This window comes from Bacillus sp. FSL K6-1218, from assembly GCF_038006445.1.
Classification (GTDB): Bacteria; Bacillota; Bacilli; order Bacillales; family Bacillaceae_G; genus Bacillus_A; species Bacillus_A thuringiensis_S.
The window spans coordinates 4,186,861-4,244,531 of record NZ_JBBOVE010000001.1 but is presented as its reverse complement, the minus strand read 5'-3'; the positions used below and the strand labels follow the sequence as shown (position 1 = coordinate 4,244,531).

Here is a 57,671-nt window from a genome sequence, read left to right as displayed (position 1 = left end):
ATTACACCTGTGCCAAAGGGTGTTGGTCCAATGACAATCACAATGCTTCTTCATAATACTGTTGAATCTGCCAAACGTGCAGGTGTCGTTTGTAAATAATTTGAGTCGGCTATGAGGAGAGAGAAATGGAGAAGCAATATTTAACCGTTACAGCGTTAACACGCTATATAAAAACAAAAATAGAATATGATCCGCATTTGCAGTCTGTTTGGTTAAAAGGTGAAATTTCCAACTTTAAAAATCATAGCCGTGGCCACATGTATTTTACATTGAAAGATGAAAATGCAAGAATCGCAGCGGTTATGTTTGCGGGTCATAATCGTAATATTAAATTCAAACCTGAAAATGGGATGAAGGTACTCGTGAAAGGGAAAATCTCTGTTTACGAGGCGAGTGGTTCTTATCAAATTTATATTCAAGACATGCAGCCTGACGGAGTCGGAAATTTACATTTAGCGTACGAACAGTTAAAAGTTCGTTTAGAAGAAGAAGGACTTTTTTCTCAAGTTTATAAAAAAGCAATTCCTCCTTACGCTAAAACAATAGGTGTGATTACGTCGCCAACAGGAGCAGCGATTCGTGATATTATAACAACGATTAAACGTCGTTATCCAATTGGGAATGTTATTGTATTTCCGGTACTTGTACAAGGGGAGTCAGCGGCTCCCTCGATTGTACAAGCGATTCGTACAGCGAATGAAATGGGAGAGATAGATGTACTAATCGTTGGCCGTGGTGGAGGTTCTATTGAGGAATTATGGGCTTTCAATGAGGAAATGGTTGCAAGAGCAATCTTTAAGAGTGAAATTCCTATTATTTCGGCAGTAGGCCATGAAACGGATTTTACAATCGCAGATTTTGTTGCAGATTTACGCGCGCCAACACCGACTGCAGCAGCTGAGCTGGCAGCACCTAACATTATAGAGTTACAAGAAAAGGTATTACAAAGAACTCTGAGATTGCAAAGAGCGATGAGAGAGTTAGTACATAAAAAAGAAGAAAAACTACAAGTGTTGCAAAGATCGTATGCGTTCCGTTATCCAAGACAAGTATATGAGCAAAAGGAAGAGCAATTAGATAGAGCGCTAGAACAGCTTGTTTTAGCTAAAGAGCGCTATATTGATAAAAAGGTGAATCAGTTAAAGCAACTTTCATTTTATTTAGAGAAGCACCACCCATCTCAAAAAATTATGCAAACGAAGGTAGCTGTTGAAACGTTGCAAAAGCAATTACAACGTGAAATGCAAACGTTACTTCAAACGAAAGAATTTGCCTTTGTAAGAGCTGCTCAAAAACTTGAAGCGTTAAGTCCGCTTAAAGTAATGATGAGAGGGTACGGGCTTGTATATGATGAAGAGAAGCAAGTGTTAAAAAGTGTGAAAGATGTAAGCCTTGGAGATGCTGTTTCAGTTCAATTACAAGATGGAATACTAGATTGTAGCGTATCAGGCATAGAGGAGCGTGAATTGAATAATGGAAAATAAATTAAGCTTTGAAGAGGCAATTTCGCAACTTGAGCATCTTGTTTCTAAGCTAGAACAAGGTGACGTACCGTTAGAAGAAGCGATTTCTTATTTTAAAGAGGGCATGGAGTTATCTAAGCTTTGTGATGAGAAGTTGAAGAATGTACAAGAACAAATGGCAGTTATTCTTGGGGAAGATGGAGAGCTTGAACCGTTTACTGCTGTAGGAGATGAAGCATAGTGACGATTGCTTTTGATACTTTTTTGAAAGAAAGTAAAACTTTCGTAGAAGAGAAACTTGTAAGCTATGCAAATGAATTACAATGTCCAAATGTACTTCGTGAAGCGATGGCATATTCTTTGGAAGCGGGTGGAAAACGTCTCCGCCCGTTACTTTTGTTTGCAACATTACAAGCGTTTGGGAAAGAAAGAAATCTTGGAATAGGTGCAGCTTGTGCTCTTGAAATGATTCATACATATTCTTTAGTTCATGATGATCTACCTTGTATGGATGATGATGATTTAAGAAGAGGAAAGCCCACAAATCACAAAGTATTTGGTGAAGCGATGGCAGTTTTAGCAGGAGATGGCTTATTGACGTATGCTTTTCAAGTTATTATGGCATATGAGCAAAAAGAAATTTCTGCCGAAAAAAAAGTAAGACTTGTACTTGAACTTGCAAAAGCAGCAGGACCAGAAGGAATGGTTGGCGGACAAGTGGCAGATATGGAAGCTGAAGGGAAACGCCTTACGATTGATGAACTGGAGTACATCCATAAACATAAGACGGGAAAACTGCTTGAGTTTGCTGTACTTGCGGGTGCGATACTTTCTGATGCAACAGAAGAGCAAGAAGAAAAATTGCTTACGTTTGCCAAATATATCGGTCTAGCTTTCCAAATTCGAGATGATATTTTAGATGTCGAAGGAACCGAAGAAGAGATTGGGAAACCGATTGGTAGTGATCTTTCTAACGAAAAGAGCACATATACGACGTTGTTTACTGTAGATAGAGCAAAGGATATTTTAGAAGAAACAATTGCAGAAGCAAAAGGTGCGATTAGCTCCTTGCAATTACAAGATGAATATTTACTATCTATTTGCGATTTAATTGCAAAACGTAATAACTAATATAACAGCGTTTTCATTTGTTGAGTCATTCATCATTTTATGATATAACTGTAGGAAAAGGTTTTTCTTTTCTTGTTATTGGCAAAAATATATGTAGATTACATTGCCGTTATCACTTCGTGTTAGCGGCTATTTTTTTCATCGCCTAAAGAAATATGGTTTATAATAGGATTAGGGCGCAATAGACTGGTTAATATCGGGACAAGACGAAAAATAGAAAAGAGAATTTCTTGTTTTGTGTAAATGTTTTTTATAATATTTGACATGTTGACAGATTATGAAATGAAAGTGAGTGATCCATGTGGATCTAACGCAAATTCAAAACCCTAGTTTTTTGAAAGATATGTCTATCAGTGAACTAGAGGGATTGAGTGAGGATATTCGTAAGTTTTTAATTGAAGAGCTCTCTCAAACAGGTGGACATATTGCACCTAATTTAGGTGTAGTAGAACTCACAATTGCTCTGCATAAATTATTTGATAGCCCGCAAGATAAATTTTTATGGGATGTAGGACATCAATCCTATGTACATAAAATTTTAACTGGACGCGCGAAAGAGTTTGGTACATTAAGGCAATATCAAGGCCTATGTGGTTTTCCGAAACGTTGCGAGAGTGAGCACGACGTATGGGAAACTGGTCATAGCTCGACATCGTTATCGGCTGCAATGGGAATGGCTCTGGCACGTGATTTAAAGAAAACGAAAGAATATGTTATACCAATTATTGGAGATGGTGCTTTAACAGGCGGAATGGCTTTAGAGGCATTGAACCATATTGGACATGAAAAGACAGATATGATTGTTATTTTGAATGATAATGAAATGTCAATTGCACCAAACGTTGGTGCGCTCCATAATGTACTTGGTCGTTTACGTACCGCAGGAAAATATCACTGGGTAAAAGATGAATTAGAGTATATATTAAAGAAAATCCCAGCAGTTGGCGGGAAAGTGGCTGCGACAGCAGAGAAAATAAAAGATAGTCTTAAATATTTACTAGTATCTGGTGTCTTTTTCGAAGAGTTAGGCTTTACATATTTAGGTCCAGTCGATGGGCATGATTATGAAAAGTTATTCGAAACGTTGCAATATGCAAAGAAAACAAAAGGCCCAGTGCTTGTTCACGTTATTACGAAAAAAGGAAAAGGTTATAAACCGGCCGAGAGTGACGTTATTGGAACTTGGCATGGAACAGGACCTTATAAAATTGAATCAGGTGACTTCGTTAAGCCGAAAGAAGTTGCACCAGCATGGAGTGCTGTTGTTAGTGAAACAGTACTTAAGCTAGCGAGAGCGGATGAGCGTATCGTAGCAATTACACCTGCAATGCCTGTTGGATCAAAACTTGAGAAATTCCAAAAAGAATTCCCAAATCGTATGATTGATGTAGGTATTGCAGAACAGCATGCTACAACAATGGCAGCAGGTATGGCAACGCAAGGAATGAAGCCATTCTTAGCAATTTATTCGACATTTCTACAAAGAGCATATGACCAAGTTGTTCATGATATATGCCGCCAAAATCTAAATGTTTTCATTGGAATAGATCGCTCAGGATTAGTAGGAGCAGATGGTGAAACGCATCAAGGCGTATTTGATATCTCATTCTTACGTCACTTGCCAAATATGGTGCTTATGATGCCGAAAGATGAAAATGAAGGGCAACATTTAGTTTATACGGCGATGAAATATGAAGATGGACCAATCGCATTGCGTTATGCGCGCGGTAATGGACTTGGCGTTCATATGGATGAAGAATTAAAGGCGATTCCGATCGGTACGTGGGAGACGTTAAAAGAGGGTACACAAGCAGCTATTTTAACGTTTGGTACGACAATACCAATGGCAATGGAAGCCGCTGAGCGTCTTGAAAAAGCTGGAGTTTCAGTGAAAGTAGTGAATGCTCGCTTTATTAAACCAATGGATGAAGCATATTTACATGATCTTCTAGGAAAGAATATACCGATTTTAACGATTGAAGAAGCTTGCTTAATTGGTGGTTTTGGAACAGGAGTAGTTGAATTTGCATCTGAAAATGGTTACCATAGTGCATTAGTTGAACGAATGGGTATTCCAGACCGCTTCATAGAGCACGGAAGTGTAACAAAATTATTAGAAGAAATTGGTTTAACGACAGATGCTGTCGTAGACCGTATTCATACAATGATTCCATCAAAACAAAAAAGGGCGTAACAAATGAGCATAAAAAAAGAAAGAGTAGATGTACTATTAGTAGAGCGAGGACTTATAGAAACGCGTGAGAAAGCAAAGCGCGCCATTATGGCGGGACTCGTATATGCAAATGAAATGAGACTTGATAAGCCAGGAGAGAAAATCTCGCAAGATACTGAGATTACGGTGAAGGGACAAGTTATGCCGTATGTAAGTCGTGGTGGTTATAAACTTGAAAAGGCATTAGAGACATTTCATCTTGATTTACAAGATAAAGTTATGATAGATATTGGTTCATCAACTGGTGGCTTTACAGATTGTGCGCTTCAAAATGGAGTGAAATTATCTTATGCATTAGATGTAGGATACAATCAACTAGCGTGGAAATTACGTCAAGATGAGCGTGTTGTTGTAATGGAACGAACAAATTTCCGTTACGTGACACCAGCAGACTTAGAACGTGGTTTACCTCAATTTGCAAGTATTGATGTTTCATTTATATCATTAAAGCTTATACTGCCAGTTTTAAAAACAATGCTTATGCCTAACGGGGATGTAGCAGCGTTAATTAAACCTCAGTTTGAAGCTGGAAGAGAGCAAGTTGGGAAAAAAGGTATCGTTCGTGATAAAAAAGTACATGAAGCTGTTGTAGAAATGATTGTCGAGTTTGCTTTAAAAGAAGGCTATGATGTGGAAGGTTTAACATTCTCACCAATTACGGGTGGGGATGGTAATATTGAATTTTTAATTCACCTGAAATGGCATGGTGAACGTGAGAATGGCGAAAATCATTCTCCAATTTCTATAGAGCAAGTTGTTACAGAAGCGCATGACGTTCTAAAACAAAAAGGGAAAGGGGAATAACATATGTTGTTCCTCTTTTTGTTGTAATTGTATAATGATTGTAAAAACAATTGTGTACAAGAAACGAATTATAAGTTAACATAAATAAGTGAAGTATACCAATGTTTAAACTATGGTAAGAGATAGTGTGAGGTGCAAATGTATGAATAAAGGTCAGCGCCATATTAAAATCAGGGAAATTATTGCAAACAAAGAAATTGAAACACAAGATGAATTAGTTGATATTTTACGTAATGAGGGATTTAATGTAACGCAAGCAACAGTATCGCGCGATATTAAAGAACTGCACTTAGTGAAGGTGCCATTGCATGATGGACGCTATAAATATAGCTTGCCAGCAGATCAACGATTTAACCCGTTACAAAAATTAAAACGAAATCTAGTGGATTCATTTGTAAAATTAGACACGGCAGGACATATGCTTGTGCTAAAAACATTGCCTGGTAACGCTCATTCACTTGGAGCACTTATTGATCATTTAGAGTGGGATGAGATCATCGGAACCATCTGTGGTGATGATACTTGCTTAATTATTTGCCGTACACCTGACGATACAGGTGTTGTCTCTGATCGTTTCTTAAATATGTTGTAACAAAAAATCTTGTTTGCTTTCCATCGTAAAGTGGGAAGTGAACAAGATATTTTTATTGGTTAAAAATATGATTTTTCAATTGTAATATAATATTTTGTTTGCATAAAGTTAGAAAATAGATGGATTGACCCGTAAAACGAATGTTTGGTACAATGAAGCGGGTTAGAAGAGTATATACATACAAATATATAGCATGATTATTTGAATGAAGAACTGAGAAAATCCTTTAGTAAGGGATTATTTTATAACGAGGTGAATGGGGCATTGTTATCGGAATTATCGATTAGAAACTTTGCTATTATTGAAGCATTAAATATTTCTTTTCAAAAAGGTTTAACGGTTTTAAGCGGTGAAACAGGGGCCGGAAAATCGATTATTATTGATGCAATTAGTTTACTTGTAGGTGGCCGTGGGTCAGCAGAATTTGTTCGATATGGAACAGAAAAGGCTGAGATTGAAGGGCTATTTTATGTTGAAGATGAGAAGCATCCATGTATTGAAAAGGCAGAAGAGTTAGATATAGAAATAGAAGATGGCATGATTATTTTAAAGCGTGATATTGCTGCGAACGGGAAGAGTGTATGTCGTGTAAATGGGAAGCTTGTTACACTTAGCATATTAAAAGAAATTGGGAAAACACTTGTTGATATTCATGGACAGCACGAAACGCAAGATTTAATGAATGAAGAACGACATCTTTTTATGCTTGATCACTTTGATGGGGATCGAACCGTTAAACAATTAGATATATATCAAAACGTATACGCTGACTATGAAAAATTAAAAAAACAATTGAAATCGTTAAGTGAAAATGAACAACAAATGGCACATCGCCTAGATTTAATTCAATTTCAGCATGAAGAAATTCGCAAGGCGGATTTAAAGATGGATGAAGAAAATGAATTAACTGAGGAACGATTGCAAATTTCTAATTTTGAAAAGATTTATAAAGCGTTAGGTGATGCATATCGTTCGTTAAGTGCCGACGGAAAAGGATTAGATAATGTAAGAAGTGCAATGGGGCAAATGGAAAGTATTACACATTTAGATGAAGTGTATCAAGAGAATTATGATTCAATTGCAAATAGCTACTACTTATTAGAAGAGGTTGCCTATCAACTGAGAGAAAAGCTCGATATGATGGAATATGATCCAAATCGTTTAGATGAGATCGAAACACGTTTGAATGAAATTCGTATGCTAAAGAGAAAATATGGAAATACTGTAGAAGAGATTTTAGCGTATGCAGATAAAATTGAACAGGAAATTTTTACAATTGAAAATAAAGACGTTCATATTGAAACGACGAAGAAACAGTTGAAGGAATTAGAAAGTGTTATTCTGAAAGAAGCAACGTTGTTAAGTAATATGCGTCATGAGCTTGCAGAACATCTTACAAATGCAATTCATCAGGAATTAAAAGAATTATATATGGAAAAAACGAAATTTGAAGTGAGAATTATGAAGAGAGAAGGAAATGCAGAAGAACCCCTTGTGGAAGGTGCACCGGTAAGACTTACGGCGGATGGTTACGATCATGTGGAATTTTATATTTCAACGAACCCAGGAGAGCCGCTAAAACCACTTTCAAAGGTTGCTTCTGGCGGAGAGTTATCTCGTATTATTTTAGCTTTAAAAAGCATTTTTTCTAAGCATCAAGGGGTTGCATCTGTTATTTTTGATGAAGTGGATACGGGTGTAAGTGGCCGAGTCGCACAGGCTATTGCGGAAAAAATTTATCGAGTATCAGTAAACTCGCAAGTACTTTGTATTACGCACTTACCTCAAGTAGCTTCAATGGCGGATTCACATTTATTTATTCGAAAACAAGTAGCGAATGATCGTACAATTACATCAGTTACTGTTTTAACTATGGAGGATAAAGTAACAGAAATAGCTCGAATGATTTCTGGTGTAGAAATCACAGATTTAACGACAGAGCATGCGAAAGAATTACTTACGCAAGCGCATCATTTTAAACAGACAGCAGAGGCTATCCAGTAATGGATAGCTTTTTTTCTCAAATGACGATTTCTTAATTCTTCCGGTTATAAATAATGCACTGCAAGGAGAGATTAAAAAGTGAAGCCAAGAGGCTGAATGTGGGGTAGGAGCGAGGAGAGTGAACAAGTTGAAATTAGAAAAATTTCGAAAAATAATAGGTCTTTGTCTCCTTGTTTCTTTAGTTTTTATTGGATGTTTTAAACCGCTTCGAACGTTTATTTCATCACCGAAACAACTTGTTGTTTTTGAAGGACAACAATCAGAAATATCATCATTACCAGTTTTCAAAGCTTCATCCACAAATCGTCATGTATTTACAGTGAGTTCGAATGAACAAAAACAAGGACTTATGGTAAATTCTCATCAAAATGGTGAAGCTGATATGGTATTTCAGCTTGCTGGTTTTCCAGTGAAAAAAGTAAATGTGAGAGTGTTAAAAGATTTTAAAGTGATTCCAGGTGGACAATCAATTGGTGTGAAATTAAATACAAAAGGTGTACTTGTTGTAGGCCATCATTTAATTCAAACTGAAAAGGGTAAAATATCTCCTGGTGAAACAGCAGGTGTACAAATTGGAGATATGATTACTGAAATTAATGGTAAAACAATTGAAAGAATGAGTGATGTAGCACCGTTTGTTCATAATAGTGGAGAAACAGGTGAACCGCTTAATCTTGTATTGTTAAGAGATGGAAAATATATTCGTACGAAGCTAACTCCACAAAAAGACAACGGTGAATCGTCTTATCGAATTGGCTTGTATATCCGTGATTCGGCAGCTGGAATTGGAACGATGACATTTGTTCATCCAGATTCTATGAAATACGGGGCACTTGGTCATGTTATTTCTGATAATGATACGAAAAAGCCAATTCAAGTCGAAGATGGACAAATTATGCGCTCGACAGTTACATCAATTGAAAGAGGTAGTCATGGGAATCCGGGGGAGAAATTAGCAAGATTCTCACCAGATCGTGAAGTGATTGGTAATATTACAATTAATAGTCCATATGGTATTTTTGGCAAATTAAATACGAATATGAAAAACGGTATAATGGATAAACCGATGCCTATCGCATTATCTCATCAAGTAAAAGAAGGACCGGCAAAAATATTAACAGTTATTGATCAAGATAAAGTAGAAGCGTTTGATATTGAAGTTGTTAGTACAGTGCAACAAAAATTCCCAGCCACAAAGGGTATGGTAATAAAAGTAACAGATAAACGTCTATTAGCGAAAACGGGCGGTATCGTACAAGGAATGAGCGGAAGTCCAATTGTACAAAATGGAAAAGTAATTGGTGCTGTTACACATGTATTTGTAAATGATCCAACATCAGGATATGGTGTTCATATTGAATGGATGTTACATCAAGCTGGAATTAATATTTATGATCAAGAGAAAAAAGCGAGTTAATATATATATATTAGCTCGCTTTTTCTGTTGAAAAATTCGTTGAAATTTTGTAAAAGCTCCGCAAGAGGTGTTTTTTGTTGTAAAATAAAAGAAAAGGGTTGAACGTTTCGTTGTATTTCTATGATGGAATGTGTTGCGAAAGGGAATAAATGAACGATAAACATATTTTTTTGTGATTTTATCGGAAAGTAAGAAACTTTAAAAGGGAATTTTCACACAATTGTCGAACAATTCATGTAGCCTAGAAGGATACACATGTCGGAGAATCGATTCGGTAAGGGAGGAAAAGCTGTGGAGAAAATTAAAGTATGTCTTGTGGATGATAATAAAGAACTAGTATCAATGTTAGAGAGCTATGTAGCCGCTCAAGATGATATGGAAGTAATCGGTACTGCTTATAATGGTCAAGAGTGTTTAAACTTATTAACAGATAAGCAACCTGATGTACTCGTTTTAGACATTATTATGCCACACTTAGATGGTTTAGCTGTATTGGAAAAAATGCGACATATTGAAAGGTTAAAACAGCCTAGCGTAATTATGTTGACAGCATTCGGGCAAGAAGATGTGACGAAAAAAGCAGTTGACTTAGGTGCCTCATATTTCATATTAAAACCATTTGATATGGAGAATTTAACGAGTCATATTCGTCAAGTGAGTGGTAAAGCAAACGCTATGATTAAACGTCCACTACCATCATTCCGATCAGCAACAACAGTAGATGGAAAACCGAAAAACTTAGATGCGAGTATTACGAGTATCATTCATGAAATTGGTGTACCCGCTCATATTAAAGGATATATGTATTTACGAGAAGCAATCTCCATGGTATACAACGATATCGAATTATTAGGATCGATTACGAAAGTATTGTATCCAGATATCGCAAAGAAATATAATACAACAGCAAGCCGTGTGGAGCGCGCAATTCGTCACGCGATTGAAGTAGCTTGGAGCCGTGGGAATATTGATTCTATTTCGTCCTTATTCGGTTATACAGTATCCATGTCAAAAGCAAAACCTACGAATTCTGAGTTTATCGCAATGGTTGCGGATAAGCTGAGACTTGAACATAAAGCTAGCTGAGAGTAGAAGTAGCAAAGGGTTTTCGTTTTAGTAAAACCCTTTGCATGCTGGAACTCTATACTCGACAGTAATTTTAAAACTAATAAACTTTTTAATGAAAGACCAATGGATGTTATAATTCGTTGGTTTTTTTATTTTGTTTAGAAAAAGAGATTATTTGATATCATGGAAAATAAAACCTATTTTTAGTAATATTACATGTAAGTGAGTTTTTTATAAGACAATTAAATAGATATAGATAGGGGGAAGGGGAATGAAAAATAAAATTTCAACTTGGCTAGGAATAGTAGCAGCTATGGGAGTTCTTGCTATTGCAGTTACATTTGGAATGTTAGAACTTGCCGATAATTCAGTAGATAAAGAAGTGAGCGCTCAAATAGATAAAAAAGAAGACCAAACAATAGTAGGTAGAGAGGTAGATGGGGTCTTTGTTGATGTGTATGTTACTGAAAATTCTACTGAAAGAGAAGTTATTACAGCGATGCATCGCATGACTCATCAAAAAGTGGTGGCAGAACGAAAATCGGGCTCTATCCCAATGATTCAAAATAATGCTAAAAAATTAAAAGAAATCATAAATCAGAGTAGCTTTGCGAAGAAAAATGAGCTTTTAGCAATTGCTAATAGATGGGCAAAAAAAGATTTTAGTAAAATTGTAGAAGATCACAATTATTTCTCGGATGTTCAAGAAGATAACGTTTGTAAAGCAACTAGAGCGATGGATGCGGTAGAAGAGCAACATTATATTTTAACTACATTCGGGGAGGGAAAAGCGAAAGAACTATACGAATCAGGGGATGCTCCGCACGTTCAATAAAAAATAATATAAAGGGTTTCTAGTTTTTTATGATCGTGTTTAAGGACGCAATGGGGGCTTATAAATAAATAGTCTGCTTTCTTTATGACTTGCAACAAAAAAGAAAGCAGACTATTAAATGATGAAGGAACGGCTAAATTGCATCGTAGCACATCTGTTAAAGGATTTTAGCAGGGAAGTCATCCGTGATATAATAGAAAATAATAAAAAGCCCTGCAAAACAGGACTGTATTATTCTTCGTCTTTATTTTGTTTTTCTAATTCAACTAGCTTTTGAATTAAAATGTGTTGCGGCATATGCATGAGTTGTTCAAGTGGAACACCTAGTGCTTTTGATAAGCGGACTGCAGTATCTGGAGAAATTTGCAATGGTCTCATAGAAGTACCTCCTTTTTCGTATAGTATAGCATAAGATTGGGGGAGTGAGGATGACTCTTATATTTGCGCATCGTGGTGCGGCTGGAACGTACCCAGAAAATACAATGCTTTCATTTGAAGCGGCTGAGTCTTTTAGAGCGGATGGAATTGAACTTGATGTTCAATTAACGAAAGATGGAAAAGTTGTCGTCATTCATGATGAAACGGTGGACCGGACAACAAATGGAAAAGGTGCGGTTCGGAATTATGTATATGAGGACTTATGCAAGTTAGATGCAAGTTATAAATTTGGTGATAAAGTAGGTTTTTGTAAAATACCACTTTTAGAAGAGGTATTAGAGTGGCTTGAACAAACGAGTTTGCTACTTAATATTGAACTTAAAAATAATAAAATTCCATACAGAGGTTTAGAGGAAGAAGTTATAACGCTTGTACGGAAATTTAGTTTAGAGGATCGCGTTGTATTTTCTTCGTTTAATCACTACAGTATGAAACGGTGCCATATGATGGCTCCTGATATTCAAACTGCAATTTTATATCGCGAAGGTTTGCATAGTCCGTGGGCATACGCGAAAAAAATGGGGGCTACAGCAGTACATCCGAATTATCGTTACCTTCAAGATGCTATTGCCGAACTAACGATGGAAAGTGGTGTAGAGGTTCGCCCTTATACAATTAATGAAGAAACGCTTATGCGTAAATATTTTGATATGAATATATCGGCGATTATTACTGATTACCCTGAAACGGCAAGAACGTTATTGCCAATAAAAAAATGAGACCGTGTGGAACGGTCTCATTTTTTATTTATAAATAGTGGGGCCTTCCTATCTTCTAAAGCGAGCTTGTACTTTATTTCGTTTACGATCTCGGTGTACGACGAAGCCGCCAAAAATATAAAACCCGAGCCCGAAGCAGAGAGCGCCGATTAAAAATTGTAACCACAGTATAGAGATTGGTGGAAATAGAATCCCAAATACAGTATCTCTCATTAACTTTATACCAAACACAGCTAATGAAATAGGGATGAGTGCTAATAGTAGAGCAACGTAACGCTGCATACATAACGCTCCTTTTCAGATTATTTCGTATATTTTAATGATGTTATATGGAAAGGTGGTTTGTCAAGAGGTTGCTGAACGAGTAAGATAAAGGTGTGAAAAAATTTGCAGAGCTACTTCGAGAGGAAGTGTAATATATGAAACAAAAAGTATTAATTGTTGGTGCAGGTGAAGGTGGGAGCGCACTGCTGAATCTGTTACAAAGTTCGAATATATTTCAAATTATAGGGATTATTGATATAAATCCGGTGGCAAAAGGATTACAAATTGCTAAGGAATATGGGATTGCAATTGGAGAAAGTGTAACTCCATTTCTTTCTATGCATATCGATGTAATATTTGATATGACAGGTGAAGATGATGTACATAAAGTTTTATTGGAAAAAAAGAAAAAAGACACTCTTCTTATACCAGGTGATATTGCAAAAATTGTTACAGGATTAGCGCATGAGAAGGAAGGGTTAATTGGGCGGTTAGAGGAACAAACGCAACAAGGAGAATTAATTTTAAATTCTACGCATGACGGTATGATCGTAATTGATCGAGAGGGACAAGTTCGTCTTTTTAATAAAAGTGCAGAGCGTATTATCGGATATAAAAAAGAAGAGGTGATAGGAAAATATATTTTAGAAGTTATTCCGACTAGTAAATTACTTCGCATTATACGTACGAAACAAATAGAAGTAAATTATGAACTAACATTAGAGAATGGAAAGAAAATTATTACAACGCGTATACCGATATTAAAAGAGGGCGGAGAGGTACAAGGAGCATTTGCAATTTTTAAAGATATAACAGAAGTTGTAGATTTAGCGGAAGAAGTTACAGACTTAAAAGAAATTCAAACATTATTAGAGGCGATTATTAACTCATCTGAAGAAGCGATTTCGGTTGTGGATGAAAAAGGAAGAGGTTTAGTCATTAACCCGGCATATACGAAATTAACGGGTTTAACAGAAGAAGATATTATTGGGAAGCCTGCTACAACTGATATTGTAGAAGGCGAAAGTATGCATATGAAAGTACTTCGAACGCGTCGTGCGGTGCGCGGAATACATATGAAGATTGGGCAAAAAAAGCGCGATGTAATTGTAAACGTAGCGCCAGTTATTGTGGATGGAATATTGAAAGGAAGCGTCGGCGTTATCCGTGACGTGTCGGAAATTCAAAAGTTAACAAATGAATTGAATAGAGCGAGGCAAATTATTCGCACATTAGAAGCGAAATATTCTTTTGATGATATTGTCGGAAATTCAGATGAAACAACGGCAGCTATCGAACAGGCGAAGCTAGGAGCGAATACACCGGCAACGGTACTGTTACGCGGTGAATCTGGGACTGGTAAAGAATTGTTTGCACATGCAATCCATAATGGAAGTAATCGAAAATACAATAAATTCGTCCGTGTAAACTGTGCGGCCATTTCGGAGACGTTGTTAGAAAGTGAATTATTTGGTTATGAGGAAGGAGCGTTTTCTGGAGCGAAAAGAGGCGGGAAACGTGGGTTCTTTGAGGAAGCGAATAACGGTAGTATTTTTTTAGATGAAATAGGGGAGTTATCTGCAAATACACAAGCGAAGCTCCTTCGTGTATTGCAGGAAAAAGAAATTGTAAAAGTTGGTGGAACGAAAGCGATACCTATTAATGTTCGAGTAATTGCAGCGACACATGTGAATTTAGAAAAGGCTATTCTAGAAGGGAAGTTTAGGGAGGATTTATATTATCGATTAAATAAAATTCCAATTCAAATTCCGTCTCTTCGTCAACGTAAAGGAGATATACCGACAATTGCGGACAGATTGATTCAAAAAATTAATCAAGATTATGGTCGTAATGTAGAAGGGCTCACTGATTCAGCTATTTTATATTTACAATCATACGAATGGCCAGGGAATGTGAGGGAACTTGAAAATATTTTAGGACGAGCAATTATTTTTATGAATTATAACGAGATCTATATTGATGTACATCATTTACCGCCATTACATAACGAAGAGCAGGTGGAGTCAAAGCAATCTCATTTATTACCTGAATTAGAAGAAAAGCCACTTGAACATTTAGTGACAGAGTTTGAAGGGAATATTATTCATGAATATTTGGAGAGATTTGATGGGAATAAAACACAAACTGCAAAAGCGTTAGGAATTTCCGTTCGAAATTTATATTATAAGCTAGAAAAGTATGACTATGCAAAAAATAGCATGCAATAAATTGCGTACCATGCAATTTATTGCATGGTATACAAAAAGTGACAAAATAAGACAGAATCTTTTGTTATTTTCCAAAGTATTGATTTTACTGCATTTTGAATGCGTTTTCATTATTGGTAAGACCACTTTTAAAAGTTGGCACGGTATTTGCTTTATAAATAGACGAGGGACGACGGAAAGGGTTGATTACAAAATATGAAGTTAGAATACTTAATTGATCAAGCAGCGGGACAGCCTAAAAAAACTGTGGCTGTAGCAGTAGCTGAAGATCATGAAGTAATTGAAGCTGTAGCGAAAGCAATTAAATTACAGCTAGCTCAATTTCGTCTATATGGAAATCAAGAAAAAATAATGGGGATGCTACAAGAACATGGTTTACAAACTTCAGAACATGTTGAAGTGATTGCAGCAATGTCTAATGCAGAGGCTGCAGAACTTTCTGTTAAAGCTGTGAGAAATGGTGAAGCAGACGTGCTTATGAAGGGTAACATCCCAACAGCGAATATTTTGAAGGCTGTGTTAAACAAAGAGTGGGGCCTACGTAAAGGTAGCGTACTTTCACATGTAGCAGCATTTGAAGTTCCAAATTACGATCGTCTTATTTTCGTTACAGATGCAGCGATGAACATCGCACCTGACGTAACACAAAAAGCTGCTATTATACAAAATACTGTAGAAGTTGCCCGGGCAATAGGAATCGACTTGCCAAAAGTGGCACCCATCGCAGCAGTAGAAGTTGTGAATCCAGCGATGCAGGCGACAATTGATGCAGCGATGTTAACACAAATGAATCGCCGCGGACAAATTAAAGATTGTATCGTTGATGGACCACTGGCTTTAGATAATGCAGTATCACAAATTGCAGCAGAGCATAAAGGCATAGTAAGTGATGTAGCAGGTAAGGCAGACATTTTACTCGTCCCAACGATTGAAGCTGGAAATGTGCTATATAAATCACTCGTATACTTTGCGGATGCAAAAGTAGGAGCAATGATTGCTGGCGCAAAAGCACCGATTGTTTTAACATCTCGTGCTGATTCAGCAGAAACAAAAGTATATTCATTAGCATTGGCAGTTGCGACTGCTTCAAAATAAACCAAAAAGGGTAAAACATTAGGGGGAAACGACAATGACATTAGAAATCTTCGAATACTTAGAAAAATATGATTATGAGCAAGTAGTATTTTGTCAAGACAAAGAATCTGGTTTAAAAGCAATTATTGCAATTCATGATACAACACTTGGACCGGCTCTTGGTGGAACAAGAATGTGGACATATGATTCTGAAGAAGCGGCGATTGAAGATGCATTGCGTCTTGCAAAAGGGATGACATACAAAAACGCAGCAGCTGGTTTAAACTTAGGTGGTGCGAAAACAGTAATTATTGGTGATCCTCGTAAAGATAAGAGCGAAGCGATGTTCCGTGCACTAGGACGTTATATCCAAGGACTAAACGGACGTTACATTACAGCTGAAGATGTTGGTACAACAGTAGATGATATGGATATTATCCATGAAGAAACTGACTTTGTAACAGGTATCTCACCATCATTCGGTTCTTCTGGTAACCCATCTCCAGTAACTGCATACGGTGTTTACCGTGGTATGAAAGCAGCTGCAAAAGAAGCTTTCGGTACTGACAATTTAGAAGGAAAAGTAATTGCTGTTCAAGGCGTTGGTAACGTAGCATATCACCTATGCAAACATTTACACGCTGAAGGAGCAAAATTAATCGTTACAGATATTAATAAAGAAGCTGTACAACGTGCTGTAGAAGAATTCGGTGCATCAGCAGTTGAACCAAATGAAATTTACGGTGTTGAATGCGATATTTACGCACCATGTGCATTAGGCGCAACAGTTAATGATGAAACTATTCCACAACTTAAAGCAAAAGTAATCGCAGGTTCTGCAAATAACCAATTAAAAGAAGATCGTCACGGTGACATCATTCATGAAATGGGTATTGTATACGCACCAGATTATGTAATTAATGCAGGTGGCGTAATTAACGTAGCGGACGAATTATATGGATACAATAGAGAACGTGCACTAAAACGTGTTGAGTCTATTTATGACACGATTGCAAAAGTAATCGAAATTTCAAAACGCGATGGCATAGCAACTTATGTAGCGGCAGATCGTCTAGCTGAAGAGCGCATTGCAAGCTTGAAAAATTCTCGTAGCACTTACTTACGCAACGGTCACGATATTATTAGCCGTCGCTAATCATTCATATATAACTTTTACAAAAGGTGTGGTTACCCCTTATGAGGTTTCCACTTCCTTTTGAATTTATTAGTGGAGGTAGCAACATTGTCTGTAAATCGAATTCTTGTTATTAACCCAGGTAGTACATCCACAAAAATTGGTGTTTTTGATAATGAAAGACCCGTTCTAGAAGAAACGATTCGTCATGACGTAGAACAGATTGGAAAATATAAGCGAATTATCGACCAATATGAGTTTCGAAAAGAAACGATTTTAGAAGTTCTACATTCTCATGGTATTAACATTTCAAAATTAAACGCTGTTTGTGGGCGTGGTGGATTACTTCGTCCAATCGAAGGCGGTACGTATATAGTAAACAATGCGATGTTAGAAGATTTAAAGAATGGCTTTAGTGGTCATCACGCTTCAAATCTTGGAGGCATTTTAGCATATGAAATTGCTTCTGGATTAAACATTCCTGCATTCATTGTGGATCCTGTCGTTGTAGATGAGATGGAGCCGGTTGCTCGTATAAGTGGTATTGCTGGTATGGAACGCAAAAGTATCTTCCATGCATTAAATCAAAAAGCAGTTGCTCGTAAAGTAGCTGAACAGTTAAATCATAAATACGAGGATTTAAATTTATTAGTTACACATATGGGTGGCGGTATTACAGTTGGTGCCCATAAAAAAGGAAGAGTAATCGATGTGAATAACGGTTTAAACGGAGAAGGACCATTTAGTCCAGAGCGTGCTGGTACAGTACCAGTAGGGCAACTAGTAGAAATGTGTTTCTCTGGTGAGTATTACCGGGATGAAATGATTAAAAAACTTGTCGGACAAGGTGGACTTGTAAGTTTAATCGGTACAAATGATGCGATAAAAGTAGAGCAAATGGTTGAAAAAGGTGATCCTGAAGCAACTCTTATTTATAAAGCAATGGCATATCAAGTTGCAAAAGAGATTGGCGGAGCTAGCGCTGTACTTCACGGGAAAATCGATGCAATCGTATTAACTGGTGGACTGGCATACAGTAAAATTCTTGTCGATGAAATAAAAGAGCGAGTGGACTGGATTGCAGATGTTATCGTACATCCAGGAGAAGATGAGTTAGAAGCGTTAGCAGAAGGAGCACTTCGTGTATTACGTGAAGAAGAAGCTCCAAAAGAATACGTTGTACGTGAAAAAGAAACGGTAGCTAGGGGTTGAGATAATGGCAAAAGAATATGATTTAGTCATCGTTGGCGGCGGTACTGGTGGATATGTTGCTGCAATTCGTGCATCACAACTAGGGTTAAAAACTGCACTAGTCGAAAAAGAAAATCTTGGTGGTACTTGTTTACACAAAGGATGTATTCCTAGTAAAGCTCTTTTACGTAGTGCGGAAGTATATGCAACTGCTAAAAAAAGCGAAGAGTTCGGAGTTATTGCAAGCAATGTAGAACTAAACTTTGCGAAAGTACAAGAGCGTAAAGAGAAGATTGTAACGCAGCTTCATAAAGGCGTTCAACATTTAATGAAACAAGGTAAAATTGATGTGTTTGAAGGTATTGGCCGTATTCTTGGCCCGTCTATTTTCTCTCCGATGCCAGGGACAATTTCAGTTGAACTTGCAAGTGGAGAAGAGAATGAAATGTTGATTCCAAAAAATGTACTTGTTGCAACAGGTTCTCGTCCAAATTCATTGCCAGGTTTAGAATTAGACGGAGAGTACGTAATGTCTTCAGATCATGCTCTAAAAATGGAAACGCTTCCTAGTTCGATTATTATTGTTGGTGGCGGTGTAATCGGTATTGAGTGGGCATCTATGCTTGCTGACTTCGGTGTAGAAGTTACAGTATTAGAGTATGCGAAAACGATATTACCACTAGAAGATCAGGACGTTTCAAAAGAAATGCAACGTCTATTTAAGAAAAAAGGTATTAAAGTGGTAACTGGTGCAAAAGTATTACCAGAAACATTGGTAAAAGATAATGGAGTAACAATCCAAGCTGAACATAACGGTGAGAATAAAGAATTTAAAGCTGAAAAAATGCTTGTATCTGTAGGAAGACAAGCGAATACGCAAAATATTGGCTTAGAGAACACAGATATCGTTGTGGAAAAAGGATACATTCAAACAAATGAGTTTTATCAAACGAAAGAATCGCATATTTACGCAATTGGAGATGTAATCGGTGGTTTGCAACTGGCTCACGTTGCTTCTCATGAAGGGATTGCTGCAGTAGAACATATTGCAGGGAAAGAAGTTACACCAATTGATTACTCTATGGTATCAAAATGCGTATATAGCAGTCCAGAAGTTGCTTCTGTCGGTTTAACAGAACAAGAAGCGAAAGAAAAAGGCTATAAGTTAAAAGTAGGTAAGTTCTCATTCCGTGCAATCGGAAAAGCACTTGTATACGGAGAATCAGATGGTTTCGTAAAACTTGTAGTTGATGAAGAGACAAATGACATTCTTGGTGTTCATATGATTGGACCGCATGTAACAGATATGATTTCTGAAGCTGGTCTTGCAAGAGTACTTGATGCAACACCTTGGGAAGTAGCACATACAATTCATCCGCATCCATCATTATCTGAGGCGATTGGTGAAGCAGCACTTGCTGTAGATGGAAGAGCGTTACACGCATAAAAATGTGGATTTAGGAGGTTATGAAAAATGGCAGAAGTAAAAGAAAAGCGCCATGAAGAGCTTGGCTTAAGTGATGAGCAAGTATTAGAAATGTTCCGTACGATGTTACTTGCACGTAAAATCGACGAACGTATGTGGTTATTAAACCGTGCAGGTAAAATTCCATTCGTAATTTCTTGTCAAGGACAAGAGGCTGCGCAAGTTGGAGCGGCGTTCGCTCTTGATAGAGAGAAAGATTATGCATTACCATACTACCGTGATATGGGTGTTGTACTAGCATTTGGTATGACAGCTAAAGAACTTATGTTGTCTGCTTTCGCGAAAGCTGGAGATCCAAACTCTGGTGGTCGTCAAATGCCTGGTCACTTCGGTCAAAAGAAAAATCGTATTGTTACAGGTTCATCTCCAGTAACAACACAAGTACCACATGCAGTTGGTATTGCACTAGCTGGAAAAATGGAGAAGAAAGATTTAGTAACGTTCGTTACATTTGGAGAAGGTTCTTCAAACCAAGGTGACTTCCATGAAGGGGCAAACTTTGCTGGTGTACACAAACTGCCTGTTATTTTTATGTGTGAAAATAACAAATATGCAATCTCTATTCCAGTTGAAAAACAATTAGCATGTAAAAACGTATCAGATCGTGCAATTGGTTACGGTATGCCTGGATATACAATAGACGGAAATGATCCGCTTGCAGTATATAAAGCTGTAAAAGAAGCAGCAGATCGCGGCCGTCGTGGTGAAGGCCCGACTTTAATTGAAACAGTATCGTATCGTTTAACAGCACATTCTAGTGACGATGATGATCGTGTTTATCGTGATAAAGAAGAAGTAGAAGAAGCAAAGAAAAAAGATTCAATTATAACATTTGCAGCTTATTTAAAAGAAGCTGGTGTGTTAACTGAGGAATTTGAAAAACAAATGTTAGACGAAATTATGCATATCGTAAATGAAGCAACAGAATATGCAGAAAATGCTCCGTATGCAGCACCTGAAGATGCATTGAAGCACGTATACGCAGAATAGGGGGGAACGTTTCATGGCTGTAATGTCTTATATTGATGCTATTACATTAGCAATGCGCGAAGAAATGGAACGCGATGAAAAAGTATTCGTTTTAGGAGAAGATGTTGGTAAAAAAGGTGGCGTATTTAAAGCGACACACGGTTTGTATGATCAATTTGGTGAAGATCGTGCGCTTGATGCACCGCTTGCAGAATCTGCAATTGCTGGGGTAGCAATTGGTGCAGCAATGTATGGTATGCGTCCAATCGCTGAAATGCAGTTTGCTGATTTCATCATGCCAGCAGTAAACCAAATTGTTTCTGAGGCAGCAAAAATTCGTTATCGTTCTAATAATGATTGGACTTGTCCAGTTACAATCCGTGCACCATTTGGTGGGGGTGTTCACGGTGCATTGTATCATTCACAATCTGTAGAAGCGATGTTTGCAAACCAACCAGGTTTAAAAATCGTTATCCCTTCTACACCATATGATGCAAAAGGCTTATTAAAAGCAGCCATTCGTGATGAAGATCCAGTATTATTCTTCGAACATAAACGTGCATATCGTTTAATTAAAGGTGAAGTGCCGGAGGATGACTACGTATTACCAATCGGAAAAGCAGATGTAAAACGTGAAGGTGATGATATTACAGTTATCACGTACGGATTATGTGTTCATTTTGCTCTTCAAGCAGCTGAAAAGTTAGCACAAGATGGCATCTCTGCACACATTCTTGATTTACGTACTGTATATCCATTAGATAAAGAAGCAATCATTGAAGCAGCTTCTAAAACAGGTAAAGTTCTTCTTGTAACAGAAGACAATAAAGAAGGAAGCATTATGAGTGAAGTGGCAGCAATTATTGCTGAAAACTGTCTATTTGATTTAGATGCGCCAATTGCACGTCTTGCAGGTCCAGACGTTCCAGCAATGCCATATGCACCAACAATGGAAAAATTCTTTATGGTAAATCCAGATAAAGTTGAAAAAGCAATGCGTGAACTTGCGGAATTTTAATCGGGGGGACTATACATGGCTGTAGAAAATATTACAATGCCTCAGCTCGGGGAGAGCGTTACAGAGGGCACAATTAGTAAATGGCTCGTTAATGTTGGCGATCACGTAAACAAGTATGATCCGCTTGCAGAAGTAATGACTGATAAAGTAAATGCTGAAGTACCATCTTCTTTCACGGGTATTGTGAAAGAGTTAATCGCTGGTGAAGGTGATACGTTAGCTGTAGGTGAAGTAGTTTGTGTGATTCAAGTAGAAGGCGCAGATGAAGTAGCAGCAACAGCTGTTGAGGAAAAAACAAAAGAAGAACCAAAGGCAGCAGCAATTACGCCTGAAAAAGCACCGAAAGTAAAACAACCAACTGATGGAAAACCACGTTTTTCACCAGCTGTGTTAAAACTTGCGGGTGAGCATAACGTTGATTTAGATCTAGTAGAAGGTACGGGAGCAAATGGCCGTATCACTCGTAAGGATATTTTAAAGCTAGTGGAATCTGGAAATATTCCGCAAGCAGGTGTGAAAAAAGAGGAAGCTGTAGCGGCAGTAGTAGAAGCTCGCCCAGAAGCACCAAAAGCAGCACCAGTAGCGCAAAAAGTAGAAGCTGCGAAACCAGTTTCTGTACCTACAATGCCTGGAGATATCGAAATTCCAGTAACAGGTGTGCGTAAAGCAATCGCAGCAAACATGTTACGTAGTAAACATGAAGCACCACATGCTTGGATGATGATTGAAGTAGATGTGACAAACCTTGTGTCATACCGTAACTCAATTAAAGGTGACTTTAAGAAGCGTGAAGGCTTTAACTTAACGTTCTTTGCTTTCTTCGTAAAAGCAGTAGCACAAGCGTTAAAAGAGTATCCTCAAATTAATTCAATGTGGGCTGGCGATAAAATTGTTCAGAAGAAAGATATTAACCTTTCTATCGCTGTTGCAACAGAGGAAGAACTATTTGTACCAGTAATTAAGCAAGCGGACGAGAAAACAATTAAAGGTATCGCTCGTGAAATTACAGAACTTGCAGGAAAAGTACGCACGAAATCGCTAAAAGCAGACGAAATGCAAGGTGGAACATTTACAATTAATAACACAGGATCATTCGGTTCTGTTCAATCTATGGGTATTATTAATTACCCACAAGCGGCTATTTTACAAGTTGAATCAATTGTAAAACGCCCAGTAATTATGGATAACGGTATGTTCGGTGCTCGTGACATGGTTAACTTATGTTTATCACTTGATCACCGCGTACTTGATGGTTTAATCTGTGGTAAGTTCTTAGGACGTGTTAAAGAAATTTTAGAAAACATGTCAGAAAACAATACATCTGTATATTAATAAAAAGCTCGCTTATGCGAGCTTTTTATTATCTTATTTCTTCATCTACATCCTACTATATGTATAAATACCTTTCCCAGTAATCTTACAATAAACGATTATGTATTAGGAATTTACGAAAATACATTGCTGATATATGGTATATGGATATAAAATAAGAAAAGAATAATTTTTTTGGCAAATCTTACTGATGAAACTGTAGTATAATATATTGTATTGTATGAAAAAGAGAGTTATTCTATATAAGTGTTTTATAGATAATGTGTAATCAGTCGTCAAAACATGAAGAATGTTGACTCCTGGTTTTTTATTTTGCTGTAACAATGTTTCAGGAGGATGTCATGAAAAGAAGTACCGAGTTTCTAAAAAGTTTAGATGTAAAATTAATTTTAATTTTGTGTGCACTATGTGTGACGAGTATAGCTGCTATATATAGCAGTCAGCAAACTGGCCAATATGGGGCTGAGAATTTTGCTTTGAAACAAGGGATTAACTACATAATTGGAATTGTAATGTTACTTCTTGTTGCAAGTGTTGATTCAGATCAGCTGCAAAAATTATCATGGCCATTGTATATTGCAACATTTCTGTCAATTATTCTACTAAAAATATTACCGGTTTCAACCTTTACACCGGAGATACTAGGAGCAAAAAGATGGTTTAGATTTCCACTAATTGGATCTATTCAGCCGTCAGAGTTTTTCAAAATTGCACTGGTTATGTTAGTAGCAAATTTAGCAGTAAAGCATAATGCACAGCATATGGTTCGAACATTTAAAACAGACTTAATATTAGTAGGAAAGATTATGCTAGTATCTATTCCTCCTACGGCAATTGTATATAGCCAACCGGATACAGGTATGGTGTTCTTATATGCTGCTGCTATTGCATGTATTTTATTTATGTCAGGTATTCAGAAGAAATTGATAGCAATATGCACAGTTATTCCGGTGACGATATTATCTGTGTTAATGTTTATTTACTTTAAGTATCAGGATTTTTTCTATAATAATTTAGTTACATTACTAAAACCTCACCAACAGTCACGTATTTTAGGTTGGTTAGACCCATTTGAACATACAGATCAAGGTTATCAAACACAGCAATCGATTCTAGCTGTAGGTAGTGGAGGTATGGAAGGTAAAGGATACGGTGGAGGAAGCGTCTATATCCCAGAGAAGCATACTGACTTTATTTTCGCTACAATTGCCGAAGAAGGTGGATTTATCGTAGCAGCGTTAGTTGTCTTCTTGTTCCTATTACTACTATATCGAACAATTATTATTGGTTATTCCGCTGATAATTTATTTGGTACATTATTATGCGCTGGATCGATCGGTATATTAACAGTTCAAATATTCCAAAACATCGGTATGATCGTTGGATTAATGCCTGTAAAAGGTATTGCATTACCTTTCTTATCGTATGGGGGAAGTTCCTTATTCTCGAATATGATTATGATGGGGCTCATACTATCGGTACGGAAAACTTATAAAAAATATATGTTTTCAGTTAAGTAAAAAAAGCTGGTTCGTTTTTAAACGAACCAGCTTTTTTACATATATGCTCATAAACGTTGCAAACTAAAACAGGATAGCAGTTTGAGACGGGTAAGGAGTGCAAAGTGATGCATATGCATATTTTTGAAGGAGCACGGCATCTTTCTAATAGTGAATGGGTTATTCGGGCTATTATAGCATACATATTTTTAATATTAGTTGCGAAAGCGATGGGGCAAAGGTCTATCGCACAACTTCGTTTTTTAGATGTTGTATTAGTGTTATTGCTTGGTGGGAATATTTCTAACGCATTGTCTGATGAAAAAGTAGGGTTACTGGGCTCGATGATTACAACGTTCATACTTGTTGTACTTCATATTATAAGCTCAGTTTTAATGCTGAAATGGGATAGATGGAGACGCTTTTTAGAGCCAGCACCTATCATTCTTATACATAATGGTTCCATTGATTTTAGCAATTTGAAAAAGGCGAGAATTACCGTGGAATATTTGTTTTCGGAACTTCGTATGCGAAATGTGAGCGATATTCAAACGATTAAATTAGCATTATGGGAAGCGAACGGTGTCGTTTCTATATTTCGGTATCCAGAATATGAAGCAGTTTCGCGGCTTGATCTTAAAGTGGCGGGAAAAAAATCTCCAGTTTCTTTTGTATTAGTAAAGGATGGGAGGATACAGAAAGATGTTCTTGCATTATTAGGAAAAACAGAAGCGTGGGCGAGAGAATTTCTAGAGAAGAGTACAGAAGTCGAATCTATTATGTTAGCTACAGTAGATGAATCACATAAAATAAATATTTTGTTAAAAAAATGAAAAATATACGCATTTTGTCGTTTCGAACATATGATACAATAGTGTGGACAACGAAAAAGGAGGCGATACGGTGGGATATGTAGAAGAATTACGAAAAATAGTTGGTCATCGCCCTTTAATTTTAGTTGGTGCTGTTGTACTCGTTATAAATGAAAATGGATATGTTTTATTGCAGCAGCGGACAGAGCCGTACGGAAAATGGGGGCTACCTGGCGGGCTAATGGAGCTTAGTGAATCACCAGAAGAAACAGCTTATCGTGAAGTATATGAAGAGACAGGAATAAAAGTGAAGAACTTGCGACTAATCAATGTATTTTCTGGAGCGAACTACTTTACAAAATTAGCAAACGGTGATGAATTTCAATCTGTAACAACCGCCTATTATACGGATGAATACGAAGGGGATTTTGTTATGAATAAAGAAGAAGCAGTTCAGCTTAAATTCTTTTCAGTAACAGAACTACCTGACTATATTGTAGGATCGCATAAAAAAATGATTGCTGAATATATGAAGATTATGGAAAAAAAGATATAATAATAGTGAAAGAAATACAAAAACACAGTTCTGGTTGGTAGTCCAGACGCATGATTTCATGTCAGTAACCTTCCCCTCCGGGATGTCCCGTATTTCTAATCTTTTAAAGGAGGGGCTGTCAATGGATTTGACAGTATATCACGATGGTCAGTTTTTTGTTGGAATTATTACATGCAAAGAACAAGGGAAATTGTATGGAGCGAGGTATATTTTTGGGGCGGAACCGTCAGATGAAGAAGTGCTTATGTTTGTGAATGGTTCACTTTTAGAACATTTTCAGCACTTTGCAAAATGTGGTGTAGAAGTTAAAGAAAAACAGCGACCTAAAAACATAAAGCGTATCATACGACAAGCAGCAAAAGAAACAAATATTAAACGTTTTACTAAGGCGCAAGAGGCGATTAGTTTATCTTATGAATTGCATAAACAAGAAAAGAAAGTGCAGTCTAAAGAGAAGCGAGAAGCTGAAAAAGAAAGAAGACGTTTAATTAAAGTACAAAAAGCAAAGCAAAAACATCGTGGTCATTAAAGAAAAGGTGTTAGAGCAAGAGCTCTAACACCTTTTCTATACTTAAATACAAGTAAACTTACTTGTATTTCATAAACATTAACTGGTAAGATACAAATAGGTAGTTTTAGAGGAGGGAAAAGAGTGATTAATTTTAACTTTTTTATGAATGATGTTGTCCGCCAAGCGCGTGAAGAGATTGTCTCTGCTGGATATACAGAATTGACGACGCCAGAAGCGGTAGAAGAAGCGTTTAAAAGAAATGGAACAACACTTGTAATGGTAAACTCTGTATGTGGTTGTGCAGGTGGTATTGCTCGTCCTGCTGCTGCGCATTCCGTACATTATGATAAACGTCCTAACCACCTTGTAACGGTGTTTGCAGGTCAAGATAAAGAAGCGACAGCAAGAGCGCGTGAATATTTCGAAGGGTACCCACCTTCTTCTCCATCATTTGCTTTGTTAAAAGATGGAAAAATTGTAACGATGGTAGAGCGTCATGAAATTGAAGGGCATGAACCGATGCAAGTTATTGCGAAACTACAATCGTATTTCGAAGAAAATTGTGAAGAACTATAAAAAATAAGAGAAAAGGCGGCACATCCACAATCAAGTGGATGTGCCGCCTTTTTTATTTATTATTAAAATTTATGAGATATGCATAGTTATGTTATTTTATGCATTATTTTATACATGAAAAACAGCGATTATATTGTTATTTCATTTATTTTTATTTTATATATTGCATAAAAATGAAAGTGCTGATACAATACAAACATCGAATAAATATTCTATTAAACTTTTAAATATACATTATTAGGGGGAAGAAAGATGAAGAAGTTATTATCAATATCGTTTGCACTTATTTTAATTGTAAGTATATTCAGCGCTTGTAGTAATGGGGAAGAAAAGGCTACTGGAAAAAGTGAAAAAGTACTGGTTATGGGGACTTCAGCAGATTATAAACCATATGAATACGTGGAAGCTTCAAAAAGTGATGAAATTATTGGTTTTGATGTCGATGTTGCTAAATATATCGGAAAAGAACTTGGGTATGAAGTGAAAGTGAAAGATATGGATTTTGGTGGTTTATTAGCATCTCTTAGTTCAGGAAAAGTTGATTTCGTAATGGCAGGCATGACGCCAACTGCAGAGCGTAAAAATAATGTTGATTTTACAGATATTTATTTTGTTGCGAAAAATATGGTCGTTTCTAAAAAGGATTCTAATATTAAATCTGTAGAGGACTTAAAAGGGAAAAAAGTAGGGGTACAAACAGGATCTATTCAAGAAGAGAAAGCAGCAGAATTTAAAAAACAAGTAGATTTCCAAGTTGAGGGACGTGACCGTATACCAGAAATCGTACAAGAAATTAAAGCTGGTCGTTTTGATGCTGCAATTATAGAAGACACAGTTGCTAAAAATTATTTAGAGAAAATGAAAGATTTACAAGGAATTGAAATTAAAGAGGCGCCAGAAGAAGTTGGAGCAGCAATTGCCCTTCCGAAAAACAGTGATAAAACAGCTGAATTTAATAAAGTAATTAAAAAAATGCAAGAAAATGGAGAAATGGATAAATTAGTGAAGAAATGGTTTGGCAGCGAAAAATAAGCTGCCTTTCACTTTTCTGTGAGGGGAATGAAAAGAATGAACTTAGATTTTTCGGCGATTATGCCTTCAATACCATATATACTAAAAGGTTTAGAAGTTACTTTGAAAATTGTAGCAGTATCAGCTTTAGCAGGATTTATTTTAGGAACATTATTAGCACTTTGTAAAATTGCTAGAATACGAGCGTTAAATATAGCAGCAGATTTTTATACATCAATTTTTCGTGGTACACCACTTGTATTGCAATTAATGATTATTTATTTCGGCGTCCCGCAAATAATTGGTTATGAAATACCAGCATTCTTAGCAGCTGTACTTGCATTTAGCTTGAATTCAGGTGCATACATGTCAGAAGTGATTCGTGCCGGTATTCAAGCGGTTGATAAAGGACAAACAGAAGCAGCGATGGCTTTAGGGATACCGTACGGAAAAATGATGAGAAATATTATTTTCCCTCAAGCATTAAAAAATATATTACCAGCGCTTGTGAACGAATTTGCGACACTTACGAAAGAATCAGCTGTAGTAACAGTAATAGGCGCGACTGATTTAATGCGCCGTGCTTACATCGTAGGCGGTGAGACATTTAAATATCTTGAACCATTACTTTTTGTTGGACTGATTTATTATATGTTAGTCATTATTCTTACATTAGTCGGGAAGGCAATTGAAGGGAGAATGAAGAAAAGTGATTAAAATTGAAAACCTTCATAAATCATTTGGTAATAACGAAGTATTAAAAGGAATTACAATAACGATTGAAAAAGGGGAAGTAGTTGCAATTATAGGGCCTTCTGGATCAGGAAAATCAACATTTTTACGTTGTATGAATATGTTAGAAGCACCAACGAATGGTCACATTTGGATTGGAACGGAAGAAGTAACGAATCCGAAAACGAATGTTATGCATGTTCGTGAAAATGTCGGTATGGTATTTCAGCATTTTCACTTATTTCCTCATATGACTGTATTAGAAAATATTACGTATGCTCCTATCAATGTAAAAGGGGTAACGAAGCAAGAAGCTGAAAAGAAAGCTGAGAAACTTTTAGAAAAGGTTGGATTAGTAGATAAAAAAGATACGTATCCGAATCGTCTGTCGGGAGGACAAAAGCAACGTGTAGCAATTGCAAGAGCGTTAGCGATGGAACCAGAAGTTATGTTATTTGATGAACCGACATCGGCGCTAGACCCAGAGATGGTGAAAGAAGTGTTAGAAGTTATGAAATCGTTAGTTACGACAGGAATGACGATGGCTATCGTTACACATGAAATGGGCTTTGCAAAAGAAGTGGCAGATCGTGTTCTTTTCTTGGACGGAGGAAAGCTTGTAGAAGATAGTGCGCCAGAAGAATTTTTTGCAGAGCCGAAAAGTGAACGTGCGCAACAATTTTTACAAAAAATATTGTAATATGAAAAGGTTATGTGAATAATAAGTAGAAAAGGATGACATTGTGTCATCCTTTTTTTATACTAGCTGTAAATACGTTTATACATATAGGAGTAATGATATGTTTAAAATTGGATATCGTACAGTAAAAACAGCAATAGGGACAGGCGCGGCAGTTTTTATTGCTCAGTTATTAGGATTAGAATTTTATAGTTCAGCGGGTATTTTAGTTATATTGTGTGTACAAAATACGAAACGTAAATCACTGCAAGTATCACTACATCGTTTTTTAGCTTGTGTATTATCAATGGTGTTCGCGTTTTGCATTTTTGAAACAATTGGATATACACCACTAGCAATTAGTGTATTATTACTTACATTTATTCCGACTGCAGTTATGCTCAAAATTCAAGAGGGTATTGTCACGAGCTCAGTTATTGTTATGCACCTGTATTCATTGAAACAAATTACATGGCTTATTGTTGGGAATGAAATTGCTATATTAACGATAGGGATTAGCGTGGCTCTATTAGTGAATATGTATATGCCGAGTAGTGAAAATAAGCTAAAAGAGTATCAAGATAAAATAGAAAGTAATTTTAAAACGATTTTGTTTGAAATGGTTGTATATTTACGAAATCGAGAAAGTAGTTGGAGCGGAGCAGAACTTATTGAAACTGAAAATATGCTAAATGAAGCTAGAGATTTATCGTTTAAGAAACTTGAGAATGCATTTATGCGAGAAGATGACTATTACTATCGTTATTTTAATATGCGTATGCAACAATTCGAAATTTTAGAGCGAATGATACCACTAGCAGCTTCTTTATCGTGGACATATGAACAAGCTGACATGATTGCAGATGTTGTTGAAAACATTAGTAATGCTATTAGCCCTGAGAGTACTGGCGTTATTTCCTTAAGGCAGCTTCAAGAAATGAGGGAATTATTTAGAGACATGCCATTGCCAGCTACACGCGAGGAATTTGAGATACGTGCGAAACTTGTTCAACTTGTGTATGAAATGGAACAATATTTACTCATTAAAAGCCGCTTTAAGGGAAAGGATAATATAAAAGAACTTATATAGAAGGTAGGAATTATCTATGCCGTATCTTCTCACTATCATATTATGTCTTTCTTTATCGCCGATTTGGCCTCTTGGGGATAATCCGCGTGCCGGAGATCCTTTTATTATTGTAAATAAAGCAACGAATAAATTAGCTTACATTGACGATGGAAAGATTCAAAAAGTTTTTCCAGTAGCGACAGGGAAAACGAATGAATTAACTCCAGAAGGAACTTTTGATGTTGTAATGAAAGCGAAGGATCCGTATTACATTGCGAAGAATATTCCAGGTGGATCGCCAAAAAATCCACTTGGGTCAAGGTGGATTGGATTTAATGCAAGAGGAACTGATGGAAGTAAATATGGAATACATGGAACAAATCAACCGAGTTCAATTGGAAAGTATATTTCACAAGGGTGTATAAGAATGAAGAAAAACGATGTGGAATATTTATTTGATCGCATTCCAATTGGAACGAAAGTATGGATTGTGAAATCGAAAAAATCATTTCAGCAATTGGCAAAAGAAAAAGGAGCCGTTGCATATGAAAAAGCCAACGAAAAGGTTGGCTTTTTCTATTATAATAAGTTGTCTTGACATGTGTACATAACCGTGCGTTAATGAGAGTATAGAAAGATAAAATTAGATAAAGGGGTTGCTCATATGTACTTGAATCCAAAACTTTCGTATATGCAGTTTTTTATGGGATTTCTATTTATTATTACATTCATATTGGCAACTTTTAATATATGTTCTTATCTTGTAGCGATTGTATGTATGGCATTACTTAATCTAACTTTTGTTATTGGGGCATTTCAGCAGAAACAATATACAAGTTTTGTAATAGCACTTGTAATGTCATTTTCCTTTAGTATTGTAGCGATTGTGTTTTATATAAAATAAACCATCTCGATGTCGAGATGGTTTATTTTGTCATGTGTAAAAAGTAAAAAAAGGACGAACACATCGCCCTTTTTACCAAAACATACTCGCGCCAGCAAGTAATGTTGTTACAAGCATAGAAATTAGCATCACATAAACCATAATTTTTTGAGCTTTTTTATGCATCGTTATACCTCCTTGCAAATCAGTACAATTTCATTGTAACGAGAAATGAAATTATGGACAAGGGGAGAGTGAGGACAAAATTCGGGAGGGGATTGCAAAATATAACAGGAAATTTGAGTGTGTATAGAGAATATAGTTAAAGGGTATATTGTTAATTTTTAGTTGGGCAAGCTGAAGAATGGAGATACGATGATGAAAATATACGAAACAGATCGTTTATACTTAAGGGAAATTGATGAGTCGTATGCTGAAACAGTTCTTCAATATTACGACAGAAATCGTGAATTTTTAAAAGCTTGGGAAGAGTATAGACCGGATGATTTTTTTACGCTAGATTATCAAAAGAAAAAGTTGCAAAAGGATAGAAAAGAGTTCGAAGAAGGGAAAATCATCAGACTATGGATTTTTAAAAAGGGTGATGATACGAAAATAATTGGGTGTATTTCATTTAATTTAATCGTTCGTGGCATTTATCAATCTTGTGTACTCGGTTATAAATTAGATAAAGCAGAGTTAAACAAAGGGTATACGACAGAAGCACTTAGAAAAGCAATTCAAGTTGCTTTTGAGGAATTTCAGTTACATCGTATAGAAGCTCCGATTATGCCTCGTAATTTAGCATCTATACAAGTGGTGACGAAGATAGGTTTTCAATATGAAGGCGTGTCTAGGAAGATGTTAATGGTAAATGGCGTGTGGGAGGATCATATGCGCTGGGTATTGTTAAATGAGTAATAGAAAGCAGATGGTTATCTAGACATGTAAACCATCTGTTTTTTGTCTTGTATTTCGAAAGTTTTGCGAAATTCTGTTATAATTAGTAGTGTTACATACATAATGGTAGTGCAGGAGGCGCAGTCTTATGATTAATCAAGAACGTTTAGTAAATGAATTTATGGAATTAGTACAAGTAGATTCTGAAACAAAATTTGAAGCAGAAATCTGCAAAGTATTAACGAAGAAATTTACAGATTTAGGTGTAGAAATATTTGAAGATGACACAATGGCTGTAACTGGTCATGGTGCAGGCAACTTAATTTGTACTTTACCAGCAACAAAAGATGGTGTTGATACAATTTACTTTACTTCTCATATGGATACAGTAGTTCCTGGTAATGGAATTAAGCCTTCTATTAAAGATGGATATATCGTATCAGATGGTACAACAATTTTAGGTGCGGATGATAAAGCTGGATTAGCCTCAATGTTCGAAGCAATCCGTGTTTTAAAAGAGAAAAATATCCCTCATGGTAAAATTGAATTTATTATTACAGTCGGAGAAGAATCAGGTCTTGTTGGTGCAAAAGCATTAGACCGTGAGCGTATTACAGCGAAATATGGCTACGCATTAGATAGTGATGGAAAAGTTGGTGAAATCGTTGTTGCAGCTCCAACACAAGCGAAAGTGAACGCAATTATTCGCGGGAAAACAGCTCACGCTGGTGTAGCGCCGGAGAAAGGTGTATCTGCAATTACTATCGCAGCGAAAGCAATTGCGAAGATGCCACTTGGTCGCATTGACTCTGAAACGACTGCAAATATTGGACGTTTTGAAGGTGGTACACAAACGAATATCGTTTGCGATCATGTACAAATCTTTGCAGAAGCTCGTTCTTTAATCAATGAGAAAATGGAAGCACAAGTTGCGAAAATGAAAGAAGCATTTGAAACAACTGCAAAAGAAATGGGCGGTCATGCAGACGTTGAAGTAAACGTTATGTACCCAGGATTTAAGTTTGCTGATGGCGATCACGTTGTAGAAGTTGCAAAACGTGCAGCTGAAAAAATTGGTCGTACACCTTCTCTTCACCAAAGTGGTGGCGGAAGTGATGCAAACGTAATTGCAGGACATGGTATTCCAACAGTTAACTTAGCAGTTGGTTATGAAGAAATTCATACAACAAACGAGAAGATTCCTGTTGAAGAATTAGCAAAAACAGCAGAATTAGTTGTTGCAATTATTGAAGAAGTAGCGAAGTAATGGAAAATAAAAAGCGTGTAAATCAATTGTGATTTACACGCTTTTTATTTTGATTTGATTGCTTTGACAAGACGTATAAGCCAATATAAGAAAAACTATGGAAGTTGCTACATGTACTAGACGAGGGAATAATCCTAACGTATTCATATTGAAAATCGGAAGTAGTAAATCATTAATTGCAATGATTAATATAACTACAAGGAATGTATAGTTGAGTTTGTCCCGCTATTTGCCGGGCAGTAAGCCCCCCACCTCAAAATTCAGCGAAAGTAAAGAAGTTAGGTGGGGATCGGGTTGCTTGTAAAAGTCCAATTGGTGAGGGCTAATAATCAGTGGGGGATGAACAAAACCCCCACTGATTAAAGTTTCACTTTATTAGTTGATTTCATCATAATCAGCCCCTTTCACATATATATCCTCTTTATATCGATTATAAAAAAGAACAAGTAATTATTATAACTATTGTGCAAAATTTGATATAATGAAAGAACGAACGTTCTGATTAGGGAGTGAGTACTATGCGAGAAATGTATCCGAAAAATGGTCGTGTTATTTTACATGTAGATATGAATTGCTTTTTCGCATCTGTTGAAATTGCTCATGATCCATCATTACAAGGAAAGCCATTAGCGGTTGCTGGAAATGAAAAAGAGAGAAAAGGAATTATAATAACATGTAGTTATGAGGCGAGAGAATACGGAATACGTACGACGATGCCCCTTTGGGAAGCGAAAAGATTATGCCCGCAATTAGTTGTAAGGCGTCCTAATTTCACATTATATCGCGAAGCTTCATTTCAAATGTTTCAAGTCCTTTCCCGTTTTACAGAAAAGATACAACCAGTCTCAATAGATGAAGGATATTTAGATATTACAGATTGCTATGCACTTGGTTCGCCCCTTGAAATAGCAAAGATGATACAACAAGCACTATTAACAGAGTTACAGCTTCCGTGTAGTATCGGAATCGCTCCAAATCTTTTCCTAGCAAAAACAGCTTCTGATATGAAAAAACCTCTCGGTATTACCGTGCTTCGAAAACGTGATATTCCAGAAATGATTTGGCCACTTCCAGTTGAAGCAATGCATGGGATTGGAGAAAAAACAGCTGAAAAATTAAATGAAATTCATATACATACAATTGAACAGTTAGCGAAGGGAGACGAGCATATCATTCGCGCTAAAATTGGCAAGCACGGTATTGATTTACAAAAGCGTGCAAAAGGTACGGATGATAGGGAAGTGGATCCGAGTCAAATGGGCCAACATAAAAGTGTCGGTAACTCGATGACTTTTTCAAAGGATATGGATGAAGAGAAAGAATTACTTGATATGTTAGAACGGTTATCAAAATCAGTGAGTAAAAGATTACAAAAGCGAACCCTTGTCAGCTATAATATTCAAATTATGATTAAATACCATGATAGGCGAACAGTAACACGGAGTAAGCAATTGAAAAATGCGATTTGGGAAGAACGCGATATTTTTCAAGCAGCATCCCGTTTATGGAAGCAACATTGGGATGGTGATTCCGTTCGTTTACTAGGTGTTACAGCTACTGAAATAGAGTGGAAGACAGAATCGGTGAAACAATTAGATTTGTTTTCATTTGAAGAGGATGCGAAAAAAGAACCACTACTTGCTGTCATTGATCAAATTAATGATAAGTATGGAACACCGATTTTACAACGAGGTAGTCAACTACTACGTAAGCAAGAGAAGTCGTTTCAACAAAAGTTAGAAAATAAGTTTATGTAGAAGGTGTCATGAAGTAGTAAAATCATGACACCTTTCCTATTTAACTCGCTTCTAAATCTAAAGAAGTCTTCCATCCAGCTCCAGTAACGCCAGATTCTAATAGCATTCTACTTACTATTTTTTCAATTAAGATAGCCGCATTTGTCTTGCAATGTAATGTAGCCTGTATACACACCTTTCGATTAGAATCTACGTCTTCACTATACAACTCTTTTAAACCGAGCCCTTCTGTACTTACCATATGCATAAGTAAAAAACGAATATGTGCTTCATTTTCTTCTGAACAAGTAAGGGAAAGTAAGTAGTTCGTTTGTTCTGGTGATTCTTCTTTTGATTTTTTATTCATAAAAAGAGCAATTGGGCGAAGGAGTATATTTGCTAGTAACACGCCGGCTGCACCTAATATAGCTGCAACGAGGAAACCGGCGCCTGTAAGAGTACCGACAGCAGCTGCACACCATAAAGTAGCTGCCGTATTTAGCCCTCTAATACTAAAACCATCGCGGATAATAACGCCACCCCCTAAAAAGCCAATGCCACTAACGACTTGAGCGGCAATGCGGGAGGGGCTAGCATCATGATTAAGCATGACGGATAATAAAACAAATATACAGGCACCAAGTGATACGAGAGCATTTGTCCGTAACCCAGCCATTCGATGTCTCCATTGTCTTTCCATTCCGATGCAAGCTCCTACAATAATTGCTATAACTAATCTGAATATAATGTCGTACCATACCATCATGGTCACCTCCATATATAAATATGTGTTATGTCTTTTAGAATGAGCGGGGAATACCCACTCATTCTTATTTTTACAACCAGCTATGAAACTTTTTAATATAAAGCTTTTTCAGGAACTGTGTTAAAAAAGCGTAGCCTAATAGTATTCCTACTAACCAAGGGAAGTAGCTAAGTGGCAATGATTGTAAACCAACGGCTGCACCAAGTGGTGAGAATGGAATATAAATCCCGATTGCCATAATAAGAGCGGTTAATAAAACGACTGGTGTTGATGCAGCGCTTTGAATAAATGGAATCTTCTGTGTTCGTATCATGTGAACAATTAAAGTTTGTGTTAACAATCCAACCACAAACCAACCGGACTGGAATAATGATTGCTCGCTCGGTGTATTTGCACCAAATACATTCCACATGACTACGTATGTGATAATATCAAATATGGAACTGATTGGGCCGATACAAATAATGAAGTTTCGTAAGTTTGCAGTATCCCATTTTCGGGGTTTTTCTAGAAACTCTTTATCCATTTTGTCCCATGGAATAGAAAGTTGTGAAATATCATAAAGTAAGTTTTGAATTAAAAGATGAATGGCAAGCATCGGTAAAAAAGGAATGAAAGCACTTGCTACTAACACGCTAAACACATTACCGAAGTTAGAGCTAGCTGTCATCTTAATATATTTTAAAATATTTCCGAATGTAGTACGTCCTTCTAAAATCCCCGCTTCTAATATAGTTAAACTTTTTTCGAGTAGAATAATATCAGAAGCTTCTTTCGCAATATCAGTAGCAGTATCAACAGATATTCCGACATCAGCTTCACGTAATGCTACAGCATCGTTAATGCCATCTCCCATGTAACCTACAGTGTGTCCATTTCCTTGTAATGCGTGTATAATGCGAGATTTTTGCATTGGATTAAGCTTCGCAAATACAGTCGTTTCTTCAGCAAGTTTTGCTAATGCTTTATCTGGTAAAGAATCAATCTCGTAACCGAGGATTGGTTCGCCGATATCTAATCCAACTTCTTTACAAACCTTTCTTGTAACAATTTCGTTATCGCCAGTTAAAATTTTCACTTGTACACCATGTTTTTGTAATGCTTGAATTGCAGCTGCTGCAGATGGTTTCGGTGGATCTAAAAAGCCGATATATCCAGCGAGAATCATATCTGTTTCGTCTTTTACTGCGTACTCTTTATCATTTATTCTTCTATCTTTTTTATAAGCCACAGCAATAACCCGCATACCTTCACTATTTAATGTCTCACTTAGTTTTTTGACATTTGAACGTATTTCCTCGGTGAGTGGAACGACTTTTTCATCCACTTCAGTGTAATTACAAATTGATAAAATTTCTTCTACGGCACCTTTACAAACCATTGTATGTTCACCTGAAATATCTTTTACGATGACTGACATACGCCGGCGGGCGAAATCGAATGGAATTTCATCTAGCTTTTGAAAAGCTGATGGATTAAATTTATTATTTTCCTCTGTATGCTTAATAACAGCTTTATCTATTAAATTTTTCAATCCAGTTTGATAGAAACTATTTAAATAGGCAAATTGTAAGACGCGATTGCATTTATTTCCATTAGGATCTAAGTGACGAACAAGGACAACTTTATCTTCTGTTAAAGTTCCGGTTTTATCTGTACAAAGAATGTTCATAGCGCCTAAGTTTTGAATAGAATTTAGCTGTTTTACAATTACTTTTTGTTTAGACATGTTAACGGCACCTTTAGCTAGATTAGCAGTTACAATCATGGGTAACATTTCAGGTGTAAGGCCAACAGCAACGGCAATAGCGAAGAAGAAAGCTTCTTGCCAATCTCCTTTTGTGAATCCATTAATGAGAAGGACAATAGGCGCCATAATAAGCATGAATGTAATTAAGAGCCAGCTTACTTTGTTTACACCTTTATCAAAGCTTGTTTCTACACGCTTTCCAATTACCTTATTTGCTAAAGAGCCGAAATACGTATCGGTACTTATTGAGATGACAACAGCTTTTGCGCTACCACTTACAATATTTGTTCCCATGAAGCAAAGGTTTTCCATATCGAGTGGATTGTAATTTTTTTTCATGTTTTTCGGTAAGATATGCTTATTTTCTGTATGGTAGCAGCGTTCGTATTTTTCTACAGGAAGTGCTTCCCCTGTCAAAGAAGATTGATTAACAAATAAATCTTTAGCGGATACAACACGCACATCAGCTGGAACGATATCACCAGCTGAAAGGGAAATAATATCGCCAGGTACAAGTTCCTCAATTGGAATTTCTGTTGTGTAATTTCGGTTTAAATTCTTTACATTTTTTGTTTCATGTACAAATCCATTTATTCTAAATACGCTCGCAGTTGTTCGAACCATAGCTTTTAACTTATCGGCAGCTTTTTGAGAACGGAATTCTTGTGAAAACCGAATCGTTGCACTAAGTAGGACCATTACAGATACGACAATCGTTCCTTGCATATCATCCGTGAAAAAGGAGAGTGCTCCAAGAGCTAATAAAACGAAAATAAATGGGTTTTTAAATGCCAACAGAAATTGAATGTACCACGGCGCCATTTTATTATGAGCTATTTCGTTCGGACCATATAAAGAAAGTCTACGAGACGCTTCTTGTTTAGATAATCCATCTTGTGTTGTTTCTAAAAGTTTTAACGCAGAGCTTACATCTTGTGTTGCAACCTCCACTAATAATTCGTTATTTGTTTTCATGCTATCTTGCTCATAAGCATGCTTTGTTTCTTGTCTTTGTAAATTAAACATCGGTAGTTCCTCCTCTGTCATGAAGGAGGAAACAATCTGTTACCTAACTATTTGAAATGGTGAGGAACAGTTTCTTTCCTACCTACATGATGAAATATGAATGTAAAACGTATGGGTATCTGGGCCGAATCATCAATTGCCAACTGTTCCTCACCTCCGTACAATTTAGTAGTTTCTGAATATGCTATGTTTGTTTCATAGTAAGGTGCATATAGACGTAAAAAGACCTTTACTCAAAACGAGTAAAGGTCTGAATTCGCAGTTAAAAGAGTCCACAACAAAGACTGTTAGTAGACATAAATAAAAACAGTTTTTGTGTATGACAAAATACATGCACCTCTCCCTCGTTGAGTTTTAGCACTGTATAGCATAGGTACTGAAACCAGCTACGTTAAAAAAGGCCTTCATTCCGACCTTTCCTGTTGACCCATTGGCGTCTCTCGACATTTTTGGGCAGCAGCGTTTCTCTATACAGGAGCCTCACCTAACAGAGACCATATTCAATTACATGTTGAATGTTAGCACTGTAAAATCGTAGTGTCAATATCTTTTTTATCTGTGTTTTTAAAATATTAAATGGATTTATAATAGATATATGGGATGAAATGCATGATATTGATTATAAATAATGTGGAAAATAAATATTTTTATAAAAGGGGAATTTGTAATGGTACCACAAAATTTTATTATAAATATTGAGAATCAAAAGTGGTTGTTTAATGAGCAGGAAGATTTATGTTCACACGGAGAAATATATTTAAATGTGGCTGGAACGATTATTACACAAACAGGTATGGATGAGGAGTGGGGAATAAGTGCATCAGCTTTAGCTTTGTTACGAACTTTAGATAAAGAATATATTTGTGATATTGAAAATGAAGAGGGGCTTATTTTACACGGATGTGGCACTATGCTCATGTTAGGATGCCCAATTTCAATTCATTGGACTATAAACCATATAGGTGAAAATGTGGTTTTAAAGGATTGTGTCAAAGTTATTTCTACTGATCAAAAGGCTATATACTATGAAGGGCTTCATATAGAATTGAATGAAAATGAATATAAAAAACAAATTGTTTCTTTTGCACTACAAGCAAAAGAATTATTCAATAAATCAAGTGAAAAGATAATTTTAGATGAGTTTGATCAAAGCATGTATACAGACTTTTGGACGGAATATGATCATTTGCTAAATAAGTATAAATAAAAAAGCACTGTAACCAGTGCTTTTTTATTATAGATTACAAGATTGTAGGGTTTTCAAAAATAACAATCTCTGAACTGTTTGTAGTTGGAACGCGTTGGGCGTAATATGTTAAAGCTGAAGAAATATATGCTGGTAACGTATCATTTGTATGTGATGTTGTATATTCATGGATTAATTCCTTTAAAGTTGTCCATTCTAATTGTGCTGGGTGATCAGACACGAAAGAACTTACCCAGCGATCAAATGAAGATGAAAAATCAGTTTGTAAACGAAATACTTCTTTCATAATAAAACGCTCCCTTAAAATGTAGTATAATTATTTTACCACAAAACACGAACGATTGCTAAATTTTTTAAGTATAACGTTCGTGTTATATAGTTGTCTAGATGATTGGTTATGTAAATTCGATTTGCCATTTGAAATAACATTCCGTAAGATGAGAGATAGAGTATATTTAGAGCTGGAGGAAAGAAAGTGGAATTTGTATTTTTAGGAACTGGTGCAGGTGTTCCTTCAAAAGGAAGGAACGTTTCAGCAATTGCTTTACAATTGTTAGAAGAACGAGGACAGACTTGGTTATTTGATTGTGGCGAGGCCACGCAACATCAAATATTACATACATCGGTACGTCCGCGCCGCATTGAGAAAATATTTATTACGCATTTACATGGCGATCATATTTTTGGATTGCCTGGTTTATTAGGTAGCCGTTCATTTCAAGGAGGAACTACGCCTTTAACGGTGTATGGGCCGAAAGGAATTAAACAATTTATTGAAGTGGCATTATCGGTAAGTACGACACATGTGAAATATCCACTTGAAGTTGTGGAGATAACAGAAGAAGGTACCGTATTTGAAGATAATGAATTTTGTGTAGAAACGAAAAGATTGTCACACGGCATAGAATGTTTTGGATATCGTATTGTAGAGAAAGATATACAAGGTGCTCTTTTAGTTGATAAGTTGCTTGAGATGGGTGTGAAACCAGGTCCAATCTTTAAACGTTTAAAAGATGGAGAAGTAGTTGAATTAGAGGATGGCACGATATTAAATGGAAATGAGTTTATCGGCCCACCCCAAAAAGGAAGAATTATTACTATCTTAGGTGATACGCGATATTGCGAAGCGAGTAGGGAGCTTGCGCAAGATGCAGATGTACTTGTCCATGAAGCGACTTTCGCAGCAGCAGATGAGCAACAAGCGCATGATTATTTTCATTCCACATCTAAGCAAGCTGCGAGCATTGCACTTCAGGCAAATGCGAAGCGATTAATCTTAACTCACATTAGTTCTCGCTATCAAGGAGATACATATAAGGAATTATTGAAAGAGGCAAGAGAGTTGTTTTCTAATACAGAAATAGCGACGGATTTGAAATCATTCCCAGTAGAAAAATGATAGTTTTGTAAAAAATGGTAACAACGGGTTGCCATTTTTATATGTCTAAAAAAATTTAAAAATAAAACTGTTATTATTTTATACTTATACTTGGATGATACAGAAAATTAGGATGGTTTGAATATATAGGATAAAAATACGAAATAATGATCATTTAGAAAAACTGTTATATAAGTCAGATGACATACAAGTGATACAAATAGTAGAAACGGACTTTTATTCAGAACTTTTAAAATTCAACAAAAGTAAGCGTTTTATAAAAAACAAGCTATAATTAGGACAGATTATAATTTATGATAAGTCACATGCATTTTAGTCATTATCGTAACAAGTGAAGTTGACTAAACCATGAGAGAGTAACACGAGAATTATAATAGGAAAGATATTACTATTATGTGTACTAAGTCTTTTTCACTTTTTAGCTAAACGATATGATTAGCTAGTGTAACTATTGCGAGTTCCTTAGTAGAAGCTTTTTATTAATAAGGTGGTGGAGAGTTAATTGGTACACCACTCTTTAAAAGAGTTCAGAACATCAGCAGGTAGCCTAGGCGGAGTAGCGGGTGCAAATTTAGTTGTATTAGCAATGGTTATATCACTTGTTTATGCTGTCCTTGCAATGGCTTCTGTGTTAAACTTTGGATTGCTACCAGACTTTATTGTGGAGGATCTTATATCATTTTTTAATGAGAATAATGCTAAGATTCTTATGTATTATTATAACTGGTATTATTTCAGGTTATATTGGATTGCTTTTATTCAAAAATTATCCAATTCATACAGCAGAACAAATTCGTGGTACAACTGGAAAAGCGACAGATGTAGCAGCTTAATAGAATAGTAGAATAAATTTTTGCATAGAGGTTTAGGGGGAGTTATGATGAAGTATCGCTCAGTATTTGATATTATCGGTCCAGTTATGATTGGACCATCAAGTTCACATACAGCAGGCGCGGCAAGAATGGGGCAAGTTGCTCGCCAGCTGTTTCGTCATGAACCAGAAAGAGTAAGCATTTCGTTATATGGATCATTTGCAAAGACGTATCGAGGGCATGGTACGGATGTAGCACTAATCGGTGGAATATTGGGATTTGAAACAGATGACTTACGTATTCCAGAGGCGCTAGAAATAGCAAAAGAGCGCGGAATTGAAGTGGAATTCATTGAAGAAGATGCCAATGCACCTCACCCAAATACAGCAAGAATTCGTTTGTATAAAGGTGAAGAAGAAATTGAAGTTGTTGCTTGCTCAATTGGTGGCGGTAAAATTGAAGTTGTAGAATTAAACGGATTCGATCTTCAATTATCAGGCACAAGTCCAGCACTACTTATTGTAAATAACGATCGCTTTGGTGCTATTGCAGCGGTGGCTTCAATCCTTGCTACACACGAGATTAACATTAGTACAATGAGTGTTTCTCGTAAAGAAAAAGGAAGAAGAGCGCTTATGGTTATTGAAACAGATGAATTATTAGCAGATGAAGTGATTGAAGAAATAAAAGCGCAACAAAATATTTGTCAAGTAACTATTATGGATTAATTGCAGGGGGGACACACCATGTTTCGGAACGCAGCGGAACTAGTGGCGCAAGCTAAAGAACAAAATGTAAAAATCGCAGAAATTATGATTCAATGTGAAATGGAAACAAGACGTATTTCACGTGAAGAAGTAATTGCTGGTATGGAAAAGAACTTAGTCGTGATGGAACAAGCAGTAGAACGTGGTATTCGCGGCGTGAAATCACCAACTGGTTTAACTGGTGGAGATGCTGTAAAAGTTCAAGCGTATATGAAGAGTGGAAAAGGCTTATCTGGAGATACGATTTTGGATGCAGTAAGCAAAGCTGTTGCAACAAATGAAGTAAACGCAGCGATGGGAATTATTTGTGCAACACCAACAGCAGGGTCTGCTGGAACAGTGCCAGGTGTACTATTTGCACTAAGAGAAAAATTGCAGCCTACACGTGAAGAAATGATTGAGTTCTTATTTACAGCAGGAGCTTTCGGTATGGTTGTTGCGAATAATGCTTGTATTTCTGGTGCGGCAGGAGGATGCCAAGCTGAAGTTGGTTCAGCAAGTGGAATGGCGGCTGCAGCTGCAGTTGAGATGGCTGGTGGAACACAAGATCAAGCAGCTACAGCGATGGCAATTTCATTAAAGAACATGCTTGGTTTAGTGTGCGATCCTGTTGCAGGACTTGTAGAAGTACCTTGTGTAAAACGTAATGCAGCAGGAGCTGCGAATGCGATGATTTCAGCAGATTTAGCATTAGCTGGTGTAACGAGTACAATTCCATGTGATGAAGTAATTGAGGCAATGTTTAGAATTGGACAAACGATGCCAGTAGCACTTCGTGAAACAGCAGAAGGTGGACTTGCAGCAACGCCGACTGGTCGTCGCCTGCAAGAAGAGATTTTTGGGAAGAACAATAACTAAGTGTAATTATAAGAAAAAGGAGCTCAAATAAACTTGAGCTCCTTTTTCTATTTTTCTTTTGTTAGTTGTTCTAATGTTTTTCCAAGATTATGTGATCGTTTCGTTGCCTGTGTAATACAAGAAATAAGTGCTTGTTGAAATTTATGTTCTTGTAATATTTCAATACCTGCTTCAGTAGTTCCACCAGGAGAAGTAATTTCCTTTCGCAAAATAGAAGGGTGTTTGTCACTTGCTTTTAGCATTTCAGCAGCACCAATCATCGTTTGAAGAATAAGTGATTTTGCAACATCTTCTTTTAAACCAATTTTTTTTGCAGCTTCTTCCATAGCTTCCACTACGTAATAAATATAAGCAGGTCCACTTCCAGATAATGCAGTGACAGCATGCATATCTTCTTCCTCTACAACAGAGACGAGACCAATCGTTTCAAATAAAGATGTTGCAGTGCGAATATGTTCCGCTGTTGCATGTTTTGAAGGGGAGATAGCGGTAGCTGATTTTAAAATGGCTGCGGATGTATTTGGCATTGCACGAATAATTGGAACGTCTTTTTGAAGTAGTTTTCTAATTGAGTGAGTAGAAACACCTGCTAGTAATGAAATAATAAGCACGTTATTATTTATGTATTCTTTAAAAGGGGTAAGCGCTTCTGCAACATCCTTTGGTTTCATTGCTAGAAAAAGAATATTTGCATCAGTAAGTAATTCTTTTTTATTATGAGTACCTTTGACACCGTATTTTTTATGTAGCTCTTGTAATCTTGTCTCGTTAGAACGATTACTTACAGTAATTTGTTCACCTTTAACAACATTTGCATGTAACAAGCCACCAATAATGGCTTCGGCAATGGAGCCTGCACCGAGAAAGGAAATGTTTTGAATAGACATGATGTTCCTCCTTTAATTTTGGTTAGAAATTCTTATAAATGTACATACATTCGTTTTTTTAGAGGAAACACCTCTTTTTATCTGAAAATAATGACAAATATATATAGAAGTTGTAAACTGAAGAAGTATTCATTTTTGAACCGGAAAGAGACAGGGGGGCTAAGCATGACGGCGATTCACCGAATGGAGATTCCTGTACCATTTGCAGTGGAAACTGTGAATGTGTTTTTAGTTGAGGGGGAGACATTAACATTAATTGATACAGGGACGAATACAGAAGAGGCAAGGAATGCGTTAGAAAGTCAATTAGGTGCATTAGGACATACGATAGAAGATATTGAAACAGTAGTCATTACGCATCATCATGCAGATCATTGTGGACTTTTAAATATATTTTCTGAGAAGACGAATATTATTGGACATCCTTGGAATGAGCCTTGGATCACACAAAATCCAGAATTTTTAAAGCGGTATCATGAATTTTTTAGAGAGACGGCCTTACAGTTTGGTGTGCCAGCAGCATTTTTGAAAGACGAGTCGTTATTGACGACGAGGACACTTAAATATTCTTGTAATAGATCGTTAACGCATACTGTGAGAGAAGGAGATCGTATTGATTCTTTGCCTGGATTTATAGTACTTGAAACACCAGGTCATGCTTCTACTCATATTTCTTTATATAGAGAATCTGATGGAATATTAATTGGTGGAGATGCTCTCATCAGTCATATTTCTTCGAATCCAATACTAGAACCACCATATGAAGGGCAAACAGAACGGGCACGCCCATTACTACAATATAACCAAACATTACAGCGTTTAAGCGAAATGAATATTTCACGCATTTTATCAGGGCATGGGGAAGATGTTCTAAATGTGAAACAACTTATTGAAACGAGATTACAAAAGCAAGAAACACGTGCTTTTAAAGTACTTGAGTTATTAAAGGAAAAACCAATGACAGCATTTGAAGTATGTGTAAAACTATTTCCGGTATTATATAAAGAACAATTACCACTTACTATTTCAGAAACGGTTGGACAATTGGACTATTTAGCATATAATCAACAAGTGATGATTGATGAGTCGTCGCAACAATTGATTTATTATGCAAAGTAGGTGACAGCAATGACAGGACGTTTACAAAATAAAGTAATCGTCATTACAGGTGCTTCTAGTGGGATTGGTGAGCAAGTTGCAATGCAAGTTGCAGCACAGGGAGCGACTCCAGTATTAATGGCTCGAACAGAAGAGAAACTACAAGCGTTAGTAGACAAAATTAAAGAAACTTATAATACGCCTTGCTATTATTATGTATTAGATGTAAGTGAAGAGATGGAAGTACAGTCTGTTTTTTCAAAGGTATTACAAGAAGTAGGACGTATTGATATATTAGTAAACAATGCGGGATTTGGTATTTTTAAAACGTTTGAAGATGCGTCAATGGGTGAAGTAAAAGATATGTTCCAAGTAAATGTATTTGGATTAGTAGCATGTACGAAAGCGGTACTACCTTATATGGTAAACAAGAACGAAGGACATATTATTAATATTGCTTCCCTTGCCGGAAAAATTGCAACTCCGAAATCAAGTGCGTATGCAGCAACGAAACATGCTGTATTAGGATTTACGAATAGTTTACGCATGGAATTAGCGAATACAGATATTTATGTTACAGCAATTAATCCAGGTCCGATAGATACAAACTTTTTTGAAATAGCGGATCAATCTGGTACATATGTAAAGAATATGGGACGTTACATGTTAAAACCAACATACGTAGCAGAACAAATCGTAAAGTCGATGCACACGAAAAAACGTGAAGTAAACTTACCGAAGTGGATGGGAATTGGCCCGAAACTTTATGCTTTATTCCCAAGTTTATTTGAACGTGTAGCAGGTAAATCATTAAGTAAAAAATAGGAGATTTCCATATGGAAATCTCCTATTTTTTATTGTTTTCCAGTTACATAATCATAAACAATATCCTCAATTTCCTCGTATAAATCAATTTCAATATTTGAATGAGTCACCGTTTGAATATGTTTCACTAGCATTTCCAGATCTTCTGTTGATATTGGACTGCATTGATATTGTTGAAAACTTTTTATAATCATTTTCTCAATTAATTTTTCGTTCATATTTTTCCCCGCCTGTATGTACGTATGTATTGTTTTATTGTACTTGAAGTGAAATAAAAAAACTACTATGCACTATTTTTGTATAAAAATTAGGTTGAGTATATTATTTTTCTAGTAAAATTAAGTTTTTTTAGATTTAAAAATTTATAAATATTTAATTGACTCTATAAATATACAATATTATAATCATACTTAATTTAAAGAATCGATATGAGGAGGAACTTATGAAAGTCGCAATTATTGGAGCCACTGGATATGGGGGCATTGAGTTAATTCGTTTATTAGAACAACATCCATATTTTTCGATAGCATCTCTCCATTCTTTTTCACAAGTTGGTGAGTGTATAACAAATGTATATCCGCATCTTCGAAATGTCCTTTTTCATACGTTACAAGAAATTGATGTGGAGACGATAGGAAAAGAAGCAGAAATTGTATTTCTAGCAACCCCAGCAGGAGTATCGGCGGAGTTAACTCCCAAGTTAGTAGCAGAAGGTTTAAAAGTAATTGACCTATCTGGAGACTTTCGTATGATAGATCCTTCGTCATATGAACTATGGTATAAAAGGCCAGCAGCGAAAGAAGAAATTCTTAGAGAAGCAGTGTATGGGTTAAGTGAATGGAAGAGGACTAGGATTCAAAAGGCAAATTTAATTGCAAACCCAGGATGTTTTGCTACAGCCACATTGCTAGCGATAGCGCCGTTAGTACGTAGCGGCATGATTGAAGAAGATTCGATTATTATTGATGCGAAATCAGGGGTATCAGGAGCAGGAAAAACACCAACAACAATGACTCATTTTCCTGAGCTATACGATAACTTACATATCTATAAAGTAAACCAGCATCAGCACGTTCCAGAGATTGAGCAAATGCTTACAGAATGGAATAGTGAATTACAGCCAATTACATTTAGCACACATTTAATACCGATATCACGAGGAATCATGATTACACTTTATGCAAATGTAAAACAAAAGATGGAAATAAAGCAACTTCAAAAATTGTATGAAGAAACGTATGAACAATCGCCTTTCATCCGAATTTGTACGCAAGGGAAATTTCCAAGTCCAAAAGAAGTGAGAGGCTCAAATTATTGTGATATTGGCATAGCTTACGATGAAAGAACTGAAAGAGTTACGGTCGTTTCTGTTATAGACAATATGATGAAAGGCGCGGCTGGGCAAGCGATTCAAAATGCAAACATAATAGCGGGACTAGAAGAGACAACAGGTTTACAACATATGCCGCTTTATCTATAAGGGGGACATGATGATTAAAGTAGCGTCTATTACAAAATTAGAAAATGGTTCAATTGTAACGCCGAAAGGCTTTTCGGCAATTGGTACTGCAAATGGTTTAAAAAAGGAGAAAAAGGATTTAGGTGCCATCGTTTGTGATGTACCAGCATCATGTGCCGCTGTGTATACAACGAATCAAATACAAGCAGCTCCTTTGCAAGTAACGAAGGATAGTATAACGGCAGAAGGGAAGTTACAAGCAATTATCGTTAATAGTGGAAATGCAAATGCTTGTACTGGAATGAAAGGATTACAAGACGCATACGAGATGCGCGCATTAGGGGCGGAACATTTTGGGATGAAAGAAAATTACGTTGCAGTAGCTTCAACAGGTGTAATTGGTGTTCCACTGCCGATGGATATAATCCGAAAGGGAGTTGCAACTCTTATACCGACGAAGGAAGAAAGTGAAGCATATTCTTTTTCGGAAGCAATTTTAACGACGGATCTTATAACGAAAGAAACTTGCTATGAAATGATTATTGATGGGAAGAAAGTGGCGATTGCGGGTGTTGCAAAAGGTTCAGGGATGATTCATCCGAATATGGCAACGATGCTTAGTTTTATTACGACAGATGCTCATATAGAGCATGACGTATTGCAAACAGCGTTATCACAAATAACGAATCATACATTTAATCAAATCACGGTAGATGGAGATACTTCTACGAATGATATGGTCATCGTTATGGCAAGTGGATTATCAGAAACAAGGCCGATAAATATGGAACATACAGATTGGGAAACTTTCGTAGGTACTTTACAGAAGGTATGTGAAGATTTAGCGAAAAAAATTGCGCAAGATGGTGAAGGCGCTACGAAGTTAATAGAAGTAAATGTGCTAGGAGCTCAAACGAATGAAGAGGCAAAAAAAATTGCAAAGCAAATAGTCGGTTCGAGTCTTGTGAAAACAGCAATACATGGTGAAGACCCAAACTGGGGGCGAATTATTAGCAGTATTGGACAAAGTGAAGTAGCTATTAATCCGAATACAATTGACATTACTCTTCAATCTATATCGGTATTAAAAAATAGTGAGCCTCAAACATTTTCTGAAGAAGAAATGAAAGAGAGATTACAAGAAGATGAAATAGTCATTAATGTGTATTTACATTTAGGTGAAGAGACAGGATCAGCTTGGGGCTGTGACTTAAGCTATGAATATGTGAAAATAAACGCTTGTTATCGTACATAAGGAGAGGGAAGATGAGCGATTATATTGTAGTGAAATGCGGCGGTAGTATGTTGAATCAATTAAATGGTGTGTTTTTTGATTGTATAAAGAAATTACAGCAGAAGTATAAAGTAGTGATTGTCCATGGTGGTGGGCCAGAAATTGATGCCAAATTAAAAGATTGTAACATCAACGTAGAAAAAAGAGATGGATTACGCGTAACACCAAAAGAAGTTATGGATGTTGTTCAAATGGTGCTATGCGGAAGTACGAATAAAAAACTCGTAATGAATTTACAAAAGCATAATTTACTTGCTGTAGGTTGTTCAGGGTGTGACGGCAATTTACTTCAAGTTCAACCTGTCAGCGAAGAGATAGGATATGTGGGGGAAGTAAGTTATGTAGAAACAGCCTTATTAAAAGGATTAATAAATATGGAGTATATTCCTGTTATTGCTCCAATCGGGGTAAATGGTAATGAAATTTATAACATAAATGCGGACAATGCTGCGGCTGGGATTGCGGCCGCGTTAGGGGCAAAAGAGCTTGTTTTTATTACGGATGTAGATGGAATATTACATGAAGGGAATTTGGTAAAGGAAACGGATGAATCTGAAATTACAACTCTTATAGAAAAAGGAGTTATTACAGGCGGGATGATTCCGAAAGTACAGGCGGCGCTAGTTTCATTGAAAATGGGAGTGCAAAAGATAAGTATTGTGAATGGTACAAAAGATTTTACTGAGGTTACGGGAGAGTGTATTGGAACGACGGTAACGAAAGGTGTGAGTATTGCATGACGAGTCATCTTTTTCAAACGTATGGCAGAAGAACTATTGAGTTTGTAAATGGAACTGGAACGAAAGTTATTGATAATAACGGTAAGGAATATTTAGATTTCACATCAGGAATTGGCGTATGTAATTTAGGACATTGTCACCCTACTGTTCTCAAAGGTGTACAAGAGCAACTTGATGATATATGGCATATATCTAACCTGTTTACAAACAGCTTGCAAGAAGAAGTTGCGTCATTATTAACAGAAAATAGAGCATTAGATTATGTGTTTTTCTGTAATAGTGGGGCAGAGGCAAATGAAGCGGCTTTAAAGTTAGCACGTAAGCATACTGGAAAATCTCTCGTCGTAACATGCCAGCAGTCTTTTCACGGTAGAACATTTGGAACGATGAGTGCAACGGGCCAAGATAAGGTAAAAGAAGGATTTGGTCCATTACTTCCATCTTTTTTACATATCCCTTTTAACGATATTAAAGCATTAGAGGAAGTAATGAATGAAGAAGTTGCGGCGGTAATGGTAGAAGTTGTTCAAGGAGAGGGAGGAGTAATACCTGCTGATCTACCTTTTTTGAAAGAGATTGAAACATTATGTAATAAGTTCGGTTCCTTATTTATTATAGACGAAGTTCAAACAGGGATAGGAAGAACTGGAACACTATTCGCTTATGAACAAGTGGGAATAGATCCTGATATCGTTACCGTGGCAAAGGCACTTGGGAATGGGGTTCCTGTCGGAGCGATGATTGGCCGGAAAGAGCTCGGAACGTCGTTTACTGCAGGATCGCACGGTTCAACTTTTGGCGGGAATTACATCGCGATGGCTGCAGCGAAAGAAGTATTGCAAGTAAGTAAAAGACCATCGTTTTTAAAAGAAGTACAAGAAAAAGGCGAGTACGTATTAGAGAAGTTGCAAGAGGAATTACAACATGTCGAATGTATTCAAAATATACGTGGTAAGGGGCTTATGATTGGGATTGAGTGTAAGCATGAAGTTGCAAATTTTATAGAACAACTAGAAAACGAAGGACTTCTCGTATTACAAGCAGGGCCTAATGTTATAAGACTATTACCGCCACTCATTGTTACGAATGAAGAGTTAGAACAGGCAGTATATATAATAAAAAAAGTAGTTTGTACAAAAAACGTATCAATCATATAAGGGGGAAGTTTCATGTCAACTGTACAAGTACCGAAATTAAATACGAAAGATCTTTTAACATTAGAAGAATTAACGAAAGAAGAAATTATTTCGTTAATTGAGTTCGCTATATATTTAAAAAAGAATAAGCAAGAGCCTTTATTACAAGGCAAAATATTAGGGCTTATTTTTGATAAGCATTCAACTCGTACTCGTGTATCTTTTGAAGCGGGAATGGTACAACTCGGGGGACATGGTATGTTTTTAAGTGGGAAAGAGATGCAAATGGGAAGAGGAGAAAGCGTTTCAGATACTGCGAAAGTATTATCGCAGTATATTGACGGGATCATGATACGTACATTCTCACACGCGGATGTAGAAGAGCTTGCAAAAGAATCGAGTATTCCTGTTATTAACGGTTTAACGGATGATCATCATCCTTGTCAAGCATTGGCAGACCTCATGACGATATATGAAGAAACAAATACATTTAAAGGAATAAAATTGGCTTACGTAGGTGACGGAAATAATGTATGTCATTCATTGTTGCTAGCGAGTGCAAAAGTCGGAATGCATATGACTGTTGCAACGCCTGTAGGATATGAACCGAATGAAGAGATTGTAAAAAAAGCGTTAGCGATTGCCAAGGAAACAGGAGCTGAAATTGAAGTTTTGCATGATCCTGAATTAGCGGTGAATGAAGCAGATTTCATTTATACTGACGTTTGGATGAGCATGGGGCAAGAGGGCGAAGAAGAGAAATATACTTTATTTCAGCCATACCAAATCAATAACGAACTTGTTAAGCATGCGAAGCAAACATATCGTTTCTTACACTGTTTACCTGCCCATCGTGAAGAAGAAGTAACAGGAGAAATTATAGATGGACCACATTCTATCGTCTTTGAGCAAGCTGGTAATCGATTGCATGCTCAAAAAGCGTTATTAGTGAGTTTATTTAAAAATGTAGAAGAGCCTTCCTAAAAGGGAGGTTTTTTTATATTAAAATGTCGGATGTATATTTGGTTAACCATTTCGATATCATTTATAATAAAAGAGAAAACTAAATTTGTTTTTCAGAGTGTGTAAGGACATACTACATATAAAAATATAGTTAAAGAGATGATGAGGGTGAAAACAACTAAGAAAACATATTCGTTTTTTCAGCGGATGTGGAGAATATTAAAGTTTCAATATTATAAGTTGCTTCGATCGCCAGAAGGCGCAAAGAAAGTATCGTTAGGGTTTGCTATAGGATTCGGCTTAGAAATGTTAGTCATTTATACGGCATCGCTCGTATATGTAATATTTTATCCAATCGTCAGGTTAGCAAAGGGATCTTTTCCTGCGGCAGTTATTGGCAATATTATTGGGAAAATATCGTTTCTCCCAGTATTTTTATTTCCGCTTGCGTATGCGCTAGGAAAAATGATTTATCCATTTCATGTACAGAAAATTCATCATGAACCATTTAAGATATCAGACTTGTTTTCAAGTCACATTTTTACGATATTAAAGAGCTTATTACAAAGTGAAGTGTATGTATTAATTGGAATGACGATTTTAGGAGTTGTGTTTGGTCTCATTTCGTATTTCGTTGTGCATTATTTATACGAAAAGAACCGTAAGTTACGCTTGAAGAAAAGGAAGAAACGAGTGAGAGAACCACTTGTACAATTATAAACAATGTCACATCCATTTTCTCCTTTGAATATGTTTAAGAAAAAGGAGGAGAGGATAATGTATTATTATTACGTACCTCAAGTATATCCATATGTAAATTATTATCCGGTTTATGATACGAGTAGACAATACGAATTATATCGGCAACAACAATTACAGCAATTATCCCAAATACCACAAATACCACAAATACCACAAATACCACAACAACAGCCTACACAGGAAAAAAAACCATATTTAACAACATGGCCATATTCCAATGTGTACTATGGTAACTATTACGAATCATAAAGCTGCTTCTATTTAGAAGCAGCTTTATACGTTTGTTTTCAAAATTAAATTTTGAATGGTTTGAAGAGAATGAATGAGCTTTTCGCGCTCTTCCTCAGATAATGTTTGGAAATTTTCTTTTAGTTTGTCTAAAATGAATTGCTGATACTGATTTACTAATAATTTCCCTTCAGCTGTTAGGGAAATTAAAATGACCCGTCGATCTTTTTCGCTATAATGACGCTCTATTAGTTCTTCTTGAATAAGTTTGTTTAATAGAGGTGTCATGTTAGGCCGTGAAATCGCTAGCCGCTTGCCGATTTCGGAAACTGCTAATGTGCCGTTTTCATGCAAAAGCAGTAATACTTGTGTATGTGATGGCGGCATATGTCTTTGAGAAGAAAATTCTCCAGGAAGCATAAATTTGCGATAAAAAAGAGGCACTAGCGAAAGAAGATGATCAACAATACGTTCCCACTCGCGTGATTCCATATAAAGGCCCCCTTCCACTATCATTGTAACAAAAAAGACATGTTATAAAAATAGAATTGTTTCATGGTCGCTTTAATATTTGTAGGATAACACTTGCTTTGTAAATGTATTGGCAATAATCGCATAGCCGTTATCATTTGGGTGTACTTGGTCAAATAATAACTCTTTTTTATCATTCGATATTAATTTACGAATTGGTAAAACGATAGATGGTTGATTTGCTTTGGAAATGGAATAAACAGATTCATTCCAGCCATCTAAAAACATATCTGCATAACTTGCGATGGAGTCATCGAGTTGTAACGGGTTATAGAGTTCTGAGAGAATGAGTAAAGCATCCGGATTTTGATCTCGAACTGTCTTTACAATACTTTTTATATCCGCTTCAAAATGGGCTTTTTCTTTATTTAACATTTTTATACCATCTATAACACCAACATCACGATTTAAACGAAATAAATTATTTCCTCCAATATTAATTGTAATTATATTTGCTGCTCTAATTTTTTCCTTTACATCTTCTGATTGAACTTTTTTAGCGAGACGATCTGTTGTAAGACCGTTTACCCCAAGGTTTTCTACTGTAATTGGTTTATGAATTTGTGCTTCTATTTGCTTAGAAGCTAATTCAGCAAATCCACCTTGTGTCGATCCATATCCTTTAGCGAGTGAATCACCTAATACAAGATGATAAAAAGATTCGTTTGTTTGCTTATCAATCCAATTTGGGGCAGATGTTTTTTCTGTTTTTTCTTCAGATTCATTTTGTTTTGTCTCGTCGTTCTTTTCAAAATAAGAATAAGAAATGATCAGAAGGAGGAGACAAACAATTGTTAAGATGACTTTTTTCATAAATTCATCCTCCTTGTAATTGGTAATTGTATCATATTCAGCAGTATTAGCAATGTAAGGGCATATTATATGTTTATGAAAAGTTTATAATAACTTTACAGAAAATTTGTTGAAGTTTGTCAAAAAATATTGACGATAGGAAAGAACTTTATATATGATAATGTCAGATAAGGTGAAACTTTAATTAGTGGGAGCTTTATTTCCGATTAATTAATGGTCTTCATCAATCGGGCGTTTAAGGGGACTACTCGTTAGCGCAGGGTGAAATGAAAATTGTGTCTCTAATAGAAGAAAAAAGGTATGTGGTTAGAGACAGATAGGGATTGATTTCATTATTTTTGGTAATTGTATAAGGGGGATTTTTTGTGAAAAAGTCAAAAAAAATGCTAGCTGGAGCAACTCTTGCGATTGGTGTTATAGCGCCGCAAGTAATGCCAGCAACAGCTCATGCAGATGAGAACACTGGGGAGAGTACAGTTAACTTACGAATTCTAGAAACATCAGATATTCACGTTAACTTAATGAATTACGATTATTATCAAACGAAAACAGATAATAAAGTAGGACTTGTACAAACGGCAACACTCGTTAATAAAGCACGTGAAGAAGTGAAAAACTCTGTCCTATTTGATGATGGGGATGCATTACAAGGGACACCGCTTGGGGATTACGTAGCGAATAAAATAAAAGATCCGAAGAATCGTGTGGATCCTAGTTATACACATCCATTATATCGTGTAATGAATTTAATGAAGTATGACGTCATCTCTCTTGGGAATCATGAATTTAACTACGGTTTAGATTATTTAAACAAAGTGATTGAAAAAACGGATTTCCCGGTTATTAACTCGAATGTATATAAAGTTGACCATGATGATAAGGAAGAGAACGATGAAAATTATTTTAAACCATATCATATTTTAAAGAAAGAAGTAGTGGATGAAGCAGGCCAAAAACAAATAGTGAAAATTGGTGTAATGGGATTTGTTCCACCACAAATCATGAACTGGGATAAAGCGAACTTAGAAGGAAAAGTAAAAGCGAAAGACATCGTCGCAACAGCAAGAATAATGGTGAAAAAAATGCAAAATGAGGGTGCGGATATTATCGTTGCATTGGCTCATTCAGGCGTCGATAAGAGCGAATATAAAGAAGTGAATAAAATGGAAAATGCATCATATCATTTAGCAACACAAGTTCCTGGCGTAGATGCAGTATTAATGGGACATTCACATACTGAAGTGGAGGATGTATTTAATGGTGTTCCAGTTGTAATGCCTGGTGTTTTTGGTAGTAACTTAGGTATTATTGATATGCAATTGAAAAAGGTAAACGGAACATGGGAAGTACAAAAAGATCAATCTAAGCCACAACTTCGCCCGATTGCTAATAGTAAAGGTACCCCATTAGTAGAATCTGATCAAAAATTAGTTAATGAAATTAAAGATGAGCATCAAGCGACAATCGACTATGTAAATACACCTGTAGGTGAAACGAAAGCACCAATTAATAGTTATTTTTCATTAGTACAAGATGATCCTTCCGTACAAATTGTGACAAATGCACAAAAATGGTATGTAGAACAAGAACTTAAAAAACCAGAGTACGAAAAGATTAAAGATATTCCGGTTTTATCTGCAGGCGCACCATTTAAAGCAGGTGGCCGAAACGGTGCTACATATTATACGGATATTCCAGCTGGAACGTTAGCGATTAAAAACGTTGCAGATTTATACGTATATCCAAATACGTTATATGCTGTAAAAGTAAATGGGGCACAAGTGAAAGAATGGCTTGAAATGTCTGCAGGTCAGTTTAATCAAATTTATCCAGAAAAGAAAACAGAAGAACAACCGTTAGTAAATATAGGCTATCCTACATATAACTTTGATATTTTAGATGGCTTAAAATACGAAATTGATGTAACACAACCGGCGAAATACGATAAAGATGGAAAAATTGTAAATGCAAATACGAATCGTATTGTAAATATGACATATGAAGGTAAGCCAGTAGCTGATGATCAAAAGTTCATCGTCGCTACAAATAACTATCGTGGAAGTAGTCAAACGTTCCCAGGTGTAAGTGAAGGGGAAGTTGTATACCAATCACAAGATGAAACACGTCAAATCATTGTGAAGTATATGCAAAAAATAAAAAATATTGATCCAGCAGCTGATCAAAATTGGACGTTTAAACCGATTGTTGCAGATAAATTAAATACAACATTTGATTCTTCACCAAATGCACAAAAGTATATAAAGAAAGATGGGAACATATCATATGTTGGACCATCTGAAAATGAATTTGCTAAATATGCAATTGATATAACGAAGAAGAATGATGATAAAGAAACTGGTGGAGAAAACCCAACAATACCACCAAAAGGTGATGGAGAAAACCCAACAATACCACCAAAAGGTGATGGAGAAAACCCAACAATACCACCAAAAGGTGATGGAGAAAACCCAACAACACCACCAAAAGGTGATGGAGAAAACCCAACACCACCAACAGAAGAAGGTAATAATGGTAATGAACCAAAGCAAGATGGAAATAATACCGGATCTGGACAAACTACAACAGATGATCAAAATACAAAAGAAACAACAACAACTGTAAGTGAAAATAAAGAAGCTGAAAAAGATGAACGTGATTTACCGAAAACAGGTGCAAGTATTGCTTCTACAATTGGAGCTGGTCTTGCGTTTGTTGGAG

At 36.4% G+C, this 57,671-nt stretch carries 59 protein-coding genes and 1 riboswitch (2 of these 60 only partly in view); of the genes, 49 read left to right on the top strand and 10 right to left on the bottom strand.

Annotated elements, in window-relative coordinates; translation table 11 throughout:
- The 11 genes from folD to MHI26_RS21500 all read left to right on the top strand — a co-directional run.
- Window positions 1-99: the 3' end of a bifunctional methylenetetrahydrofolate dehydrogenase/methenyltetrahydrofolate cyclohydrolase FolD gene (gene folD, locus MHI26_RS21550; RefSeq protein WP_061666300.1), read on the top strand. It extends 762 nt beyond the left edge of the window; the window shows 99 of its 861 coding nt (coding positions 763-861); its start codon lies beyond the left edge, outside the window; it ends in the stop codon at window positions 97-99.
- Between the two features lie 26 nt (window positions 100-125).
- The gene (gene xseA, locus MHI26_RS21545; RefSeq protein WP_061666301.1) at window positions 126-1,484 is read left to right on the top strand and encodes an exodeoxyribonuclease VII large subunit; all 1,359 of its coding nucleotides are present in this window, start codon (window positions 126-128) and stop codon (window positions 1,482-1,484) included.
- A complete protein-coding gene (gene xseB / locus MHI26_RS21540) occupies window positions 1,474-1,704 on the top strand; it encodes an exodeoxyribonuclease VII small subunit (protein ID WP_000428424.1) in 231 nt (76 codons plus the stop codon). Before xseA ends, xseB begins: the two co-directional genes overlap by 11 nt.
- Entirely contained in the window at window positions 1,704-2,594 is an 891-nt protein-coding gene (gene ispA / locus MHI26_RS21535; protein WP_061666302.1) for a (2E,6E)-farnesyl diphosphate synthase, read from the top strand. Before xseB ends, ispA begins: the two co-directional genes overlap by 1 nt.
- A 301-nt stretch (window positions 2,595-2,895) precedes the next feature.
- Complete coding sequence (gene dxs / locus MHI26_RS21530) at window positions 2,896-4,788, top strand: 1-deoxy-D-xylulose-5-phosphate synthase (protein ID WP_000366456.1); 1,893 nt, start codon at window positions 2,896-2,898, stop codon at window positions 4,786-4,788.
- A 3-nt stretch (window positions 4,789-4,791) separates the two neighbouring features.
- Window positions 4,792-5,631 (top strand): TlyA family RNA methyltransferase, encoded by an 840-nt coding sequence (locus MHI26_RS21525; protein WP_061666303.1) that lies wholly within the window; start codon window positions 4,792-4,794, stop codon window positions 5,629-5,631.
- Between the two features lie 142 nt (window positions 5,632-5,773).
- Entirely contained in the window at window positions 5,774-6,223 is a 450-nt protein-coding gene (gene argR, locus MHI26_RS21520) for an arginine repressor ArgR (protein WP_001032580.1), read from the top strand.
- A gap of 264 nt (window positions 6,224-6,487) precedes the next feature.
- The gene (gene recN, locus MHI26_RS21515) at window positions 6,488-8,227 is read left to right on the top strand and encodes a DNA repair protein RecN (RefSeq protein ID WP_061666304.1); all 1,740 of its coding nucleotides are present in this window, start codon (window positions 6,488-6,490) and stop codon (window positions 8,225-8,227) included.
- A 118-nt stretch (window positions 8,228-8,345) separates the two neighbouring features.
- A complete protein-coding gene (spoIVB, locus tag MHI26_RS21510; protein ID WP_003307836.1) occupies window positions 8,346-9,644 on the top strand; it encodes a SpoIVB peptidase in 1,299 nt (432 codons plus the stop codon).
- Between the two features lie 291 nt (window positions 9,645-9,935).
- Window positions 9,936-10,730, top strand: a complete 795-nt coding sequence (spo0A, locus tag MHI26_RS21505) for a sporulation transcription factor Spo0A (protein ID WP_011110369.1) — start codon at window positions 9,936-9,938, stop codon at window positions 10,728-10,730.
- A gap of 253 nt (window positions 10,731-10,983) precedes the next feature.
- Window positions 10,984-11,547, top strand: coding sequence for a PRK06770 family protein (locus MHI26_RS21500; protein ID WP_061666305.1), 564 nt, complete (start codon window positions 10,984-10,986; stop codon window positions 11,545-11,547).
- Between the two features lie 231 nt (window positions 11,548-11,778).
- Here the strand turns inward: MHI26_RS21500 and MHI26_RS21495 are convergent, their stop codons facing one another.
- Complete coding sequence (locus tag MHI26_RS21495; protein WP_001247671.1) at window positions 11,779-11,925, bottom strand: YycC family protein; 147 nt, start codon at window positions 11,923-11,925, stop codon at window positions 11,779-11,781.
- A 50-nt stretch (window positions 11,926-11,975) separates the two neighbouring features.
- On the opposite strand from MHI26_RS21495, the gene MHI26_RS21490 reads away from it, so the two are divergent.
- Complete coding sequence (locus tag MHI26_RS21490; protein WP_000172594.1) at window positions 11,976-12,704, top strand: glycerophosphodiester phosphodiesterase; 729 nt, start codon at window positions 11,976-11,978, stop codon at window positions 12,702-12,704.
- A gap of 48 nt (window positions 12,705-12,752) precedes the next feature.
- On the opposite strand, the gene MHI26_RS21485 is transcribed toward MHI26_RS21490, so the two are convergent.
- The gene (locus MHI26_RS21485; protein WP_001190212.1) at window positions 12,753-12,986 is read right to left on the bottom strand and encodes a DUF2627 domain-containing protein; all 234 of its coding nucleotides are present in this window, start codon (window positions 12,984-12,986) and stop codon (window positions 12,753-12,755) included.
- A 137-nt stretch (window positions 12,987-13,123) separates the two neighbouring features.
- Here MHI26_RS21485 and MHI26_RS21480 point away from each other — a divergent pair, with 137 nt between their 5' ends.
- From MHI26_RS21480 to MHI26_RS21390, 19 genes are all read left to right on the top strand, one after another.
- Window positions 13,124-15,196, top strand: a complete 2,073-nt coding sequence (locus MHI26_RS21480) for a sigma-54 interaction domain-containing protein (protein WP_000810980.1) — start codon at window positions 13,124-13,126, stop codon at window positions 15,194-15,196.
- Window positions 15,197-15,391: 195 nt separating this feature from the next.
- The gene (yqiS, locus tag MHI26_RS21475) at window positions 15,392-16,291 is read left to right on the top strand and encodes a phosphate butyryltransferase (protein WP_000764675.1); all 900 of its coding nucleotides are present in this window, start codon (window positions 15,392-15,394) and stop codon (window positions 16,289-16,291) included.
- A 34-nt stretch (window positions 16,292-16,325) separates the two neighbouring features.
- Complete coding sequence (locus MHI26_RS21470) at window positions 16,326-17,426, top strand: leucine dehydrogenase (protein ID WP_000171355.1); 1,101 nt, start codon at window positions 16,326-16,328, stop codon at window positions 17,424-17,426.
- Between the two features lie 87 nt (window positions 17,427-17,513).
- Entirely contained in the window at window positions 17,514-18,617 is a 1,104-nt protein-coding gene (gene buk, locus MHI26_RS21465; RefSeq protein WP_000115776.1) for a butyrate kinase, read from the top strand.
- 4 nt (window positions 18,618-18,621) lie between these two features.
- Window positions 18,622-20,043: a dihydrolipoyl dehydrogenase gene (gene lpdA / locus MHI26_RS21460; RefSeq protein ID WP_001051295.1), complete on the top strand. Its 1,422-nt coding sequence runs from the start codon at window positions 18,622-18,624 to the stop codon at window positions 20,041-20,043.
- A 27-nt stretch (window positions 20,044-20,070) separates the two neighbouring features.
- Window positions 20,071-21,072 (top strand): 3-methyl-2-oxobutanoate dehydrogenase subunit alpha, encoded by a 1,002-nt coding sequence (gene bfmBAA, locus MHI26_RS21455; protein WP_000852549.1) that lies wholly within the window; start codon window positions 20,071-20,073, stop codon window positions 21,070-21,072.
- A gap of 13 nt (window positions 21,073-21,085) precedes the next feature.
- Entirely contained in the window at window positions 21,086-22,069 is a 984-nt protein-coding gene (gene bfmBAB, locus MHI26_RS21450) for a 3-methyl-2-oxobutanoate dehydrogenase subunit beta (protein WP_000290071.1), read from the top strand.
- 15 nt (window positions 22,070-22,084) lie between these two features.
- Window positions 22,085-23,401 (top strand): dihydrolipoamide acetyltransferase family protein, encoded by a 1,317-nt coding sequence (locus tag MHI26_RS21445; RefSeq protein WP_000257648.1) that lies wholly within the window; start codon window positions 22,085-22,087, stop codon window positions 23,399-23,401.
- 341 nt (window positions 23,402-23,742) lie between these two features.
- Window positions 23,743-24,921, top strand: a complete 1,179-nt coding sequence (locus tag MHI26_RS21440; RefSeq protein WP_000831183.1) for an FtsW/RodA/SpoVE family cell cycle protein — start codon at window positions 23,743-23,745, stop codon at window positions 24,919-24,921.
- 107 nt (window positions 24,922-25,028) lie between these two features.
- A complete protein-coding gene (locus tag MHI26_RS21435) occupies window positions 25,029-25,733 on the top strand; it encodes a DUF421 domain-containing protein (protein ID WP_000550960.1) in 705 nt (234 codons plus the stop codon).
- A 70-nt stretch (window positions 25,734-25,803) separates the two neighbouring features.
- Window positions 25,804-26,268, top strand: coding sequence for an NUDIX hydrolase (locus MHI26_RS21430; RefSeq protein WP_000542551.1), 465 nt, complete (start codon window positions 25,804-25,806; stop codon window positions 26,266-26,268).
- A 121-nt stretch (window positions 26,269-26,389) separates the two neighbouring features.
- Window positions 26,390-26,797: a YjdF family protein gene (locus MHI26_RS21425; RefSeq protein WP_000366602.1), complete on the top strand. Its 408-nt coding sequence runs from the start codon at window positions 26,390-26,392 to the stop codon at window positions 26,795-26,797.
- Between the two features lie 144 nt (window positions 26,798-26,941).
- Complete coding sequence (locus tag MHI26_RS21420; RefSeq protein WP_001979317.1) at window positions 26,942-27,355, top strand: BrxA/BrxB family bacilliredoxin; 414 nt, start codon at window positions 26,942-26,944, stop codon at window positions 27,353-27,355.
- A gap of 252 nt (window positions 27,356-27,607) precedes the next feature.
- Window positions 27,608-28,387, top strand: a complete 780-nt coding sequence (locus MHI26_RS21415) for a transporter substrate-binding domain-containing protein (RefSeq protein WP_000735461.1) — start codon at window positions 27,608-27,610, stop codon at window positions 28,385-28,387.
- A 36-nt stretch (window positions 28,388-28,423) separates the two neighbouring features.
- A complete protein-coding gene (locus MHI26_RS21410) occupies window positions 28,424-29,083 on the top strand; it encodes an amino acid ABC transporter permease (RefSeq protein WP_001046910.1) in 660 nt (219 codons plus the stop codon).
- The gene (locus tag MHI26_RS21405) at window positions 29,076-29,798 is read left to right on the top strand and encodes an amino acid ABC transporter ATP-binding protein (protein WP_000590227.1); all 723 of its coding nucleotides are present in this window, start codon (window positions 29,076-29,078) and stop codon (window positions 29,796-29,798) included. Before MHI26_RS21410 ends, MHI26_RS21405 begins: the two co-directional genes overlap by 8 nt.
- Window positions 29,799-29,898: 100 nt before the next feature.
- Window positions 29,899-30,867 (top strand): aromatic acid exporter family protein, encoded by a 969-nt coding sequence (locus MHI26_RS21400; RefSeq protein ID WP_000472683.1) that lies wholly within the window; start codon window positions 29,899-29,901, stop codon window positions 30,865-30,867.
- Between the two features lie 16 nt (window positions 30,868-30,883).
- Window positions 30,884-31,444, top strand: a complete 561-nt coding sequence (locus MHI26_RS21395; protein WP_001146575.1) for a L,D-transpeptidase — start codon at window positions 30,884-30,886, stop codon at window positions 31,442-31,444.
- A gap of 66 nt (window positions 31,445-31,510) precedes the next feature.
- The gene (locus MHI26_RS21390) at window positions 31,511-31,750 is read left to right on the top strand and encodes a DUF3894 domain-containing protein (RefSeq protein WP_000281164.1); all 240 of its coding nucleotides are present in this window, start codon (window positions 31,511-31,513) and stop codon (window positions 31,748-31,750) included.
- 72 nt (window positions 31,751-31,822) lie between these two features.
- Here the strand turns inward: MHI26_RS21390 and prli42 are convergent, their stop codons facing one another.
- Window positions 31,823-31,915 carry a stressosome-associated protein Prli42 gene (gene prli42, locus MHI26_RS21385; RefSeq protein ID WP_000549037.1) on the bottom strand — a complete coding sequence of 31 codons (93 nt, stop codon included), beginning with the start codon at window positions 31,913-31,915 and terminating at the stop codon, window positions 31,823-31,825.
- A gap of 189 nt (window positions 31,916-32,104) precedes the next feature.
- Between prli42 and MHI26_RS21380 the strand changes: the two genes are divergently transcribed.
- The 3 genes from MHI26_RS21380 (at window position 32,105) to MHI26_RS21370 (ending at window position 35,653) form a co-directional block, all read left to right on the top strand.
- On the top strand, window positions 32,105-32,650 hold the full coding sequence (locus MHI26_RS21380) for a GNAT family N-acetyltransferase (protein WP_061666307.1): 546 nt from the start codon (window positions 32,105-32,107) through the stop codon (window positions 32,648-32,650).
- A gap of 127 nt (window positions 32,651-32,777) precedes the next feature.
- Window positions 32,778-33,896: a tripeptidase T gene (locus MHI26_RS21375; RefSeq protein ID WP_000609800.1), complete on the top strand. Its 1,119-nt coding sequence runs from the start codon at window positions 32,778-32,780 to the stop codon at window positions 33,894-33,896.
- A gap of 518 nt (window positions 33,897-34,414) precedes the next feature.
- Entirely contained in the window at window positions 34,415-35,653 is a 1,239-nt protein-coding gene (locus MHI26_RS21370) for a DNA polymerase IV (RefSeq protein ID WP_001208856.1), read from the top strand.
- 40 nt (window positions 35,654-35,693) lie between these two features.
- Here MHI26_RS21370 and MHI26_RS21365 read toward each other — a convergent pair whose 3' ends face one another.
- Complete coding sequence (locus MHI26_RS21365) at window positions 35,694-36,395, bottom strand: MgtC/SapB family protein (protein WP_061666308.1); 702 nt, start codon at window positions 36,393-36,395, stop codon at window positions 35,694-35,696.
- 73 nt (window positions 36,396-36,468) lie between these two features.
- Window positions 36,469-39,174: a magnesium-translocating P-type ATPase gene (gene mgtA / locus MHI26_RS21360; protein WP_061666309.1), complete on the bottom strand. Its 2,706-nt coding sequence runs from the start codon at window positions 39,172-39,174 to the stop codon at window positions 36,469-36,471.
- Window positions 39,175-39,505: 331 nt separating this feature from the next.
- Window positions 39,506-39,673, bottom strand: a riboswitch (M-box (ykoK) riboswitch).
- 168 nt (window positions 39,674-39,841) lie between these two features.
- On the opposite strand from mgtA, the gene MHI26_RS21355 reads away from it, so the two are divergent.
- On the top strand, window positions 39,842-40,381 hold the full coding sequence (locus tag MHI26_RS21355; RefSeq protein ID WP_061666310.1) for a hypothetical protein: 540 nt from the start codon (window positions 39,842-39,844) through the stop codon (window positions 40,379-40,381).
- 34 nt (window positions 40,382-40,415) lie between these two features.
- Here MHI26_RS21355 and MHI26_RS21350 read toward each other — a convergent pair whose 3' ends face one another.
- Window positions 40,416-40,667, bottom strand: coding sequence for a DUF3932 family protein (locus MHI26_RS21350; protein ID WP_061666311.1), 252 nt, complete (start codon window positions 40,665-40,667; stop codon window positions 40,416-40,418).
- A gap of 189 nt (window positions 40,668-40,856) precedes the next feature.
- Between MHI26_RS21350 and rnz the strand changes: the two genes are divergently transcribed.
- From rnz to sdaAA, 4 genes are all read left to right on the top strand, one after another.
- The gene (rnz, locus tag MHI26_RS21345; protein ID WP_000397452.1) at window positions 40,857-41,780 is read left to right on the top strand and encodes a ribonuclease Z; all 924 of its coding nucleotides are present in this window, start codon (window positions 40,857-40,859) and stop codon (window positions 41,778-41,780) included.
- 686 nt (window positions 41,781-42,466) lie between these two features.
- A complete protein-coding gene (locus MHI26_RS31615; RefSeq protein WP_042972647.1) occupies window positions 42,467-42,613 on the top strand; it encodes a hypothetical protein in 147 nt (48 codons plus the stop codon).
- 47 nt (window positions 42,614-42,660) lie between these two features.
- The gene (sdaAB, locus tag MHI26_RS21335; protein ID WP_000877451.1) at window positions 42,661-43,320 is read left to right on the top strand and encodes an L-serine ammonia-lyase, iron-sulfur-dependent subunit beta; all 660 of its coding nucleotides are present in this window, start codon (window positions 42,661-42,663) and stop codon (window positions 43,318-43,320) included.
- A gap of 18 nt (window positions 43,321-43,338) precedes the next feature.
- A complete protein-coding gene (gene sdaAA, locus MHI26_RS21330) occupies window positions 43,339-44,217 on the top strand; it encodes an L-serine ammonia-lyase, iron-sulfur-dependent, subunit alpha (protein ID WP_000489454.1) in 879 nt (292 codons plus the stop codon).
- Between the two features lie 47 nt (window positions 44,218-44,264).
- Here the strand turns inward: sdaAA and proI are convergent, their stop codons facing one another.
- On the bottom strand, window positions 44,265-45,104 hold the full coding sequence (gene proI, locus MHI26_RS21325) for a pyrroline-5-carboxylate reductase ProI (RefSeq protein ID WP_000027255.1): 840 nt from the start codon (window positions 45,102-45,104) through the stop codon (window positions 44,265-44,267).
- Window positions 45,105-45,269: 165 nt separating this feature from the next.
- Here proI and MHI26_RS21320 point away from each other — a divergent pair, with 165 nt between their 5' ends.
- Together MHI26_RS21320 and MHI26_RS21315 are read left to right on the top strand one after the other, a co-directional pair.
- Window positions 45,270-46,223, top strand: a complete 954-nt coding sequence (locus MHI26_RS21320; RefSeq protein ID WP_000125118.1) for an MBL fold metallo-hydrolase — start codon at window positions 45,270-45,272, stop codon at window positions 46,221-46,223.
- Between the two features lie 9 nt (window positions 46,224-46,232).
- Window positions 46,233-47,027, top strand: coding sequence for an SDR family NAD(P)-dependent oxidoreductase (locus MHI26_RS21315; protein WP_061666312.1), 795 nt, complete (start codon window positions 46,233-46,235; stop codon window positions 47,025-47,027).
- A gap of 29 nt (window positions 47,028-47,056) precedes the next feature.
- Here MHI26_RS21315 and MHI26_RS21310 read toward each other — a convergent pair whose 3' ends face one another.
- Window positions 47,057-47,245: a YqzH family protein gene (locus tag MHI26_RS21310; RefSeq protein WP_001003226.1), complete on the bottom strand. Its 189-nt coding sequence runs from the start codon at window positions 47,243-47,245 to the stop codon at window positions 47,057-47,059.
- Window positions 47,246-47,469: 224 nt separating this feature from the next.
- Between MHI26_RS21310 and argC the strand changes: the two genes are divergently transcribed.
- From argC to MHI26_RS21275, 7 genes are all read left to right on the top strand, one after another.
- Complete coding sequence (gene argC / locus MHI26_RS21305) at window positions 47,470-48,507, top strand: N-acetyl-gamma-glutamyl-phosphate reductase (protein WP_061666313.1); 1,038 nt, start codon at window positions 47,470-47,472, stop codon at window positions 48,505-48,507.
- A gap of 10 nt (window positions 48,508-48,517) precedes the next feature.
- A complete protein-coding gene (gene argJ, locus MHI26_RS21300; protein WP_000598388.1) occupies window positions 48,518-49,741 on the top strand; it encodes a bifunctional glutamate N-acetyltransferase/amino-acid acetyltransferase ArgJ in 1,224 nt (407 codons plus the stop codon).
- Window positions 49,742-49,752: 11 nt separating this feature from the next.
- On the top strand, window positions 49,753-50,520 hold the full coding sequence (gene argB, locus MHI26_RS21295; RefSeq protein WP_001286798.1) for an acetylglutamate kinase: 768 nt from the start codon (window positions 49,753-49,755) through the stop codon (window positions 50,518-50,520).
- Window positions 50,517-51,677 (top strand): acetylornithine transaminase, encoded by a 1,161-nt coding sequence (locus MHI26_RS21290; RefSeq protein ID WP_000200564.1) that lies wholly within the window; start codon window positions 50,517-50,519, stop codon window positions 51,675-51,677. The genes argB and MHI26_RS21290 overlap by 4 nt, the downstream gene beginning before the upstream one ends.
- Window positions 51,678-51,689: 12 nt before the next feature.
- Window positions 51,690-52,640 carry an ornithine carbamoyltransferase gene (gene argF, locus MHI26_RS21285; RefSeq protein ID WP_061666314.1) on the top strand — a complete coding sequence of 317 codons (951 nt, stop codon included), beginning with the start codon at window positions 51,690-51,692 and terminating at the stop codon, window positions 52,638-52,640.
- Between the two features lie 138 nt (window positions 52,641-52,778).
- Window positions 52,779-53,339: a DUF2062 domain-containing protein gene (locus tag MHI26_RS21280; protein WP_002026296.1), complete on the top strand. Its 561-nt coding sequence runs from the start codon at window positions 52,779-52,781 to the stop codon at window positions 53,337-53,339.
- 57 nt (window positions 53,340-53,396) lie between these two features.
- Window positions 53,397-53,630, top strand: a complete 234-nt coding sequence (locus MHI26_RS21275; RefSeq protein WP_000291954.1) for a hypothetical protein — start codon at window positions 53,397-53,399, stop codon at window positions 53,628-53,630.
- Between the two features lie 24 nt (window positions 53,631-53,654).
- Here MHI26_RS21275 and MHI26_RS21270 read toward each other — a convergent pair whose 3' ends face one another.
- Both MHI26_RS21270 and MHI26_RS21265 read right to left on the bottom strand, forming a co-directional pair.
- Window positions 53,655-54,101 carry a MarR family winged helix-turn-helix transcriptional regulator gene (locus tag MHI26_RS21270; protein WP_000445819.1) on the bottom strand — a complete coding sequence of 149 codons (447 nt, stop codon included), beginning with the start codon at window positions 54,099-54,101 and terminating at the stop codon, window positions 53,655-53,657.
- A gap of 72 nt (window positions 54,102-54,173) precedes the next feature.
- Window positions 54,174-54,953, bottom strand: coding sequence for a GDSL-type esterase/lipase family protein (locus MHI26_RS21265; protein WP_000755850.1), 780 nt, complete (start codon window positions 54,951-54,953; stop codon window positions 54,174-54,176).
- Window positions 54,954-55,318: 365 nt separating this feature from the next.
- Between MHI26_RS21265 and cpdB the strand changes: the two genes are divergently transcribed.
- Window positions 55,319-57,671, top strand: the 5' portion of a protein-coding gene (gene cpdB / locus MHI26_RS21260) for a bifunctional 2',3'-cyclic-nucleotide 2'-phosphodiesterase/3'-nucleotidase (protein ID WP_151547408.1). The gene runs 44 nt beyond the window's last position; only the first 2,353 of its 2,397 coding nucleotides appear in the window; the start codon lies at window positions 55,319-55,321; its stop codon lies beyond the right edge, outside the window.

Excerpts from the sequence above, each read along its gene's own strand:
- xseA (WP_061666301.1), top strand. The coding sequence starts at position 126 with ATGGAGAAGCAATATTTAACCGTTACAGCGTTAACACGCTATATAAAA.
- xseB (WP_000428424.1), top strand. The coding sequence starts at position 1,474 with ATGGAAAATAAATTAAGCTTTGAAGAGGCAATTTCGCAACTTGAGCAT.
- MHI26_RS21525 (WP_061666303.1), top strand. The coding sequence starts at position 4,792 with ATGAGCATAAAAAAAGAAAGAGTAGATGTACTATTAGTAGAGCGAGGA.
- argR (WP_001032580.1), top strand. The coding sequence starts at position 5,774 with ATGAATAAAGGTCAGCGCCATATTAAAATCAGGGAAATTATTGCAAAC.
- MHI26_RS21500 (WP_061666305.1), top strand. The coding sequence starts at position 10,984 with ATGAAAAATAAAATTTCAACTTGGCTAGGAATAGTAGCAGCTATGGGA.
- MHI26_RS21495 (WP_001247671.1), bottom strand. The coding sequence starts at position 11,925 with ATGAGACCATTGCAAATTTCTCCAGATACTGCAGTCCGCTTATCAAAA.
- MHI26_RS21490 (WP_000172594.1), top strand. The coding sequence starts at position 11,976 with ATGACTCTTATATTTGCGCATCGTGGTGCGGCTGGAACGTACCCAGAA.
- MHI26_RS21485 (WP_001190212.1), bottom strand. The coding sequence starts at position 12,986 with ATGCAGCGTTACGTTGCTCTACTATTAGCACTCATCCCTATTTCATTA.
- MHI26_RS21480 (WP_000810980.1), top strand. The coding sequence starts at position 13,124 with ATGAAACAAAAAGTATTAATTGTTGGTGCAGGTGAAGGTGGGAGCGCA.
- yqiS (WP_000764675.1), top strand. The coding sequence starts at position 15,392 with ATGAAGTTAGAATACTTAATTGATCAAGCAGCGGGACAGCCTAAAAAA.
- MHI26_RS21470 (WP_000171355.1), top strand. The coding sequence starts at position 16,326 with ATGACATTAGAAATCTTCGAATACTTAGAAAAATATGATTATGAGCAA.
- lpdA (WP_001051295.1), top strand. The coding sequence starts at position 18,622 with ATGGCAAAAGAATATGATTTAGTCATCGTTGGCGGCGGTACTGGTGGA.
- bfmBAA (WP_000852549.1), top strand. The coding sequence starts at position 20,071 with ATGGCAGAAGTAAAAGAAAAGCGCCATGAAGAGCTTGGCTTAAGTGAT.
- bfmBAB (WP_000290071.1), top strand. The coding sequence starts at position 21,086 with ATGGCTGTAATGTCTTATATTGATGCTATTACATTAGCAATGCGCGAA.
- MHI26_RS21445 (WP_000257648.1), top strand. The coding sequence starts at position 22,085 with ATGGCTGTAGAAAATATTACAATGCCTCAGCTCGGGGAGAGCGTTACA.
- MHI26_RS21440 (WP_000831183.1), top strand. The coding sequence starts at position 23,743 with ATGAAAAGAAGTACCGAGTTTCTAAAAAGTTTAGATGTAAAATTAATT.
- MHI26_RS21435 (WP_000550960.1), top strand. The coding sequence starts at position 25,029 with ATGCATATGCATATTTTTGAAGGAGCACGGCATCTTTCTAATAGTGAA.
- MHI26_RS21425 (WP_000366602.1), top strand. The coding sequence starts at position 26,390 with ATGGATTTGACAGTATATCACGATGGTCAGTTTTTTGTTGGAATTATT.
- MHI26_RS21420 (WP_001979317.1), top strand. The coding sequence starts at position 26,942 with ATGAATGATGTTGTCCGCCAAGCGCGTGAAGAGATTGTCTCTGCTGGA.
- MHI26_RS21415 (WP_000735461.1), top strand. The coding sequence starts at position 27,608 with ATGAAGAAGTTATTATCAATATCGTTTGCACTTATTTTAATTGTAAGT.
- MHI26_RS21410 (WP_001046910.1), top strand. The coding sequence starts at position 28,424 with ATGAACTTAGATTTTTCGGCGATTATGCCTTCAATACCATATATACTA.
- MHI26_RS21400 (WP_000472683.1), top strand. The coding sequence starts at position 29,899 with ATGTTTAAAATTGGATATCGTACAGTAAAAACAGCAATAGGGACAGGC.
- MHI26_RS21395 (WP_001146575.1), top strand. The coding sequence starts at position 30,884 with ATGCCGTATCTTCTCACTATCATATTATGTCTTTCTTTATCGCCGATT.
- MHI26_RS21390 (WP_000281164.1), top strand. The coding sequence starts at position 31,511 with ATGTACTTGAATCCAAAACTTTCGTATATGCAGTTTTTTATGGGATTT.
- prli42 (WP_000549037.1), bottom strand. The coding sequence starts at position 31,915 with ATGCATAAAAAAGCTCAAAAAATTATGGTTTATGTGATGCTAATTTCT.
- MHI26_RS21380 (WP_061666307.1), top strand. The coding sequence starts at position 32,105 with ATGATGAAAATATACGAAACAGATCGTTTATACTTAAGGGAAATTGAT.
- MHI26_RS21375 (WP_000609800.1), top strand. The coding sequence starts at position 32,778 with ATGATTAATCAAGAACGTTTAGTAAATGAATTTATGGAATTAGTACAA.
- MHI26_RS21370 (WP_001208856.1), top strand. The coding sequence starts at position 34,415 with ATGCGAGAAATGTATCCGAAAAATGGTCGTGTTATTTTACATGTAGAT.
- MHI26_RS21365 (WP_061666308.1), bottom strand. The coding sequence starts at position 36,395 with ATGGTATGGTACGACATTATATTCAGATTAGTTATAGCAATTATTGTA.
- mgtA (WP_061666309.1), bottom strand. The coding sequence starts at position 39,174 with ATGTTTAATTTACAAAGACAAGAAACAAAGCATGCTTATGAGCAAGAT.
- MHI26_RS21355 (WP_061666310.1), top strand. The coding sequence starts at position 39,842 with ATGGTACCACAAAATTTTATTATAAATATTGAGAATCAAAAGTGGTTG.
- MHI26_RS21350 (WP_061666311.1), bottom strand. The coding sequence starts at position 40,667 with ATGAAAGAAGTATTTCGTTTACAAACTGATTTTTCATCTTCATTTGAT.
- MHI26_RS31615 (WP_042972647.1), top strand. The coding sequence starts at position 42,467 with ATGAGAATAATGCTAAGATTCTTATGTATTATTATAACTGGTATTATT.
- sdaAB (WP_000877451.1), top strand. The coding sequence starts at position 42,661 with ATGAAGTATCGCTCAGTATTTGATATTATCGGTCCAGTTATGATTGGA.
- sdaAA (WP_000489454.1), top strand. The coding sequence starts at position 43,339 with ATGTTTCGGAACGCAGCGGAACTAGTGGCGCAAGCTAAAGAACAAAAT.
- proI (WP_000027255.1), bottom strand. The coding sequence starts at position 45,104 with ATGTCTATTCAAAACATTTCCTTTCTCGGTGCAGGCTCCATTGCCGAA.
- MHI26_RS21320 (WP_000125118.1), top strand. The coding sequence starts at position 45,270 with ATGACGGCGATTCACCGAATGGAGATTCCTGTACCATTTGCAGTGGAA.
- MHI26_RS21315 (WP_061666312.1), top strand. The coding sequence starts at position 46,233 with ATGACAGGACGTTTACAAAATAAAGTAATCGTCATTACAGGTGCTTCT.
- MHI26_RS21310 (WP_001003226.1), bottom strand. The coding sequence starts at position 47,245 with ATGAACGAAAAATTAATTGAGAAAATGATTATAAAAAGTTTTCAACAA.
- argC (WP_061666313.1), top strand. The coding sequence starts at position 47,470 with ATGAAAGTCGCAATTATTGGAGCCACTGGATATGGGGGCATTGAGTTA.
- argJ (WP_000598388.1), top strand. The coding sequence starts at position 48,518 with ATGATTAAAGTAGCGTCTATTACAAAATTAGAAAATGGTTCAATTGTA.
- argB (WP_001286798.1), top strand. The coding sequence starts at position 49,753 with ATGAGCGATTATATTGTAGTGAAATGCGGCGGTAGTATGTTGAATCAA.
- MHI26_RS21290 (WP_000200564.1), top strand. The coding sequence starts at position 50,517 with ATGACGAGTCATCTTTTTCAAACGTATGGCAGAAGAACTATTGAGTTT.
- argF (WP_061666314.1), top strand. The coding sequence starts at position 51,690 with ATGTCAACTGTACAAGTACCGAAATTAAATACGAAAGATCTTTTAACA.
- MHI26_RS21280 (WP_002026296.1), top strand. The coding sequence starts at position 52,779 with ATGATGAGGGTGAAAACAACTAAGAAAACATATTCGTTTTTTCAGCGG.
- MHI26_RS21275 (WP_000291954.1), top strand. The coding sequence starts at position 53,397 with ATGTATTATTATTACGTACCTCAAGTATATCCATATGTAAATTATTAT.
- MHI26_RS21270 (WP_000445819.1), bottom strand. The coding sequence starts at position 54,101 with ATGGAATCACGCGAGTGGGAACGTATTGTTGATCATCTTCTTTCGCTA.
- MHI26_RS21265 (WP_000755850.1), bottom strand. The coding sequence starts at position 54,953 with ATGAAAAAAGTCATCTTAACAATTGTTTGTCTCCTCCTTCTGATCATT.